The organism is Streptomyces sp. NPDC020362, assembly GCF_040642095.1.
Lineage (GTDB): Bacteria > Actinomycetota > Actinomycetes > Streptomycetales > Streptomycetaceae > Streptomyces.
The window spans coordinates 1-44,205 of the sequence record NZ_JBFAET010000064.1 but is presented as its reverse complement, the minus strand read 5'-3'; the positions used below and the strand labels follow the sequence as shown (position 1 = coordinate 44,205).

At 72.1% G+C, this 44,205-nt stretch carries 32 protein-coding genes; 23 read left to right on the top strand and 9 right to left on the bottom strand.

Going from position 1 to position 44,205, the window contains the following annotated elements; translation table 11 throughout:
* Positions 1–2,099: DEAD/DEAH box helicase (locus AB0H32_RS23145; RefSeq protein WP_361123748.1), on the bottom strand; the 2,099-nt coding region annotated here is incomplete at its 3' end.
* A gap of 396 nt (positions 2,100–2,495) precedes the next feature.
* On the opposite strand from AB0H32_RS23145, the gene AB0H32_RS23140 reads away from it, so the two are divergent.
* Positions 2,496–3,251, top strand: coding sequence for a ferritin-like fold-containing protein (locus AB0H32_RS23140; protein WP_361123739.1), 756 nt, complete (start codon positions 2,496–2,498; stop codon positions 3,249–3,251).
* 173 nt (positions 3,252–3,424) lie between these two features.
* On the opposite strand, the gene AB0H32_RS23135 is transcribed toward AB0H32_RS23140, so the two are convergent.
* From AB0H32_RS23135 to AB0H32_RS23120, 4 genes are all read right to left on the bottom strand, one after another.
* Positions 3,425–3,694 (bottom strand): hypothetical protein, encoded by a 270-nt coding sequence (locus tag AB0H32_RS23135; RefSeq protein ID WP_361123736.1) that lies wholly within the window; start codon positions 3,692–3,694, stop codon positions 3,425–3,427.
* Positions 3,695–3,864: 170 nt separating this feature from the next.
* Positions 3,865–4,092, bottom strand: coding sequence for a DUF3107 domain-containing protein (locus AB0H32_RS23130; RefSeq protein WP_361123733.1), 228 nt, complete (start codon positions 4,090–4,092; stop codon positions 3,865–3,867).
* 134 nt (positions 4,093–4,226) lie between these two features.
* On the bottom strand, positions 4,227–4,868 hold the full coding sequence (locus AB0H32_RS23125) for a TetR/AcrR family transcriptional regulator (protein ID WP_361123730.1): 642 nt from the start codon (positions 4,866–4,868) through the stop codon (positions 4,227–4,229).
* A gap of 189 nt (positions 4,869–5,057) precedes the next feature.
* Positions 5,058–5,282, bottom strand: coding sequence for a hypothetical protein (locus tag AB0H32_RS23120; protein ID WP_361123727.1), 225 nt, complete (start codon positions 5,280–5,282; stop codon positions 5,058–5,060).
* A gap of 509 nt (positions 5,283–5,791) precedes the next feature.
* On the opposite strand from AB0H32_RS23120, the gene AB0H32_RS23115 reads away from it, so the two are divergent.
* The 13 genes from AB0H32_RS23115 (at position 5,792) to AB0H32_RS23055 (ending at position 22,292) form a co-directional block, all read left to right on the top strand.
* Positions 5,792–6,862, top strand: a complete 1,071-nt coding sequence (locus AB0H32_RS23115; protein ID WP_361123724.1) for an alpha/beta hydrolase — start codon at positions 5,792–5,794, stop codon at positions 6,860–6,862.
* 5 nt (positions 6,863–6,867) lie between these two features.
* Positions 6,868–8,544 carry a DUF3152 domain-containing protein gene (locus tag AB0H32_RS23110; protein ID WP_361123745.1) on the top strand — a complete coding sequence of 559 codons (1,677 nt, stop codon included), beginning with the start codon at positions 6,868–6,870 and terminating at the stop codon, positions 8,542–8,544.
* Positions 8,545–8,600: 56 nt separating this feature from the next.
* Positions 8,601–8,696: an Ms4533A family Cys-rich leader peptide gene (locus AB0H32_RS23105; RefSeq protein ID WP_361123721.1), complete on the top strand. Its 96-nt coding sequence runs from the start codon at positions 8,601–8,603 to the stop codon at positions 8,694–8,696.
* Between the two features lie 180 nt (positions 8,697–8,876).
* Entirely contained in the window at positions 8,877–10,595 is a 1,719-nt protein-coding gene (locus AB0H32_RS23100) for an ABC transporter substrate-binding protein (protein ID WP_361123718.1), read from the top strand.
* 4 nt (positions 10,596–10,599) lie between these two features.
* Entirely contained in the window at positions 10,600–11,694 is a 1,095-nt protein-coding gene (locus AB0H32_RS23095; protein ID WP_361123715.1) for an ABC transporter permease, read from the top strand.
* A complete protein-coding gene (locus tag AB0H32_RS23090) occupies positions 11,691–12,689 on the top strand; it encodes an ABC transporter permease (RefSeq protein ID WP_361123712.1) in 999 nt (332 codons plus the stop codon). The genes AB0H32_RS23095 and AB0H32_RS23090 overlap by 4 nt, the downstream gene beginning before the upstream one ends.
* On the top strand, positions 12,686–14,365 hold the full coding sequence (locus tag AB0H32_RS23085; RefSeq protein ID WP_361123709.1) for an ABC transporter ATP-binding protein: 1,680 nt from the start codon (positions 12,686–12,688) through the stop codon (positions 14,363–14,365). The genes AB0H32_RS23090 and AB0H32_RS23085 overlap by 4 nt, the downstream gene beginning before the upstream one ends.
* 242 nt (positions 14,366–14,607) lie before the next feature.
* Positions 14,608–16,284, top strand: coding sequence for a glycosyltransferase (locus tag AB0H32_RS23080; RefSeq protein ID WP_361123707.1), 1,677 nt, complete (start codon positions 14,608–14,610; stop codon positions 16,282–16,284).
* Positions 16,285–16,661: 377 nt separating this feature from the next.
* Complete coding sequence (locus AB0H32_RS23075) at positions 16,662–17,828, top strand: hypothetical protein (RefSeq protein ID WP_361123704.1); 1,167 nt, start codon at positions 16,662–16,664, stop codon at positions 17,826–17,828.
* Between the two features lie 198 nt (positions 17,829–18,026).
* Positions 18,027–18,986 (top strand): NAD-dependent epimerase/dehydratase, encoded by a 960-nt coding sequence (locus tag AB0H32_RS23070; RefSeq protein WP_361123701.1) that lies wholly within the window; start codon positions 18,027–18,029, stop codon positions 18,984–18,986.
* Positions 18,974–19,723, top strand: coding sequence for a spherulation-specific family 4 protein (locus AB0H32_RS23065; RefSeq protein ID WP_361123698.1), 750 nt, complete (start codon positions 18,974–18,976; stop codon positions 19,721–19,723). Before AB0H32_RS23070 ends, AB0H32_RS23065 begins: the two co-directional genes overlap by 13 nt.
* 63 nt (positions 19,724–19,786) lie before the next feature.
* On the top strand, positions 19,787–20,965 hold the full coding sequence (gene moeZ, locus AB0H32_RS23060; RefSeq protein ID WP_361123695.1) for an adenylyltransferase/sulfurtransferase MoeZ: 1,179 nt from the start codon (positions 19,787–19,789) through the stop codon (positions 20,963–20,965).
* A gap of 1,126 nt (positions 20,966–22,091) precedes the next feature.
* The gene (locus AB0H32_RS23055) at positions 22,092–22,292 is read left to right on the top strand and encodes a hypothetical protein (protein WP_361123693.1); all 201 of its coding nucleotides are present in this window, start codon (positions 22,092–22,094) and stop codon (positions 22,290–22,292) included.
* Between the two features lie 520 nt (positions 22,293–22,812).
* Here the strand turns inward: AB0H32_RS23055 and AB0H32_RS23050 are convergent.
* The 3 genes from AB0H32_RS23050 to AB0H32_RS23040 all read right to left on the bottom strand — a co-directional run bounded on the left by AB0H32_RS23050 (position 22,813) and on the right by AB0H32_RS23040 (position 28,961).
* Positions 22,813–24,372: an alpha/beta hydrolase gene (locus tag AB0H32_RS23050; RefSeq protein WP_361123690.1), complete on the bottom strand. Its 1,560-nt coding sequence runs from the start codon at positions 24,370–24,372 to the stop codon at positions 22,813–22,815.
* 133 nt (positions 24,373–24,505) lie between these two features.
* The gene (locus tag AB0H32_RS23045) at positions 24,506–26,053 is read right to left on the bottom strand and encodes an alpha/beta hydrolase (RefSeq protein WP_361123687.1); all 1,548 of its coding nucleotides are present in this window, start codon (positions 26,051–26,053) and stop codon (positions 24,506–24,508) included.
* Between the two features lie 85 nt (positions 26,054–26,138).
* A complete protein-coding gene (locus tag AB0H32_RS23040; RefSeq protein WP_361123684.1) occupies positions 26,139–28,961 on the bottom strand; it encodes a lysylphosphatidylglycerol synthase domain-containing protein in 2,823 nt (940 codons plus the stop codon).
* Positions 28,962–29,146: 185 nt separating this feature from the next.
* Here AB0H32_RS23040 and AB0H32_RS23035 point away from each other — a divergent pair, with 185 nt between their 5' ends.
* From AB0H32_RS23035 to nudC, 5 genes are all read left to right on the top strand, one after another.
* A complete protein-coding gene (locus AB0H32_RS23035) occupies positions 29,147–29,533 on the top strand; it encodes an MGMT family protein (protein ID WP_361123681.1) in 387 nt (128 codons plus the stop codon).
* Between the two features lie 308 nt (positions 29,534–29,841).
* The gene (locus tag AB0H32_RS23030; RefSeq protein ID WP_361123742.1) at positions 29,842–33,405 is read left to right on the top strand and encodes an ATP-dependent DNA helicase; all 3,564 of its coding nucleotides are present in this window, start codon (positions 29,842–29,844) and stop codon (positions 33,403–33,405) included.
* A 122-nt stretch (positions 33,406–33,527) separates the two neighbouring features.
* Positions 33,528–37,325: a UvrD-helicase domain-containing protein gene (locus AB0H32_RS23025; protein ID WP_361123678.1), complete on the top strand. Its 3,798-nt coding sequence runs from the start codon at positions 33,528–33,530 to the stop codon at positions 37,323–37,325.
* 47 nt (positions 37,326–37,372) lie between these two features.
* The gene (locus AB0H32_RS23020; protein WP_361123675.1) at positions 37,373–38,776 is read left to right on the top strand and encodes a dipeptidase; all 1,404 of its coding nucleotides are present in this window, start codon (positions 37,373–37,375) and stop codon (positions 38,774–38,776) included.
* Between the two features lie 152 nt (positions 38,777–38,928).
* Positions 38,929–39,873 carry an NAD(+) diphosphatase gene (gene nudC, locus AB0H32_RS23015; protein ID WP_361123672.1) on the top strand — a complete coding sequence of 315 codons (945 nt, stop codon included), beginning with the start codon at positions 38,929–38,931 and terminating at the stop codon, positions 39,871–39,873.
* A gap of 181 nt (positions 39,874–40,054) precedes the next feature.
* Here the strand turns inward: nudC and AB0H32_RS23010 are convergent, their stop codons facing one another.
* Positions 40,055–40,297 carry a mycoredoxin gene (locus AB0H32_RS23010; protein WP_061924256.1) on the bottom strand — a complete coding sequence of 81 codons (243 nt, stop codon included), beginning with the start codon at positions 40,295–40,297 and terminating at the stop codon, positions 40,055–40,057.
* A 184-nt stretch (positions 40,298–40,481) separates the two neighbouring features.
* On the opposite strand from AB0H32_RS23010, the gene AB0H32_RS23005 reads away from it, so the two are divergent.
* From AB0H32_RS23005 to AB0H32_RS22990, 4 genes are all read left to right on the top strand, one after another.
* A complete protein-coding gene (locus AB0H32_RS23005; protein ID WP_361123669.1) occupies positions 40,482–42,677 on the top strand; it encodes an ATP-dependent DNA helicase UvrD2 in 2,196 nt (731 codons plus the stop codon).
* A 163-nt stretch (positions 42,678–42,840) separates the two neighbouring features.
* Complete coding sequence (locus AB0H32_RS23000) at positions 42,841–43,164, top strand: hypothetical protein (RefSeq protein WP_361123666.1); 324 nt, start codon at positions 42,841–42,843, stop codon at positions 43,162–43,164.
* A 173-nt stretch (positions 43,165–43,337) separates the two neighbouring features.
* On the top strand, positions 43,338–43,706 hold the full coding sequence (locus AB0H32_RS22995; RefSeq protein WP_023546912.1) for a WhiB family transcriptional regulator: 369 nt from the start codon (positions 43,338–43,340) through the stop codon (positions 43,704–43,706).
* Positions 43,703–44,026: a hypothetical protein gene (locus AB0H32_RS22990; protein ID WP_361123663.1), complete on the top strand. Its 324-nt coding sequence runs from the start codon at positions 43,703–43,705 to the stop codon at positions 44,024–44,026. Before AB0H32_RS22995 ends, AB0H32_RS22990 begins: the two co-directional genes overlap by 4 nt.
* Positions 44,027–44,205 lie beyond the last annotated feature (179 nt).

Below are 44,205 nucleotides of genomic sequence, written 5' to 3'. Positions count from 1 at the left end.
TTGCGGGTGCGGCGCGGCTTGGTCGCCGGGGCGGCCTCGTCCGTGCCCTCGGCCGTTGCGACCGCTGCTTCGGCGGCCGGCTCGGCCGTCTTGCGGGTGCGGCGGCGCGGCTTGGCCTCGGCAGCTTCCACGGTGGCCTCGGCGGCCTCCGCCGTGTCCGCGACAGGCGCTGCGGCTGCGGTCTTGCGGGTGCGGCGCGGCTTGGTCGCCGGGGCGGCCTCGTCCGTGCCCTCGGCCGTTGCGACCGCTGCTTCGGCGGCCGGCTCGGCCGTCTTGCGCGTGCGGCGACGCGGCTTCGGCTCGGCCGCCTCCGCGGCGACAGCGGGCTCGGCGGCCACCGGCGCGGCCTCGACCACCGCGGTCGCCTCGGCCGGAGCCACCGGCGCCTCGGTGTGCGTCACCGGAACCTCGGCCGTCTCAGCCGACTTCCGCGTGCGACGGCGGCGCGGCTTCTCCGGGGTCTCCGGCGTGGCGTCGGTGCTCTCCACCGTGTCCACGGCCGCCTCGGCGGCCGCGGTCGTGGCAGCGGCCGCAGGCACCTGAGCCGGGGCTCCGGCGCGCGTCCGGCGACGGCGGCGCGGGGTGCGGGTCGCCGCGGACTCCTCCGCGGTGCCGGACTCGGCCGCCGGTGCCTCGGCGGTCGTGGCGGTCGTGGCGGGAGAGGCGTCCAACAGCGCACCGCTGCGCGTGCGGCGGCGACGGCGCGGCGTGCGCGCCGAGCGCTCCCGCTCGGCCAGCGGGCTGCCGGCGGACTCGGCACGGCCACCGCGGCCGTCCCGGCCACCGCGACCGCGCGCACCGCGGCCACCGGTCTCGCCCAGGTCCTCCAGCTCCTCCGCGTCGAGCCCGGCGCGGGTGCGCTCCGAGCGCGGCAGGGTGCCCTTGGTGCCCTTGGGGATGCCGAGGTCCGAGAACAGGTGCGGAGAGCTGGAGTACGTCTCCACCGGGTCGTTGAAGTCCAGCTCCAGCGCCTTGTTGATCAGCTGCCAGCGCGGGATGTCGTCCCAGTCGACGAACGTGATGGCCGTGCCCTTCGCGCCCGCGCGGCCCGTACGGCCGACGCGGTGCAGGTACGTCTTCTCGTCCTCGGGGGACTGGTAGTTGATGACGTGGGTCACGCCCTCGACGTCGATGCCGCGCGCGGCGACGTCGGTGCAGACGAGGACGTCGACCTTGCCGTTGCGGAAGGCGCGCAGAGCCTGCTCGCGCGCGCCCTGGCCGAGGTCGCCGTGGACCGCGCCGGAGGCGAAGCCGCGGCGCTGCAGCTGCTCGGCGATGTCGGCGGCCGTCCGCTTCGTACGGCAGAAGATCATCGCGAGCCCGCGGCCGTCGGCCTGCAGGATGCGGGCCACCATCTCCGGCTTGTCCAGGGAGTGGGCGCGGTAGACGAACTGCTTGATGTTCGCGACCGTCGCGCCCTGGTCGTCCGGCGCGGTGGCGCGGATGTGGGTGGGCTGCGACATGTAGCGGCGAGCGAGGCCGATGACCGCGCCCGGCATGGTCGCCGAGAACAGCATGGTCTGGCGCTTGGCCGGCAGCATGTTGATGATCTTCTCGACGTCGGGCAGGAAGCCCAGGTCGAGCATCTCGTCGGCCTCGTCGAGAACCAGGCACTTGACGTGCTTGAGGTTCAGCTTCTTCTGGCCCGCGAGGTCGAGCAGGCGGCCCGGGGTGCCGACGACCACGTCGACGCCCTTCTTCAGGGCCTCGACCTGGGGCTCGTAGGCCCGGCCGCCGTAGATCGCCACGACGCGCACATTACGGACCTTGCCGGCGGTCAGCAGATCGTTGGTCACCTGCGTGCACAGCTCGCGCGTGGGGACGACGACGAGCGCCTGCGGGGCGTCCGTGAGGGCCTCGGGCCGCGCGCGGCCCGCCTCCACGTCGGCGGGGACGGTCACGCGTTCGAGGAGCGGGAGGCCGAAGCCCAGCGTCTTGCCGGTGCCGGTCTTGGCCTGGCCGATGACGTCCGTGCCGGAAAGGGCGACGGGAAGCGTCATCTCCTGGATGGGGAAGGGAGTGGTGATGCCGACGGCGTCCAGGGCCTCGGCGGTCTCGGGAAGGATTCCGAGTTCACGAAACGTCGTAGTCAGGGTTATGCCTCTTCTGTGTGCGCGGCGCGAGGCGAGCGCGGGGGGTCATGTCTGACCGTGCCGGGGACGTCGGCTGCCGTACGGACGAACCACTGGGGCAAGCCGTAAGACACGGGACCTCTGCCGACGCTCTAGCGCTCGTACCGCTGAGGGTGTCCCTCCGGTCGTCGTACGTACTGAGTCGTACGGCCAGGGAGGGCTGTCGGGTCGGAGCCGATCGGGCCACCGACCGGGCATCCTCATGCGTGCGCCCTGTCGGGATACGTCGTTCAACCACGACGCACTCAGCAGGCGCATTACCACCATACCCCGGATTCACGCACATGCGATGGCCGATTTGGTCACGTAGTCGTGGTCACAGTGGCTGACCAGGGGCTTCCGAGGCACGGCAAGCGGGCTATTGTGCGCCTCATGACTAGCTCTGACAAGCCTGAGAACGCGTCCGCCGCCTCCGCCGGACCCACCGGTGTCGCCGCCCAGGACTGGGCGAAGGCCTCCGCCGACCCGCAGTACCGTGCCGCGGTCGTGGACCTGCTCGGAGCCCTCGCGTACGGGGAGCTGGCGGCGTTCGAGCGGCTCGCGGAGGACGCCAAGCTGGCGCCCACCCTCGCGGACAAGGCGGAGCTGGCGAAGATGGCCTCGGCCGAGTTCCACCACTTCGAGCGGCTGCGGGACCGGCTGACCGAGATCGGCGAGGAGCCGACCGCGGCGATGGAGCCGTTCGTCGCGGCCCTGGACGGCTTCCACCGGCAGACCGCGCCCTCGGACTGGCTGGAGGGCCTGGTCAAGGCGTACGTCGGCGATTCGATCGCCAGTGACTTCTACCGGGAGGTCGCGGCCCGGCTGGACTCCGACACGCGCGAGCTGGTCCTCGCCGTCCTCGACGACACCGGGCATGCCGGTTTCGCGGTGGAGAAGGTGCGTGCGGCCATCGACGCCGACCCCCGCGTCGGCGGGCGGCTGGCGCTGTGGGCGCGGCGTCTGATGGGGGAGGCGCTGTCGCAGTCGCAGCGGGTTGTTGCCGACAGGGATGCGCTGTCGACGATGCTCGTGGGTGGGGTGGCCGACGGGTTCGATCTTGCTGAGGTCGGCCGGATGTTCTCGCGGATCACTGAGGCGCACACCAAGCGGATGGCTGCGCTGGGCCTTGCGGCCTGAGAGCCGTTGCGCCGCCTTGGGGGTGGCTCCGGCTGCCGACGCGGCTGCGGGTTCGTCGTGGCTGGTCGCGCAGTTCCCCGCGCCCCCTTGGCGGCTGCGCCGCCTTTGCGTGGTTCCCCGCGCTCCTGGCGGCCGCGCCGCCCTCGCGTAGTTCCCCGGGCTCCCTCTATTTGCTACGCCGTGGCTGATCGTCGGCGGAGGCGGCCTGCCGGGCGGAGGAGGAGGGAGAGGGAGGCGGCCGAGACGATCGCGGCGCCGAGGAGGCTCAGCAGGATGCTGCCGGGGCCCAGGGCGCTGTGGGTGACGAAGTCGCCGAAGAGGGCTCCGGCGACGCCCGTCGAGAAGACGAGGGGGCGGGTGGGCAGGCGGTGCGCGAACCGGTGCGTAGCCGCCCAGGCAAGGATCAGGCCGAGCAAGGCGGATCCGATTGCTTCCAGGATCATGTCGGGGTCCCTCCCACGGCCGGCCCGTGCTTCACGGTCGTAGCCGGTCATACCCGTGACCTGCGGATTGCAATCATCACCTGTGGACGACCTGTGCTCCATCTGTGCGCATGCTGCACACGCAGAGGGCCCGGCGGCACAGTGCCACCGGGCCCCTCTGCGACTCGGACCTACAGCGTGCCGAAGCCCACCTTGCGGACGGTCGGCTCGCCGATCTCCACATACGCCAGGCGGTCCGCCGGAACGAGGATCCTGCGGCCCTTCTCGTCCTGGAGGCTCAGTAGCTGCGTCTTCCCGGCCAGCGCCTCCGCCACCTGGCGCTCCACCTCTTCGACGCTCTGACCGCTCTCCAGAACGATCTCGCGGGGCGCGTACTGCACGCCGATCTTGACCTCCACGGCTTTGTCCCTCCGACGGTCAGTGATGTGCGCGATCTTCCGCGCCGTACGCAGCACACATTAGCCCGGAGAGGGGACGTACATGCTGCGGGCCGGAACGCCAACAGCGAACACCACGGGGGAACAAACGGCCGTCAGTGGGGTTCGCTGCCGTGCAGCGGGAAACCGGCGATGCCCCGCCAGGCCAGCGAGGTCAGCAGCTGCACCGCCTGGTCGCGCGGCACGCTGCGGTCGCTGTGCAGCCAGGAACGGGCGACCACCTGGGCCAGGCCGCCGAGGCCGGAGGCGAGCAGCATCGACTCGGCGCGCGAGAGGCCCGTGTCCTCGGCGATGACCTCGCAGATCGCCTCGGCGCAGTCGTTGGTGACCTTGTCGACGCGCTCGCGCACCGCGGGCTCGTTCGTCAGGTCCGACTCGAAGACCAGGCGGAAGGCGCCGCCGTCGTCCTCGACGTACGCGAAATAGGCGTCCATGGTCGCCCGCACGCGCTGCTTGTTGTCGGTCGTCGAGGCGAGCGCACCCCGCACGGCCTGGATCAGCGACTCGCAGTGCTGGTCCAGCAGCGCGAGGTAGAGGTCGAGCTTGCCGGGGAAGTGCTGATAGAGCACCGGCTTGCTGACACCGGCCCGCTCGGCGATGTCGTCCATAGCCGCTGCGTGATAGCCCTGCGCGACGAAGACCTCCTGGGCGGCGCCCAGCAGCTGGTTCCGTCGGGCTCGGCGTGGCAGACGGGTGCCACGTGGGCGTGCCGCCTCAGTTTGCTCGATGGCTGTCACGCCGCCTCCCAAAGTCGTCCACATGCGGTGTCGGCCGCGCGGCCATCGTACTTTTCGGTAACCGTGGTGTGCGCGGTGCGAGCGCAGAATTTCACGTACCGGACGGCGACGAAAGCCGCGAAGCCCGTCTTGCGCGTCCGGAGCAGCGGCCGGGCGGGTGTCCGTGCGGCCCCGTGAGGTCCTGCGGGGTCAGCGATAGTCGTCCTCGTCGAGTGAGACCACGCGCGCCTGTTCGATGAGATCGGCCTCGTTCCCGCGGTCCGGATCCACTCCCGTCAGGGGGTCGTCGTGATCCGGCGTGATGTCTGCATGCTGCTCGACGCTGTCGCCCTCGGGGGCCTCGACGTCGATCTCCGGGATGTCGTCGACTGCCAGATCCTCGATCACGTCCGGCTCGATGGGGTCATAGGCCATGGTGGGCTCCCTTCCTACGAACGTCCCCGGAAGCAGCAGGGGCCACATACGGGTGCCCTCGGTACGAGCCTAGGAGACACCAGATCCGGACGCCATGCCGTGGACGCCTGTTCGCCGTGCGGTCCGAGCCTGCGACTCGGCCGTGCGGTGTCGGTGGTGCGGATGTCGGCCGTGCGATGTGGGGGATGCGGATGTCGGCCGTGCGATGTGGGGGATGAGGATGCCGGCCGTGCGATGTGGGGGATGAGGACGTCGGCCGTGCGATGTCGGCGATGCGGATGCCGGCCGTGCGATGTCGGCTGTGCGGATGTCGGCTGTGCGATGCGGGCCCTGCGAAACCTGCGGTGCGGATGCGGGCCCTGCGAAACCTGCGGTGCGGATGCGGGCCCTGCGAAACCTGCGGTGCGGATGCCGGCCGTGCGGTCCGCCGTCCGGCATGCGACACGTCGTGCCCCTCCTGTGACCGCGAACACATGAACCACAGCGTGATCGTCTCGTAACATTGCCGCATGTCTTCGACCGAGTCACCCTCCGTGCCGGCCGCAAGTGTGCTTCCACGGGTGGCGCCCGTCCGGGTCGGCGAGGGCGAGCGGCTGCGGTCGGTGGGGCTGCCGGGGGTCACCCTGTCGATCCGCTCGCGCCGCCCCGCGCGCGAGGGCCTGCCGTCCGCGCTCTACGTCCACGGGCTCGGCGGTTCCTCCCAGAACTGGTCGGCCCTGATGGCGGAAGTGGACGGCCTCGTCGACAGCGAGGCGGTCGATCTGCCCGGCTTCGGCGACTCCCCGCCACCGGACGACGGCGACTACTCCGTCACCGGCCACGCGCGCGCGGTCATCCGCTACCTCGACGCCGCCGAGCGCGGTCCGGTCCATCTCTTCGGCAACTCCCTCGGCGGAGCGGTCGCCACGCGCGTCGCCGCCGTGCGCCCCGACCTCGTCCGGACGCTCACGCTGGTCTCGCCCGCCCTGCCGGAGCTGCGCGTGCAGCGGACCGCGGTGCCGACGGCGCTGCTGGGTGTACCCGGCATCGCCGCACTGTTCAACCGGCTCACCAAGGAGTGGACGGCCGAGCAGCGGGTGGGCGGCGTGATGGCCCTGTGCTACGGCGATCCCGGGCGGGTCTCGCCCGAGGCCTTCCGGCATGCCGTGGAGGAATTGGAACGGCGGCTGCAACTGCCCTACTTCTGGGACGCGATGGCGCGTTCGGCGCGCGGGATCGTCGACGCCTACACCCTCGGCGGCCAGCACGGGCTGTGGCGCCAGGCCGAGCGTGTGCTCGCACCCACTCTGCTGATCTACGGCGGCCGTGACCAGCTGGTCGGCTTCCGCATGGCCCGCAAGGCCGCGCGCTCCTTCCGCGACTCCCGCCTGCTGACCCTGCCGGAGGCGGGGCACGTGGCGATGATGGAGTACCCGGAGGTGGTCGCCGAGGCGTTCCGGGAACTTCTCGCGGACGCAGGGGAGTTGAGCGGGCCGAGTGGTTCGGGCATGGGCGGGTGCCGGGGTGGCGGTGAGGCCGCGCCCCCGGGTGCCGGTCCGGCCGGGAGCGGCGGCGTCGCCGCCACGGGCGCAGGGAGCTGAGGGCACTGGGACGCCACAGCCGCCGCGGACCAGCACCCAAGAGCGGATCCGCGGACATAACCGCACAGCGAGACGAACGGGGTCCGGCCTCCGACAGGCCCGGCCCGCCCGATGCCCCCGGCATGCCCGGTGCGGCCCAGCGGCCCGTCCTGCCGGGCCAGCGCCAGGCGCCGGGAAGCGGTCCCCACGCCTACGGGCCGCCGCGCACCGCGCAGGGCGCGCCCGGGTTCCCGCCGGGCACCCCCGCCCACGGCGTGCCCCGTTTTCCCGACGGGACGCCGGGTCATGGGGTGCCCCGTTTCCCCGACGGCACGCCGGCCCACGGTGTACCGCGGCTTCCCGACGGCACACCCGCACGGGGGGTACCGCGGCTTTCCGACGGCACACCCGCGCAGGGGGTACCCCGTTTCCCCAACGGCGCGCCCGCTCATGGGGTGCCCCGTTTCCCCGACGGCACGCCCGCTCATGGCGTGCCCGGGCTTCCCGACGGCACGCCCGCGCGGGGTGGGCCGGGGCCGGCCGGTGGTGCTCCGCCGGCTCGGGGCGGGCACCCCGAGCAGCGTGAAGGCGGGGGCGGTTGGGGCGAGTTCGCGGGGCCGGCCGGTGGCGGGGCCGCCTCCGCGGTGAGGCAGGGTGCGGGCGGGCCCGGTGTCACCCTTCCGCGGCAGCGACAAGGGCAGGGGCAGGCGCAGCGGCAGGGCCGGGCCGGTGGCCCCCGGCAGGACTACCTCGATGCCTTCGGCGAGGACGTCGACGTCTTCGCGCCCCGTGCCGGCGGCGGGCTCTCCGAGACGCAGGAGTCGCACAGCCCCGGTACGGACACGGCTGCCGCCGGTGCCGGCCCGGGTGACGGCGACGGTGCGCCGCCCACCGGTGTGCCCGCGCAGCGCTCGGGCGGTAAGGGGCGGGCCTTCACGGGCATCGCGGCCGCTGCCGTGACCACCGTGCTCGCCGTCGTCGTCGCCGGGCAGGTCGCCGACCGGGACGGCACGGGCACACGGTCCCAGTCCGCCACCGACCAGGCGCGTGACGCCCGTGGGCACGGGCAGACGACACCCTCGGCCGCGCCGAGCGTGGTGACGCTGACGTACGAGCAGAAGATGGACCGGAAGTACCCGCTCAGTGCGAAGCTGAAGGGCTCGGGGAAGTTCGAGGCCGTCCCGGGCTTCGACAAGGCACCCGGCAAGGGGCGGAAGTACACCTACCGAGTGGACGTGGAGCAGGGACTCGGCCTGGACGGCGAGCTGTTCGCCGAAGCCGTGCAGAAGACGCTCAACGACAACCGCAGCTGGGCCCACGGCGGTGCCCGTACCTTCGAGCGGATCTCCTCCGGCAAGCCCGACTTCGTGATCACGCTCGCCAGCCCCGGCACCACCGCCGCGTGGTGCGCCAAGTCCCAGCTGGACACCGCGGAGGAAAACGTCTCCTGCGACTCGGCGTCCACCGAGCGCGTGATGATCAACGCCTACCGGTGGGCGCAGGGCAGCAAGACATACGGCGACAAGATGTATGCCTACCGCCAGATGCTCATCAACCACGAGGTCGGTCACCGGCTCGGCCACGGCCATGTGTCGTGTCAGAAAGACGGCGAACTCGCTCCGGTCATGCAGCAGCAGACCAAGTTCCTCGACCACGACGGAATCCACTGCCTGCCCAACCCCTGGCCCTATCCCAGGAGTTGACCGCTACCACTGACGTCACATTGACATGAGTCGATGGTTCGATCATATTTTTGCGCATGTGGTCTAGTCATGCCGTCTCCTGCAGCGCCGCCATCGAGCTGGCGCTGATCGGCGTGACCGCTCTCTGCGTGGCCGACATCGACTGTCGCTGACGCCGCCTCCTGGCGTTCGCGTCGCGATTTTCTGCTCCTCCTCCCGTCCGTGACCGTGTCGCGGATTTTTCGACGACCCGACGCCGGGGCCGACGTCTGCCCGCAGCCGTCTCACTCCTCGTCCACAAGTCTCACTGTTCGAGATTCCTCGATCCGTTTCCCCGAGAGGTCGTCATTCCGATGCGTCAACCGTCCGTGAACAGCGCCCGCGTGGCGACCGTTTCGCTTGCCCTGGTCGTGGCAGCGGGCGCCGCCGCCTGCGGCCCGAAGGACAACGATGCCAAGGGCGCCGGTGGCGACTCCGCGCCGCACAAGGGCGGCACGCTCACGGTCCTGAACTCCGAGCCGCAGCAGGACTTCGACCCCGCCCGCCTCTACACCTCCGGCGGCGGCAACGTCCCCTCGCTCGTGTTCCGCACGCTCACCACGCGCAACCGGGAGAACGGCGCGGCCGGCGCCAAGGTCGTCCCGGACCTGGCCACCGACACCGGGCGCCCCAGCAAGGGCGCGACCGTGTGGACGTACACCCTGAAGAAGGGCCTCACGTACGAGGACGGCACCCCGATCACCTCGGCGGACATCAAGTACGGCATCGAGCGCTCCTTCGCCCCCGAGCTGTCCGGCGGCGCACCCTACCTGCGCGACTGGCTGGCCGGCGCGGCCGACTACCAGGGCCCCTACAAGGACAAGAAGGGCCTGTCGGCGATCGAGACGCCCGACGCGCGGACCATCGTCTTCCACCTGAACAAGCCCGAGGGCGAGTTCCCGTTCCTCGCCACGCAGACGCAGTTCACCCCGGTCCCGAAGAGCAAGGACACGGGCACCAGGTACGAGGAGCACCCGGTCTCGTCCGGCCCCTACAAGGTCGTCAAGAACGAGAACGACGGTGAGCACCTCGTCCTGGAGCGCAATCCGCACTGGTCCACGGCCGTCGACGCCGAGCGCAAGGCCTACCCGGACACCATCGACGTGCGCTCGGGGCTCGACTCGTCCGTGATCAACCAGCGGCTGTCGGCGTCTCGGGGTGCGGACGCGGCCGCCGTCACGACGGACACCAACCTCGGCCCGGCCGAACTCGCCAAGGCCACCAGTGACAAGGAACTGGCCGCGCGGGTGGGCACCGGGCACTTCGGCTACACCAACTACCTCGCCTTCAACCCGAAGGTGAAGCCGTTCGACAACCCCAAGGTGCGGCAGGCGATCTCGTACGCCATCGACCGCTCGTCCGTGGTCAACGCGGCCGGCGGTTCGGCACTCGCCGAGCCCGCCACCACCTTCCTGCCCGACCAGAAGTCCTTCGGCCACACGCCCTACGACCCCTTCCCGGCGGGGAAGACGGGCAACGCGGCCAAGGCCCGGGAACTGCTCGCCCAGGCCGGCCACAAGAGCGGGCTGACCATCACGCTCACGCACTCCAACGACAAGAACTTCGAGACCGGCCCGGAGATCGCCACCGCCGTCCAGGACGCCCTGAAGAAGGCCGGCATCACGGTCAGGCTCCAGGGCCTGGAGGACAACGACTACCGGGACAAGATCCACAGCGTGAAGAGCGAGCCCGGCCTCTTCCTCGCCCACTGGGGAGCGGACTGGCCCTCCGGCGGTCCCTTCCTCGCCCCGATCTTCGACGGCCGGCAGATCGTCGAGGACGGCGCGAACTTCAACACGGGCCTGCTGAACGACAAGTCCGTCAACGACGAGATCGACGCGATCAACAAGCTGACCGACCTCGACGCCGCCGCCCGGCGGTGGGGTGCCCTGGACAAGAAGATCGGCGAGCAGGCCCTCGTCGTGCCGCTGTTCCACCCGGTCTACAAGCGCCTGTACGGCTCGGACGTCAGGAACATCGTCATCAGCGACTGGACCGGCGTCCTGGACATCTCCCAGGCAGCGGTGAAGTAGAGCCGTGAGCGAGGCACTTGTCGCCTCCCGGGGGCCCGGGACGGACACACCCGTCCCGGGGGCTTCGGGGGCCCGTCAGTTCTGGCGGCGGCTGCGCGCGCAGCGCGCCGCCCTGGTCGGCGCGGCCGTCGTCGCGCTGCTCGTCCTGGCCGCGCTCGCCGCGCCGCTGCTCACCGCCCTGGAGGGCCAGGACCCGACCACCTACCACCCCTCCCTGATCGACTCCGCGCGAGGGGGCGTGCCCGTCGGCCCGTTCGGCGGCATCGGCGCCGACCACTGGCTGGGCGTCGAACCGCAGACCGGGCGGGACCTGTTCGCGCGGCTGGTGTACGGGGCCCGGGTCTCCCTGGCGGTCGCGCTCGCGGCCACCGTGCTGCAGGTCGTCATCGGAGTCGCGGCCGGTGTGGCCTCCGCGCTCGGCACCGGATGGGTCGATCAACTCCTCAGCCGCCTCACGGACATCATCGTGGCACTGCCACTGATGATCATGTCCCTGGCGCTGCTGGCGATCGTGCCGTCGAGCTTCCCGCGGCCCATCCTGGTCAGCCTGGTCATCGGCCTGATCGCCTGGGGCAACATCGCCAAGATCGTGCGTGCGCAGACCCTCACCCTCAAGGGGCTCGACCACGTCTCCGCCGCCCGGCTGAGCGGCTGGCGCGGCCTGCAGATCGCCCGGCGCGAGCTGCTGCCCGGCCTGGCCGCCCCCGTCATCACCTACGCCGCGCTGCTGGTGCCCACGAACATCTCCGCCGAGGCGGCCCTGTCCTTCCTCGGCGTCGGCGTGAAGCCGCCGACACCCTCGTGGGGGCAGATGCTCACCGCCGCCGACGTCTGGTACCAGGCGGCCCCGCAGTACCTGCTGCTGCCGGCCGGGGCCCTGTTCGTCACCGTCCTCGCCCTCACCGTCCTCGGCGACGGTGTGCGCACCGCGCTCGACCCGCGCGCGGCCTCCCGTCTGCGGGTCGGCACCGGCCGCAGGAACGAGGGCAGGGCCGCCAAGCGGGTCGGCACCGGCCGCGGGAGCGAGGGCAGGGCCGCCAAGCGTGCGGGCACCGGCCGCGGGAACGAGGGCAAGGCCGCCAAGGGGGAGACCTCATGAGCGGCTTCGGAGGATTCCTGCTGCGCCGGGCCGTGGGCGCGGCGGTCACCCTGCTCGTCCTCTCGGTGCTCATCTACGTCGTCTTCTACGCCACTCCCGGTAACGTCGCCCAGATCACCTGCGGCCCGCGCTGCTCACCGGAACAGGTGCACCAGGTCGCCCAGCAGCTGAAGCTCGACGACCCGCTCTACCTGCGCTACTGGCACTTCCTGGAGGGCATCTTCGCCGGCCGGGACTACTCCACGGGCACCTCGGTGGCGCACTGCCCGGCACCCTGCCTGGGGCTGTCGTACCAGAGCGACCGGCAGGTGATGGACATCATCCTGACCAAGCTGCCGGTCAGCCTGTCCCTCGTTCTCGGCGCGATGGTGCTGTGGCTCGTGATCGGAGTCGGCACCGGTGTGCTGTCCGCCTGGCGGCGCGGCCGGTTCTCCGAGCGCGTGCTGACCGCCCTCACGCTCGCCGGCTGGGCCACCCCCGTCTTCGTCCTCGGTCTCGTCCTGATGATCGTCGTCTGCGGTGAACTCCAGCTGCTGCCGTTCCCGCAGTACGTGAACTTCGCCGACGACCCCGAGCAGTGGGCCTGGAACCTGCTGCTGCCCTGGCTGTCGCTCGCCCTCATCGAGGCGGCCGCCTTCGCCCGGCTCACCCGGACGGCGATGCTCGAGACGCTCGCCGAGGACCACATCCGCACCTTCCGCGCCTACGGCGTGGGCGAGCGCGCGATCGTCGGCCGGCACGCCCTGCGCGGCGCCCTGGCGCCCGTGATCGCGCTGAACGCCAACAACGTCGGCTCGGCCGTCGGTGGCGCCGTCCTCACCGAGACCCTGTTCGGCCTGCCCGGCATCGGCCAGGAGCTGGTGCACGCCGTGAAGGTCGTCGACCTGCCGGTCGTCGTCGGCATGGTCCTGGTCGTCGGCTTCTTCGTGGTCATCGCCAATGCCGTCGCGGACGTCCTGTACGCGGTGGCCGACCGACGGGTGGTACTCGCATGAGCCTGGTGGACGTCACGGACCTCACGGTCGAGTTCGGTTTGCTGCGGGCCGTGGACGGGCTCTCCTTCCGGCTGGAGGAGGGCGCCGCCCTCGCCCTGGTCGGCGAGTCCGGCTCCGGCAAGTCCACGGTCGCCGGCGCCCTGCTGGGCCTGCACCGGGGCACCGGAGCCCGGGTCGGCGGCTCCGTCCGCGTCGCCGGCACCGACGTGCAGCAGGCCCCGGACGAGGAACTGCGGCGCCTGCGCGGCGCGAAGGCGGCCATGGTCTTCCAGGACCCGCTGTCCTCGCTCGACCCGTACTACGCGATCGGCGACCAGATCGCCGAGGTGTACCGCCTGCACACCCGTGCAGCACGCCGTGCTGCACGCGCGCGTGCCGTCGAGGTGCTGGAGCGGGTTGGAATTCCGGATGCACAGCGCCGGTCCCGCTCCCGCCCGCACGAGTTCAGCGGCGGCATGCGCCAGCGCGCCCTCATCGCCATGGCCCTGGCCTGCGCACCGGACCTGCTGATCGCCGACGAGCCCACGACGGCCCTCGACGTCACCGTCCAGGCCCAGATCCTCGACCTGCTGCACACGCTGCGCGAGGAGACCGGCATGGGCCTGCTGCTCGTCACCCACGACGTGGGTGTCGCCGCCGAGAGCGCCGACGAGATCCTGGTCATGCGGCACGGCAGGGCCGTCGAACACGGCCCGGTCGGCACGGTCCTGGGGGTGCCCGCGCAGGCGTACACCCGCGAACTGCTCGGCGCCGTCCCGCGCGTGGACATGCCGCGCGCCGCCGCGGTCCCCCCGGTGGACACGCCAGGCACCGCCCCGGCCCGACACGGGGGCGTGCCGCACGCCGCCGAGGCCGGGACGCCCGGTGAGGCCGGGACCCCCGATGGGGCCGTTCTGGAGGCCACCGGGCTGCGGCGCGCGTTCGGACGCGGCAAGCGGGCCTTCACGGCCGTGGACGGCATCTCGCTGACCGTCCGCAGGGGCGAGACCCTGGGGATCGTCGGGGAGAGCGGCAGCGGCAAGACGACCCTCGGCCGCATGCTGGTCGGGCTGCTGCGGCCCACCGCCGGGGACATCCGCTACGACGGGCGCCCGCACACCGGCGTGAACCCGGCCGTGCAGATGGTCTTCCAGGACCCCGTCTCCTCCCTCAACCCCCGCCGCAGCGTGGGCGAGTCCATCGCCGACCCGCTCCGCGCGCGCGGGGAACGGGACGAGGGGCTCATCCGGGGGCGCGTGCTCGAACTGCTGGAGCGCGTGGGGCTCGAAGCGGCGCACTACGACCGCTACCCGCACGAGTTCAGCGGCGGCCAGCGCCAGCGCGTGGGCATCGCCCGGGCGCTGGCCGCCGATCCGCGCGTCATCGTCTGCGACGAGCCCGTCTCCGCGCTCGACGTCACCACGCAGGCCCAGGTGGTCGCCCTGCTCGGCGAGCTGCAGCGGGAACTTGGCCTCGCGCTCGTGTTCATCGCGCACGACCTCGCCGTCGTCCGCCGGGTGAGCGACCGGGTCGCGGTGATGCGCCGCGGGCAGGTCGTGGAGTCCGGGCCCGTCGACGAGGTGTACGACGCCCCGCGCGAGCCGTACACGAGGCAGCTGCTCGCCGCCGTGCCCGCGCTCGACCCCGAGCTGGCAGCCCGGCGGCGGGCCGCGCGCCGGGAGCCGGCCGTGGCGTAACGTTTCGTGCGTACGTGATCACTCTCTGATCCCTTAGCGCGACAAAACGCGGTCCGCACGCGAAAGTTACGACCGTTCACCCCTTTTGGTGGCGCGATGGACAACCGTCCGTCGCGCCACCGCCTTGTCCGCATACGTTCTTCTCCGCTGTGAGCCGCCGAGACCAGGGCGGCTCCCACTCACGGGAGATCGGGGGTGCACACGTGCGCATCGGACTGCTTACGGAGGGTGGGTATCCGTATGTGAGCGGTGACGCCGGGCTCTGGTGCGACCGGCTCGTGCGCGGGCTCGCACAGCACGAGTTCGACCTTTATGCGCTCAGCCGCGGGCGGCAGCAGGAGAACGCGGGCCGGGTCCCGCTCCCGCCGCAGGTCGGCCGGGTGCGTACGGCGCCGCTGTGGACGCCCGCGGACGACGAGGTCGTTTACGGGCGGCGCGCACGCCGGCGCTTCACCGAGTGCTACGCGGAACTGGCCGCGGTGGTGTGCACCGGATCCGACTTGCTGTTCGATTCTGCGTCCCCGGCCGGGTCCCCCCTTCTGGCGGACCGTTTCGGCAGCGCGCTCTACGGTCTCGCCGAACTCGCCCGCGACGAGGGCGGGTTGGTCGGTGCACTCCGATCCGACACCGCCGTACGCACCCTGGAGCGCGCCTGCCGCGCTCCCGGCGCGCTGCGCACGGCGCGCGAGGCGCGCGTCCCCGATCTGCTCACCGTCGCCGCGCACCTCGAACGTGCCCTGCGTCCCCTCTCCCTCGACTGGTACGGCGATGACGGCCTCGGCGCGGCCGACCTCTGCCACGCCGCCGCGGGCGGCCCGGCCGCCCTGCCCGGACTGCTCGCCCGGCACTTCGCCGACGTACCGCTGCTGGTCACCGAGTACGGCGTACAGCTGCGCTCGCACTACCTGGCCCTCGGCCCCGACACCGCCGCCCCCGCCGTGCGCGCCCTGCTCGCCGCCTTCCACGGCCGGCTGGCCGCCGAGGTCTACCGGCGCGCGGCGATCCTCACGCCCGGCAACGCCCATGCCCGCCGCTGGCAGGAACGGTGCGGCGCCGACCGCGCCAGGATCCGCACCGTCCACCCGGGCATGGAGGCCTCCCGCTTCGCGGAGGTCGGTGAATCCCCGGACCGTGCCGACCCCGGCACGCTCGTCTGGGTCGGGCGCGTCGATCCCACCAAGGACCTGGTGTCCCTGTTGCACGCCTTCGCCGAGGTGCGCAAGGAGGAGCCGAAGGCCCGCCTGCGGATCGTGGGCGCCCCCGCGGGCCCGGAGGGCGAGGCCTACCTGGGCCACTGCCGGGTGCTCGCCGCCCAGCTCTTCCCGGACGAGGCGGAGGGCGCGCACGCGGTGGGCGACAACCCGGTCTCGTTCGATGAGATCGGCGGGCCGGAGGCCCCGACCCTGCCCGACGCGTACGCCGCCGGCGCCGTCGTCGTCCTCTCCAGCGTCGTCGAGGGCTTCCCGATCACCCTGGCCGAGGCCATGTTCTGCGGCCGCGCCACCGTGTCCACCGACGTCGGCGCGGTGGTGGAGGCCATCGGCGGCACCGGTCTCGTGGTGCCCCCGCGCAATCCGCGGGCGCTCGCCGAGGCGTGCGTGGCGCTGCTGCGCGACCCCGAGCGCCGTGAGCGCCTGGGCGCCGCCGCACGCGCCCGTGCGCTCGAACTGTTCACCGTCGAGCAGAACATCGCGGCGTTTCACAGCATTTACCTGGAGATCGTCTCGCACTGCCCGGTCCGCCGGGTCGTCCTCGACGACGCCGGCGAACCCCTTCCGTTCGCCACCCCGCCCGAGGCCCACGTGCCCGGCCACTGGACCGGCCCCATGCCCCGCGCAGCGACCAGGGGCGTTCCCGGCTGGGCCGCAGGCGCGCCGGTCCGTGCGACCCGGCTCGCCACCGCGGAGGGAGCGCGATGAACGGCTCCGGCGCGGCGGAGGACGCCCGTGACGAGGAGAGAGCGGCGACGGACATGGCGAGCGGAACCGGTGCTGCGGGCAGCCGCCCCCAGACGGCCCCGTTGCCGGTGCCTTCGGCCTCACCGCCGGTGCCCTCGGCCTCACCGCCGGTGCCTTCGGCCTCACCGCCGGTGCCTTCGGCCTCACCGCTGGTGCCTTCGGCCCGGCCGCCGGTGCCTTCGGCCTCGGCGTCGGTGCCTTCGGGCTCGGTGTCGCTGTCCTCGGCGTCGGTGTCCTCGGTGTCTTCAGCCTCGGCACCGGTGCCTTCGGGGCCGGCGTCACTGTCCTCGGGGCCAGCGTCACTGTCCTCGGGCACAGCGTCGCTGTCCTCGGCCTCGGTGTCCTCGGGTGCTGCGCGGGGCGGGGCGGGCGCCGGGTCCGACCGGAGCGGGGGAGCCGTCCCCAGGCGCGGTGGCGCCGATCCCGTGAAGGCCCTGCTGCACCGTCACCGGGACCTGTGCGAACGGGCCGTGGACCCGCTGGAGATCGCCGCCGGACTCGAAGCGCTCGGCATCACCGACCGGACCGCCGCCCGCTTCCGCCACCGCGACGTCTTCTCGCTCGCCGAGGAGCTGTACGCGCGCGTGCCCCGCGACGGCGCGTCGCGTCCGCACCACGAGTCCGTACGCGTACCCCGCCTCGGCGCCGACTGGATCCTGCTCACCCTCCTGCCCGGGGCGCTCGGCGCGGCCGTCCTGACCGGACTGCGCCTCACCGACGGCCAGGTCCGGCTGGCGGTGGCCCTCGGCGGACTCCTTGCCGTCGGCCTCGTGGTCCGCGCGGCCCTGCGCCGCGGTCCCCTCGCCGCCGAGCCCGGCACGAGCCCGTGGCGTACGGGGACCGCCGCGCGCGCGTGGACCGTCTGCCTGCTCGGCTACGCCCTCCTGGGCGACGGACTCCTCCGGGTGATCCCGGCGGGCGGCCCCGACGCCCTGCCCACCGGCGCCCCGGACGACCCCTGGACCGTGGCCTTCGCGCCCGTCCTGGCGCTCACCCTGGCCTGCGCCCCGGCCGCCTGGTGCGCGCACCTCCTTGCCGCCGGCGCGCGCCGCAGACTCGTCGGCAGCCACGGCCTGGAGGACTTCACCTCCGCCGCCCGGCCGCTGCTGCTCGGCACGTTCGCCCTGTTCCTGGGCGCCCTCACCGCCCTGCTCGCCCTGTGCGGCGCCGCCCTCCACGAGGACGCGCACTACCCGCAGGCCCTCACGCTCGGCGCCCTGCTGCTGCTTGCCCGCCTCCTCACCGTGCACCACCACCGGCACGCCCCCGCCCTCGTCATCGGCGCGGCGGCGGCCACCGAGGCGGCGGCCCCCGCCCTGCTCCTGGCCGGCCGCCTGCCCGGCTGCGCCTTCCTGGCGGCCCCCGTCCGGACGCTGGTGGACGCCTGGGGCACGGCCTCGGTCCCGGCACTGGCCTGTGGCACCGCAGCCCTGACCCTGCTGGTCCACGCCCTGCGCACCCTCACCCGGGCCTCGGCCCACGCGCCCACCGGAGTACCCGAGTGAACCTTCCGCCAACGGCCCCTGGCCGCAGCCGCACGTGCCCGGCCCGCCGTCGCAGGCAACCGCACCACGCCTCTGCCGTCGCAGGCAACCGCACCACCCCTCTGAAGGAGAAGACCAGATGACCACCTCCCGACACGGAGCGCCCGGCGCGTCCGGAGCCTTGGGCGCAGCCGGAGCGCACACCCCGGGAGCCGCACGATGAGGGTCCTGCTGATCGGAGCCAACGGATACATCGGCCGCTTCGTCGCCGACCGCCTGCTCGCCGACCCGGCCGTCCAGCTCACCGCGCTCGGCCGCGGCGACGACGCCGACGTCCGCTTCGACCTCGCCACCGGCAGCCCCGGAGCGCTCACCCGCTTCCTGGACGCGGTCCACCCCGGAGTCGTCGTCAACTGCGCCGGCACCACCCGGGGCGGCGCCCGCGAACTCACCCGGCACAACACCGTCGCCGTCGCCACCGTCTGCGAAGCCCTGCGCCGCAGCGGCTGCGGCGCCCGCCTGGTGCAGATCGGCTGCGGCTCCGAGTACGGCCCCAGCCAGCCCGGCTCCTCCACGGCCGAGGACGCCGTGCCCCGCCCCGGCGGTCCGTACGGTGTCAGCAAGCTCGCTGCCACCGAACTGGTCCTCGGCTCCGGCCTCGACGCCGTCGTGCTCCGCGTCTTCTCACCCGCCGGGCCCGGCACCCCGGCCGGCTCCCCGTTGGGACGGCTCGCCGAGGCCATGCGCCGTGCCATGCAGTCCGGCGACGGGGAACTCAAGCTCGGCGGCCTCGGCGTCCAGCGCGACTTCATCGATGTCCGCGACGTCGCCCGCGCCGTGCACGCCGCCTCGCTCTCCGCCGCGCAGGGCGTCATCAACATCGGCTCCGGCCGCGCGGTCCGCCTCCGCGACGCCGCCGCAGTCCTCGCCCGGGTCGCCGGATACGGCGGCGCCCTCCACGAACTCGACGCTCCTCCCGGGCCGCTGCGCAACCCCCTCGGCCACCCCCGCGCCGAAGCAGAGCACACGGCCCCGGTCGCGTACCCGTACCCGGACGGCTGCGGCAGCTGGCAGCAGGCCGATGTGCGCACCGCCCGCGACCGGCTCGGCTGGCGGCCCCGGATCAACCTCGAAGAATCCCTCGCCGACATCTGGATGGAGGCGGCATGCCGCATCTGACCAGCACCACAGCAGAAAGCCCGCGCACCGATGTCCGTACCGCCCTCGGCGTCCCCGGGTACGCCCACCCACTCGTCGCCCCTGCCCAGTGGGCCGAACTCACCCGCCCCGACACCCCGGTCGACTGGGTCGTCCTGAACGTCGCCGGCGGGCCCGGCACCCGCCCCGACCCGCACTGTCTGCGGGCGGCCGGCCGCCTCCGCGACGCCGGCGTCCGCGTCCTCGGCCATCTGGACCTCACCCACGGCGCCCGCGCCCTCGCCGACCTGCTCGGTGACGCCCACCGCTACCTCGACTGGTACCGGGCCGACGGCTTCCTGCTGGACCGCTGCCCCACCGAACGCACCGCGCTCCCCGAGGTCCGCCGCGCCGTCACCACCCTGCGGGCGATCAGTGACACCTCCCACATCGTCCTCGGCCACGGCAGCCACCCGCACCCCGGGTACGCGGAGAACGCCGACCAGCTGGTGACCTTCTGCGGTCCCTGGTCCGACTACCGCTGGTCCCAGGTGGCCGAGTGGACCGCCGACTACCCGCCCGACCGCTTCTGCCACTTCGTGCACGGTGTGCCCCGGGGCCATCTGGAGGAGGCACTGCGTATCGCCCGCTGGCAGGGCGCCTCGACGATCTACTTCACGGACCGCACCGATCGCGGCGGCCGCGCCGACCCCTGGGAGACCATGCCCGGCTACTGGGACGACATCGTCTCGCGGGTCGGAACGGGTGTCTCGGAATGAAGAAGGCCGTGGCAGTGTTACGGGGAGAACAACCGTAGTGATTGACCGACCAACGGAGTCCCCGTGTCGCTGCCACCCCTGGTCGAGCCGGCTTCTGAGCTCACCGTAGACGAGGTCCGCCGGTACTCCCGCCACCTGATCATCCCCGACGTCGGGATGGACGGGCAGAAGCGGCTGAAGAACGCCAAGGTGCTCTGTGTGGGCGCCGGCGGCCTGGGCTCGCCGGCGCTGATGTACCTGGCCGCCGCGGGCGTGGGCACGCTCGGCATCGTGGAGTTCGACGAGGTCGACGAGTCGAACCTGCAGCGCCAGATCATCCACAGCCAGTCCGACATCGGCCGCTCCAAGGCCGAGTCCGCGCGCGACTCGGTCAAGGGCATCAACCCGTACGTGAACGTGATCCTTCACGAGGAGCGGCTGGAAGCCGACAACGTGATGGACATCTTCAGCCAGTACGACCTGATCGTCGACGGCACGGACAACTTCGCGACCCGCTACCTGGTCAACGACGCGTGCGTGCTGCTGAACAAGCCGTACGTCTGGGGCTCGATCTACCGCTTCGACGGCCAGGCCTCGGTCTTCTGGTCCGAGCACGGCCCCTGCTACCGCTGCCTCTACCCGGAGCCCCCGCCGCCGGGCATGGTCCCCTCCTGCGCCGAGGGCGGCGTGCTGGGCGTGCTGTGCGCGTCCATCGGCTCCATCCAGGTCAACGAGGCCATCAAGCTCCTCGCGGGCATCGGTGAGCCGCTGGTCGGCCGGCTGATGATCTACGACGCCCTGGAGATGCAGTACCGCCAGGTCAAGGTCCGCAAGGACCCGAACTGCGCGGTCTGCGGCGAGAACCCCACCGTCACCGAGCTCATCGACTACGAGGCCTTCTGCGGCGTCGTCTCCGAGGAGGCCCAGGAGGCGGCCGCCGGCTCGACGATCACTCCCAAGCAGCTCAAGGAGTGGATCGACGACGGCGAGAACATCGAGATCATCGATGTCCGCGAGCCGAACGAGTACGAGATCGTTTCCATCCCGGGCGCCAAGCTGATCCCGAAGAACGAGTTCCTCATGGGCACCGCCCTGGAGGGCCTGCCGCAGGACAAGAAGATCGTCCTGCACTGCAAGACGGGTGTCCGCAGTGCGGAAGTCCTGGCCGTCCTGAAGTCCGCGGGCTTCTCGGACGCCGTCCACGTCGGCGGCGGCGTGATCGGCTGGGTCAACCAGATCGAACCGCACAAGCCGGTCTACTGATCAACGGTCTCGCTGACCAGCGAGGCTGAGGAAGCCCACGGCTCTGAACAGCTCAGATGCCGTGGGCTTCTGTCGTTGTCGGTCGGCGTCGGGCGACTCGCACGGCCCAGGGACGGCCCGGATTGGGTCCAGTCCGAGGGCTAGCGTGAGATGCCCCAGTCACTCACCCGTTCACCTCGGAACCGGGAATGGTGTTTTCGGAGTCGTGTCGTGTCGTGGACACAGCCAAGCCGAGATCCAACTCCTGTCTTCCCTGGGCGGGCTCCGTATTGTTCGGAGCTGTAGTGGGCTGCGTCGCCTGGTCGCTGACCGTCTGGGCGCGCGCGTATTGCGACGCGGGTTACGACGCTGGCGGACGCTTCGAACTCAACTTCTTGCTCCCTCTGGTCGTGGGAGCCGAAGCGCTGGTTGGGCTCGGGGCGCGGGCCATTGGCCGACGCCTGGTGCTTCGCGCGCCAACGGTGGTTCGCGTGACTCTGCCGACGGTGTTGATGATTGTTGCGACGGTGTGGCTGGCATGGTGGCTCTTCGCGACCCGAGGAACACTCGACGGCTATCCCGGTGACTCCGGCCTCTGCCCCGTGAGCAACGTCCCACCACAGTGGCCTGACTGGATTCCCGCCTGATCAGCCACAACTGACACCCAACCGCACTGACCTGCTGCCGAGTTCGCGACCAAGCCGCTGACCTGCGACCAAGTTGTCAACGCTGGTACTGGTCGGCGGCGCACCAACGAGCGCCCTCCCACAGCTCCGACGCGGCCCGTAAGGACGCTCGTGTATGGGTGGAGACCGCCGCGTGGGTCTTTATCACAAACCCAATATGCGTGTCAGCTCTATTCGTTGATCCGCTCTGTGGGTGACTCTTGCTGATAACGTACAAGTAGCAGGCCATTCCAGTGTGAGCCGACATGTCGCATTGGAACTGGATGATCCGTGAACCACGACCCGGACTCCTGTCTCCGCCGTTCGCCTGTGGCGCCCATTGGGCACGCCGCCTGACAACTTCCTCTTGTACGACCCTGAGTTTTGCTGTCGGCGTGGATCTCAGTTCTGACCGCTATAAGTTGCGGTCGAGCTGAGTGGATTCACCCGAGTTCGACCGCTGATCAGAAGGTGTCGACCGGGTGGATTCTCAGATCATTCTCTCTTTGCTGGCTGCTTCCGGTGTGGTGACCATCCTGTTGTTTGTTGTACGGGGATTGCTTGATCAGCTCCCGGATGTGTTTGCGGCATGGCAGCGCGTGAAGAAGGCGTATAGGGCGGATGCTTCGCCAGCAGACGAGGGTCGGGATGTGGACGATCGTGAGGCGGACATGCGGGAGTGATGAGCACGCGATCAGTCGAACATCTTGGGGGCGAGTGATCCTGGAGGCTGCCCCCAGCCGCGGTCGGCCCCTGCTGTCATCCGTCTGCCGTCGACCCACACGGAGTGATAGCGGGGCAGGCTTCTGGGGCCGGTGGAGTGCCCTGCTGGACGAATGACCTGGGCCCCAGAAGCCTGGTCTGCCATGGCTTGCCCGGGGCGACGGCAGACGGGACGACAGCTCCCCGCCCGAACTACGAACTGGTCCGCGGTCGCAGAACTGGATCTCGGACGCCCCGGGCGAGCGTCCTGCTGCCCGAAAGCTGGGCGGCGGCCAGGGCCGCAGCGGCCACTGCCTCCTCGGCTTCGGGGGCCTCGTGGTAGTCCTGGTTGTCGGCGGCTCGGCGGCTCGGCGGCTCGGCGGCTCGGCGGCTCGGCGGCTCGGCGGCTCGGCGGCTCGGCGGCTCGGCGGCCCGGCGGCCCGGCGGCCCGGCGGCCCGGGGGCCTCGGGCGCTGTGGGCGCGACCGGGGCCACGCCGTCCTCATGAGCAGACCGTGCCGTCCTTCGGGACCTTCCCGTCGATCAGGTAGGCGTTCACCGCCGAGTCGACGCAGTCGCTGCCGTTCCCGTACGCGCCGTGTCCCTCTCCCTTCCAGGTGAGTTCGACTCCGACGCCCTTGCCCAGCTCGTCGGCCATCCTGCGGGCACCCTCGTACGGCGTCGCCGGGTCGCCGGTGTTGCCGACCAGCAGGATCGGTGCCGCACCCGCAGCGCTGACCTCGGGGGTGTCGAACTGGCCCGGCACCGGCCAGTCGTGGCACCACCCGGCCGTGTCCCAGCCCATGAAGTCACCGAACACTGGCGAGATCCGCTCGAACTCGGGCAGCAGCTTCTTCGTCTGAGCGAGCGTGGGCCGCTGCTTGTCGTCCAGGCACGATATGACCCGTTGGGAGTGGCCCGTCGTACCGTAGTGCCCCGAGCCGTCGCGCTCGTCGTACTCGTCCGCGAGCGCCAGCAGCTGTGAACCGTCGCCGCCCTCGGCCGACTTGAGCGCAGTGGTCAGACGCGGCCAGCCGGCCTCGCTGTACAGCGGCAGGACGATTCCGGTGATCGCGAGCGTCTGGGTCAGCTTGCGGCCGGACGACGTGGGCAGCGGCTTCGTGTCGATCCGCCGGAGCAGGTCCACGATCTCTTGCGAGCCCTGCTTCGGGTCCTGGCCGGTGGACTTCAGATAGTCGTCCAGGGCGCGCTGGAAGCCGCGGGCCTGGTTCTCGGCGTGGCCCACCGTGTCCCCGGTCGGGTCGACCACCGCGTCGAGGATCAGCCGGCCGACCCGCTTCGGGAACAAGTGGGCGTACACGCCGCCCAGTTCGGTGCCGTAGGAGATGCCGAAGTAGTGCATCGTGCGGTCGCCGAGCACCTGGCGCATCAGGTCCATGTCGCGCGCGGTGTCCGTCGTCGACACGTGGGCCAGCAGTGTGCCGGCCGCCTTTCGGCAGCCCTGGCCGAAGTCGGCTGCGTCCCGCAGATACGCCGTCTCCTCGGCCGGGGTGTCCGGGGTGGCGTCCACCGCTTCGGCCGCCTCGATGTCCCGGTCGTCGCGGCAGCGCACGCCCTCGCTGCCGGCGACCCCGCGCGGGTCCCAGCTCACCAGGTCGTAGTGCTCGCGCAGCGCGGAGACGGTGGCCGCGTAGTAGGGCATCATCGACACGCCCGAGCCGCCTGGACCGCCGAAGTTGAACAGCAGCGAGCCGAGCCGGTGGCCTCCGCTCGCCCGGGCGCGGATGAGGGCGAGACGGATCGTCGTACCGCCGGGCTTCGACCAGTCCAGCGGCACGGTGAGCGTGGCGCAGCGCCAGTCGTCGCCGGGAGCGGCCGAGTCGGCGGTGGCCTTGCAGCGGCGCCAGTCGAGCCGCTGCGCGGTGAGCGAGGAGGGGAGGTCCGCCGAGGACGGCGCCTGAGCCGCGGGAGCCGGAGCCGCTCCCTTGGCCGGGCCGCCCCGCTTGCCCTCGTCATGGCCTCCGCCGGACGAGCCACCACTGCATCCGGCCACCAGCAGCACTGCGGCCACGGCGGCCGTCCACCGCAGAAATCGCGACATGCGCACCCCCCTCGCAGGCCCTCCGCGCCGTGCCGCGGCGAGCGTTCAGGCCATGGTAGGCGGAGCCGCCTCGACCTGCGGCAGCCTGTGGATAACCTGCTGACCTGCGGATTTCATGGCGTGCTTGGCTGTGTCAGGTGCAGACTGTGCCGGCCTTCGGCACCTTTCCGTCGAGCAGGTAGCTGTTCACCGCGCTCTGCACGCACTTGTTCTTGCTGTCGTACGCCCCGTGCCCCTGGCCCCGGTACGTCAACTCGACGGCGACGCCCTTGCCGAGGGCGTCCGCCATCTTCTTCGCCCCCTCGTACGGGGTGGCCGGGTCGCCGGTGTTGCCGACGACGAGGATGGGCGCCGATCCCGGTGCGCTGACGTCGGGATGGTCGGCGGCGCCCGGCACGGCCCAGTCGGTGCATCCGACCATGCCCCAGGCCAGGTAGTCCCCGAACAGCGGGGAGGCGGCACGGAACTCGGGCAGTTTCTGCTGGACAAGTCCGGCGCTGTAGCGCGGTTTGTCGTCGGAGCAGTTGATGGCGGTGTTCGCGGCGGTGGTGTTGCTGTACTCGCCGTTCTCGCTGCGGCCGTTCATCGAGTCGGACAGCAGCATGAGGACCCTGCCGTCGCCCTCGTACGCCTGCTGCAGGCCCTCGGTGAGGAACTCCCAGAAATCCTTGGAGTACAGGGCCTGCGCGATGCCGTTGGTCGCCGCGGTCTGGGTCAGCTGGCGCGGCAGGATGCCGGGGATCGGTTTCTTCTCCAGGTCCTTCAGCAGTTGGGCGATGCGGTCCTTCACGTCCTGCGCGGTGTCGCCGATCGGGCAGTCGGTCGTCTTCGAGGTGCAGTCCTCGGCGAAGTTGTCGAGCGCGAGCTGGAAGCCCTTGGCCTGCCCGAGCGCGCTCTGTTCCGGGTTCTGCGTGGGGTCGACCACCGCGTCGAAGACCGCCCGCCCGACATGCTTGGGGAAGAGATGGGCGTAGACGCCGCCGAGTTCGGTGCCGTAGGAGATGCCGAAGTAGTGCAGTTTGTCGTCACCGAGGAGCTGGCGCATCAGGTCCATGTCGCGGGCCGCGTCGGTGGTGCGCACATGCGGCAGGATCGTCCTGGAGTTCTTCTCGCAGGCGCCGTTGAACTGCTTGGTGCGCTCCAGGAGCTGGGTGCGCTCGGCCCTGTCGTCGGGTGTCGCGTCCTGCTGGAAGTAGTCGTCGAGCTGGGCGTCGCTCTCGCACTCCACCGGTTTGCTGCGGCCGACTCCGCGCGGGTCGAAGCTGACCAGGTCGTAGCGGGTGTTCAGGGCGGCGTAGTCGTCGCCGAACGCGGGCAGGGTGGTGACACCGCTGCCGCCGGGGCCGCCGAAGTTGAACACGAGCGAGCCGATCCGCTGGTCGGCGGGCCCGCTGGCCCTGGCGCGGATCAGGGCGATCCCGATGGTGTCGCCCTTGGGTCTGCTCCAGTCCAGGGGAGCTTTCATGGTGGCGCACTGCCACTTGGTGCCGTTCGGCAGCGGGGAGGGGGATCCGCCGCCGCCCTGCGCCTGGGACGCCGCCGGGCAGTCCTTCCAGTCCAGCTTCTGTGCCGTGAGGTCCCCGTCCCCCTTGGCGGCGTGACTGCACCCGGCCAGCAGAGCGGCCAGCAGCACGACGCCGGTGGTCAGGGCGGTGGCACGCAGCCGGGAGGGGATTGCCATGCTCCCATCGTGAGGGCGCGCAGGCCGGCGCGCGCGCCCACGGGCCGTTGGAGGGACCTCCCCGTGAGCGGCTGCGCAGGCTCGCCTACAGGGCGCCCTTACGGGTGAGCTGGTTGAAGGCGAGCCAGCCCGGCAGCACCGGCAGCCACAGGGTCAGCAGCCGGAACAGCAGGACGGCCGGGGCGGCGACCTCCTTGGGCAGGCCGAAGGCGATCAGGCCGAGCGTGAGGCTCGCCTCCACCGCGCCCACACCGCCCGGGGTGGGCGCCGCAGAGCCGAGCGCGTTGCCGGCGAGGAAGACGACGGCGACGCTGGCGAGGCTGATCGAGTTCGCGCTGTCGCCGAAGGCCCGGATCGACGCATCCAGGCACATGACGAAGCAGAAAGTCAGCAGGAGCATGCCGCCGATGCCGGTGACGAGCTTCTGCGGCCGCTGCAGCACGTCGAGCATGCGCGGTACGACGCCGGCGAACAGCGACCTCACGCGCGTGACGACGAATTTCCGCAGGAAGGGCACCGAGGTCACCACGAGCACCAGGACGGCCACGGTCAGCAGACCCGCGATGACCGTCCGGGACGGCGACAGCGACGGCGTCTTCTCGGTTCCGGTCAGGTAGCCGAAGGACAGCAGCATCAGGATGTGACAGCCGAGCCCGAACAGCTGCGACGCGCCGACGCTCGCCACCGCGAGCCCCGGGCGCACGCCCTGGCGCTGAAGGAAGCGAGTGTTCAGGGCGACACCGCCCACGGCCGCCGGCGCCACGATCTTCACGAAGGAGCCTGCGACCTGTGCCGCCACCGTGCGCGGGAACGGCACCCGCTCCGGCACGAACCCCAGCAGCGCCATTGCGGCGGCCACGTAACTGAGTGCGGAGAACAGCACCGCCGCGGCCACCCAGCCCCACTGGGCCTGCGCGAACAGCGTGCCGAACTGGATATGGGTCAGCTGGGTCAGCAGGTAGTACGCGCCGATCGCACCGGCGATGAAGCTGATCAGCGTGCGCGGGCGCACCCGCTCCAGGCGGGCCGGCTCCACGGGCGCCTGGGGCCTGATCCGCAGCACCTGGTGCCGGATCTGTGTGAGGAGGTCCTCCTCGCGTGCCTCGTCAATGGCTTCGTCGATGGCCCGCCTCTCCGCGCGCTGCTCGGCGCGGACCGTCTTCTTGTCGGGCTTCTCGAGGGCGGGCCGGGTCGACTCGGAGGCCTCCTCCAGACGGGCCTGCTTGGCCTGCCGGGACGCCTCCAGAACCGCCTCGCGTTCCCGCTGGGCGCGTTCCCTGGCCAGCTTGCGCAGCGTCGCGCGCGTGGAGCGCGTCAGCGCGATGGGCTGCAGCATCGGCAGGCAGTCGGCGACCGCGTCCGGACCGAGCACACCGACCGCCGAGGCCACCGCCCGCTCGGCGCCCACACGCAGGCCGAGCGTGGTCACCAACTGGGCCACGTCCATGCGCAGCAGCAGGTCGCCGGCCGCGATCTCACCGCCGCGCAGCTCGGTGAGGATCACCTTGCCGGAACGATCCACCAGAATCGCGTCACCCGCCAGCCTGCGGTGCGCGATGCGCCGGGACTGCAACGCCTGCACCTGGTGCCAGGCGTTGCGCAGCAGCTCGTCGGTGATCTCCTCGTCGGTCAGCGAGTCCAGCGTGCGCCCGCCGGTGTGCTCGTAGACGAGCATCACCGCGTCCGGCCCGAGCTCCGAGGTGGCGATCAGCTTGGGGGCGTTGGCGCCCGCCGCGATCGCCGCGTACGCGAGCAGCGCCTCCTGCTCCAGCGCCTGGCGCAGCGACTGCAGGCTGGAGCGGGTGGCGAAGCCCCGCAGGGTCAGGTTGCGCCACGCGCGGTAGAAGAAGCCCTGGGCCTGCTGTTCCCGGTCGACGACCGTGACGTCCAGCGGCGGGCCGTCCTCCAGGGTGACGAAATAGCGTCGGCCGCGGTCGCCGTTCTCGGTCTCCACGGCCTCCTCGCGGGCCGCGCCGACGGGATGGAATCCGACGTGCCTGAGGCCCGCCATCAGGGTCTGCCCGGTGGGGCGGACGTTGGGCGAGCCGACCGCGTACAGCGTGCCGTAGGCGATGGTCCAGCCGATCAGCACCGTCAGGATGATCGAGAACGGGGTCGTGTAGCCGGTGACCAGCATCGAGAACGCGTCGAGCGTCAGCACGATCCACAGCACCGAGCGCCACCGGGGTCTGCGGGACATGCCGACGGCCGTCATGTAGGCGATGACGGGTGCCAGGTAGCCGTGCACCGGGTCGGTCAGGGCGTGGATGTCCCCCGGTGAGGGCTGGGTGAGCGCCTCCTGGATGGAGCTCGGGGCGCCGCGGGCGACCCAGAGATCGGTGGCGAGCGTCACGCCGTGCGCGAGCACGGCCGCGAGGACACCGTCGGCGATCCGCAGGCCGTCCCGTTTGATCAGACGTTCGATCGCGAAGGCGACCGGCACCAGCAGGATCGCGATGCTGGAGGCGAGTCCCGCGATCTTGATGAGCAGGTCGGGTGCCTGGCCGGTGCCCTTGTTGATGTCCTGTTCGAGGCCCGAGGTGGTGCCGTGCGCGAACGCGGCGATGGCGAGCAGCACGACGATGGCGAGCACGCCCACCAGCAGCCGCATGAGGTCGGAGGGGCGGTGCACGCGCGCGGGGAGCAGCGGTTCGTCACCCTCGACCTCGTCCGGGCGCAGACCGTGGTCGCCGGTGCCCGGCTCCGTGCCGGTGGGCGCGTTCTCGGGGACGGGCGCCCCCTCGACCGGCTCGGCTTCGTCCTCACGCGCGCGCGTGGAGGACCGCTGCACGCCGTCGTCCTTGCTCGCGGCGCCGGTCCCGCCCCGGCCTGTGCGAGCGGTGCCGGGACGTGCGGCCGCGCCAGGGGTGCCCTCCGCGCCTTCGGGGTGCACGCCCTGCTCCTTCATGGTCTCTTCTTGATCTCGTATCACCAGTCACCGCCCGCACGATGGTGGCATGCCCGACCGGCATGCGCGGCCATCAGGGTGCGGATGCGCGGTCGGACAGTCTGCCCGAAGTGCCGCCCAAGGGCGAGAGGCCCGCCTTCTGACACCCGTCCCGGTTGTCGGCGGGGTGCGGCAGGATGGGGCGAATGAGCGAGCAGAGCCCTGCCGAGGACACCCGCGCGGGGTACACGGACGCATTGCCGGAGTACGCCGAGCGGGTCCTGGAGGTCGCCGAGCGGATCCCGCCCGGGCGGGTCATGACGTACGGCGACGTCGCCGAGTGGCTCGAAGAGGGAGGCCCGCGCCAGGTCGGCCGTGTGATGGCCCTCTACGGGGGCGCCGTCCCCTGGTGGCGCGTGGTGCGCGCCGACGGAGTGCTGCTGCCCGGCCACGAGCTGCGCGCGCTCGACCACTACCGCTCGGAGGGCACACCGCTGAAGGAGGCGGGCAGGAGCACCGAGGGCCATCTGCCGCGACTCGACATGCGGCGGGCTCGCTGGGACGGCGGAGCGGACGCGGAGGGTCACACCTGACAGCTTCCGCCATCGGATGCCCTCGGTGGGAACCTGTGGCCCGTACGAGGGACACCGGGGACGTCCGTGGCATGACGTACGTTCGTGAGGTGAGGGACGCACGTGGCGCGAGGGCAGCGAGAGCCGCGAGGGAAGAAGCGGAAGCCCTGCTTCCATCCGATGCGGCGGCGTAGCGTCGGCTGCACGTGTCCCTCTCACCCCGCGGCCACCGCCTCGCACGCGTGACCGCCTGCCCATCAGCACGACCACCAGGACCGGCGAACCACGTGAGCTCCTCTTCCTCCATCAGGCGCCTGCCGCACCCCCCGGTGCGGCAGGGGAACGGTGGCGCTTACCGACTGGTCCGTACCCCGCCGTCCGACGTTGATCCCCCCCGGTTGGACGCCACGCAGCGCGCCGTGGTTGACCACCGGACCGGACCACTGCTCGTCCTCGCAGGCCCCGGCACCGGCAAGACCACCACGCTGGTGGAGTCCGTGGCGGCACGCATCGCGCGCGGCGCCGACCCCGAACGCATCCTGGTGCTGACCTTCAGCCGCAAGGCCGCCGTCGACCTGCGCGACCGGATGGCCCTGCGCATCGGCGCGGCCCGCGCACCCCGGGCGACCACCTTCCACTCGTACTGCTACGCCCTCGTCCGGGCCCACCAGGACAGCGGCCCGTTCGCCGAGCCGCTGCGCCTGCTGTCGGGACCCGAGCAGGACGTCACCGTCCGCGGGCTGCTCGCCGGGCACCCCGAGCTGGAGCGGCTCGGCCTCGACCACGTGCGCTGGCCCGACGAGCTGCGCGCCTGCCTGACCACGCGCGGCTTCGCCGACGAGGTGCGCGCCGTCCTCGCCCGCAGCCGTGAACTGGGCCTGTCACCCGGCGCCCTGGACGCCTTCGCCCGCCGCATCGGCCGCCCCGACTGGCGGGCCGCGGCCGCCTTCCTCGCCGAATACCTCGACGTGCTCGACCTGCAGGGCGTCCTCGACTACGCGGAACTGGTCCACCGCGCGGTGCTGCTCGCCCGCCGCCCGGAGGTCGCAGCCCGCCTCTCCGCCCGGTACGACGCCGTGTACGTCGACGAGTACCAGGACACCGACCCCGCCCAGGTACGGCTCCTGCACGCCCTGGCCGGCGGCGGGCACACCCTGGTCGCCTTCGGCGACCCCGACCAGTCGATCTACACCTTCCGCGGCGCCGACGTGAACGGCATCCTGGACTTCCCCGCGGCCTTCCCGCGCACGGACGGCCGCCCGGCCCCGGTCGAGGTGCTGCGTACCTCCCGCCGCTCCGGCGCCGCCCTGCTGGCCGCCACCCGCCTGATCACCCGGCGCATGCCGCTGCCCCGGCTGCCCGCCGAGAAAGTGCGCGCCCACCGCGAACCGTCCGCCGTACGCGACGGCGGCCGCATCGAGGTCTACACGTACCCCACGTCCGGCACGGAAGTGGACAACATCGCCGACATCCTGCGCCGCGCGCACCTGGAGGACGGCGTCCCCTGGAGCGACATGGCCGTTCTGGTGCGCGCCGGCTCCCGGACCATCCCGACGCTGCGCCGCGCCCTCACCGCGTCCGGCGTCCCGCTGGACATCGACGGCGACGACCTGCCCCTGCGCCACGAGCCGGCGGTGGCACCCCTGCTGACGGCCCTCAGAGCTGTCGCCACGGCCGAGGCCGCCGTGCGTCCGCACGCGGAAGCGGCAGTGTCCGTCGAGGTGGAGGGGGCCACGGCGCAGACCGCCGGGCGTGCGCGCGCGGCAGTGTCCGGTGCGGGGGAGGGGCTCACGGCGGAGACCGACCGGCGTGCGCGCGCGGAGGTGTCCGGCGAGCCGGAAGAGCCCACGGCCGAGACCACCGCCCGGCGACCCGCTGGAGAGGCGGCCGACGAGGCCGGGGAGCCGTCGGGGGAGGCCGCCCGGCGTCCCCCTGAGGAGGTGCCCGGCGAGACCGGGGAGTCCGCAGTGCTTGAAGCCGCCGCGCAGGCGCACGCCGACGAGCCGGCCGCCGACACGCACTGGCTCGACGCCGAGACCGCCCTCACCCTCCTCACCTCCCCCCTGGCGGGCATGGACACCGCCGATCTGCGCCGCCTCGGGCGTGCCCTGCGCGAGGAGGAGCGGGCCGCAGGGAACCCCCTGCCACCGCCCTCCGACGAACTGCTCGCGCAGGCGCTCGCCGAACCCGAGCGCCTCGTGACGCACGACCCCGCGTACGCGCGCGGAGCGCAGCGCCTCGGCGCGCTGCTCCGCAAAGCCCGCGAACGCCTCGCCGACGGCGGCACGGCCGAGGAGGCACTGTGGGACCTGTGGGACGGCACACCCTGGCCCGCACGTCTGGCACGGGCCGCCCGGCGCGGCGGCGCCGCCGGCCGCAACGCCGACCGTGACCTCGACGCGGTCTGCGCGCTGTTCGCCACCGCCGCGCGCGCGGAGGAGCGCACCGGAGGCCGCGGCACCCTCAACTTTTTGGAGGAGATCGAGGCCGAGGACATCGCCGCCGACACCCTCACGCGCCGCGCCGTACGCCCCGACGCCGTCCGTCTGATGACCGCACACCGCGCCAAGGGCCTGGAATGGCGGCTGGTCGTCGTCGCCGGCGTCCAGGAAGGCCTGTGGCCCGACCTGCGCCGGCGCGGCTCCCTCCTGGAAGCCGACCGCATCGGCCGCGACGGACTCGCCGAACCGCTCACCCCGGGCGCGCTGCTCGCCGAGGAGCGCCGCCTGTTCTACGTGGCCGCCACGCGCGCGCGTGAGCGTCTCGTGGTGACCGCGGTGAAGGCACCGGCCGACGACGGCGACCAGCCCTCCCGTTTCCTGACCGAACTGGGCGTCGAACCCCGCGACGTCACCGGGCGCCCCCGCCGCCCGCTGTCCGTGGCCGCGCTCGTCGCCGAGCTGCGCGCCACCACCGTGGACCCGCGCGCCTCGGCGGCCCTGCGCGAGGCGGCCGCCCGCCGCCTGGCCCGGCTCGCCGCGCTGGCCGACGAGGACGGCCGCCCACTGGTGCCGTCCGCCCACCCCTACCGCTGGTGGGGCATGTTCGAGCCGACCGAGAGCAAGGTGCCGCTGCGCCACCGCGACCAGCCCGTCGTGCTCTCCGGCAGCGCCCTGGACCAGCTCGCCAACACCTGCGCACTGCAGTGGTTCCTGGGCCGCGAGGTGAAGGCCGACGCACCCGCCACCACCGCCCAGGGCTTCGGCAACGTCGTCCACGTCCTCGCCGACGAGGTCGCCTCCGGCCGCACCCCGGCCGACCTCGACGTGCTGATGGAACGCCTGGAGTCGGTGTGGAACGCGCTCGCCTTCGACGCGCCCTGGAAGTCGGCCCAGGAGAAGGACAACGCGCGCGTGGCGCTGGAACGCTTCCTGAACTGGCACGTACTGGACCGCACCGGCCGCACCTCGGTGGCCAGCGAGCAGGACTTCGACATCACCCTCGCCGCGGGCGACTACGAGGTGCGCATCCGCGGCCAGATGGACCGCGTCGAGGCGGACGGCGACGGCCGGGCCTACGTCGTGGACTTCAAGACCGGCAAGCAGGCGCCCAGCGGCGCCGAGGTCGCCCGCCATCCGCAGCTCGCCGTGTACCAGCTCGCCGTCCGCGAGGGCGCCGTCGACACCGCCTTCGACGGCGTGCGCCCCGAAACGGGCGGCGCCGAACTGGTGCACCTCAGGCAGGGCGCTGCCAAGCGGGACGGCGGCGAGCACCTGCCCAAGGTGCAGGGTCAGGAGCCGCTGGCGGGGGAGTGGGCCGGCGAGCTGCTCGCCACCGCCGCCGGGAAGGTCCTCGACGAGAGGTTCACACCGAGCGCCGGCCAGCACTGCACGCACTGCGCGTTCCGCGCCTCGTGCAGCGCGCGGCCCGAAGGCCGGCACGTGATCGAGTGACCTGTGCCATCCGGGAGAGGCGCGGGTGACGTACGGCACCACATGCGTTGACCTGCGTTTCTTCCTCCCCGTGCGGTCGATCCGTCCTCGACTGTCAGTGCCCGCCGCTAGCCTCTGTCGACATGCCCGCCCGTATCACCGACCCCGAGCAGCTCAAAGAGCTCCTCGGTATCCCGTTCACCCCGGAGCAGACGGCCTGCATCACCGCGCCGCCCGCCCCGCAGGTGATCGTGGCCGGAGCCGGCTCGGGCAAGACGACCGTGATGGCGGCCCGCGTGGTCTGGCTGGTCGGCACCGGACAGGTCGCCCCCGAGCAGGTGCTCGGCCTGACCTTCACCAACAAGGCCGCCGGTGAACTCGCCGAGCGGGTCCGCAAGGCGCTGATCAAAGCCGGTGTGACCGACCCCGAGGCCATCGACCCGGACAACCCGCCCGGCGAGCCGGTCATCTCGACGTACCACGCCTTCGCCGGCCGTCTGCTGACCGACCACGGCCTGCGCATCGGCCTCGAACCCACCACCCGGCTGCTGGCCGACGCAACCCGCTACCAGCTCGCCGCGCGCGTGCTGCGCGAAGCCCCCGGCCCCTACCCGGCGCTCACCCGCTCCTTCGCCGACCTCGTCAGCGACCTGCTCGCCCTCGACTCCGAACTCGCCGAACACCTCGTGGACCCCGCCCGGCTGCGCGCCTGGGACACCGGCCTGCTGCACACCCTGGACGGCGCCAAGCTCACCAACGCCGACCTGCGCAAGGTCCCCGAAGCCGCTGCCGCCCGCCGCGAACTCGCCGACCTCGTCGTGCGCTACCGGGCCGCCAAGCGCGAACGGGACCTGCTCGACTTCGGCGACCAGATCGCCCTGTCCGCCCGACTCGCCGCCATCCCCGACGTGGGCCGGCTGCTGCGCGAGGAGTTCCGCGTGGTGCTCCTGGACGAGTACCAGGACACCTCCGTGGCCCAGCGCGTCCTGCTGTCGGGCCTGTTCGGCGGCGGCACGGGCCACCCGGTGACCGCAGTGGGCGACCCCTGCCAGGCCATCTACGGCTGGCGCGGCGCCTCCGTCGCCAACCTGGACGACTTCCCCGAGCACTTCGCCCACGCCGACGGCCGCCCCGCCACCCGCCGGGCGCTCAGCGAGAACCGCCGCAGCGGCGGCCGCCTCCTCGACCTCGCCAACGGCCTCGCCGAGCCGCTGCGCGCCCTGCACGCGGGTGTGGAGGCCCTCCGCCCGGCCCCCGGCGCCGAACGCGACGGCACGGTCCGCTGCGCCCTGCTGCGCACCCACGCCGAGGAGACCGCCTGGATCGCCGACTCCATCGCCCACCTCGTCCGCACCGGCAAGGCCCCCGCAGAGATCGCCGTACTGTGCCGCACGGCGACCGACTTCGCCGAGATCCAGGCTGCCCTCGTCGCCCGTGACATCCCCGTCGAGGTGGTCGGCCTGTCCGGGCTGCTGCACCTGCCCGAGGTCGCCGATCTCGTCGCCGTCTGCGAAGTACTCCAGGACCCCGGGGCCAACGCTTCCCTGGTCCGCCTGCTGACCGGCCCGCGCTGGCGCATCGGCCCCCGCGACCTCGCCCTCCTGGGCCGCCGCGCCCGCCTGCTGGTCTCCCACGCGCGCGTGGGGGACACCGACGATCCCGACCGCCGGCTCGCCGAGGCCGTCGAAGGAGTCGACCCGTCCGAGGTGATATCCCTCGCGGACGCCCTGGACACGTTCCTGGAAAGCCCCCTGGACGAGTACGGGGACGACGACGGCCTGCCGTTCTCCCCGGACGCGCGCGTGCGCTTCGCCCGCCTCGCCGCCGAACTGCGCGACCTGCGCCGTTCCCTGTCCGACCCGCTCATGGACGTCCTGCACCGCATCCTCACGGTCACCGGCCTGGAGGTGGAGCTGTCCGCCTCCCCGCACGCCCTGGCCGCCCGCCGCCGCGAGACCCTCTCCAACTTCCTGGACGTCGCCGCCTCCTTCGCCGCCGGCGACGGCGAGGCCACCCTGCTCGCCTTCCTCGGCTTCCTGCGTACCGCCGCCCAGTACGAGAAGGGCCTCGACAACGCCCTGCCCGGCGGCGAGAACACCGTCAAGGTGCTCACCGCACACAGGTCCAAGGGCCTGGAGTGGGACGTCGTCGCCGTTCCCGGCCTGGTCAAGGGCACCTTCCCGAGCGCGCAGGGCCGCGAGAAGTGGACCGCGCAGGCCAAGGTGCTGCCGCACGCCCTGCGCGGCGACAGCGACACCCTGCCCGACGCCGACACCTGGGACCCCCGGGGCATGAAGGCCTTCCACGAGGCCATGAAGGAGCACCAGCACACCGAGGAGCTCCGTCTCGGCTACGTCACCTTCACCCGTCCCCGCTCCCTCCTTCTCGGCTCCGGCCACTGGTGGGGGCCCAGCCAGAAGAAGCCCCGCGGGCCCTCCGACTTCCTCCAGGCCCTCCACGACCACTGCGCCGCCGGGTTCGGTGAGATCGAGGCGTGGGCCGACGAGCCCGCCGAGGACGAGGAGAACCCGGCCCTGCACACGGCCACCGCCGACCAGGTGTGGCCGCTGCCCCTGGACGACGCGGCCCTGGCCCGTCGCCGCGCGGCCGCCGAGACCGTCCTCGCCCACCTGGAGACCTTGGACACCCTGGCCGCCCGGCAGGACGGCCGCCCGCCCGCCGCCCACGACCCCGACACGTTCGACGACCCCGACTGGCCGGCACCGCCGGACGACGAGGATCCGTACGCGGGGGAGTTCCCGTACGACGAGGGCGACCCCTACGGGGAGGACTTCGCGTACGGCGAGGACGGCCCGTACGGCGAGGACGGCCCGTACGGCGAGGACGGCCCGTACGGCGAGGACGGCCCGTACGGCGAGGACGGCCCGTACGGCGACGACAGCCCGTACAGCGAGGACAACCCGTACAGCGACGACAGCCCGTACAGCGACGAAGGTCTGCACGGCGAGGAGGGCAAGGACGGCCCGTACGGTAAGGACGGCCCGTACGGCCAGGACTTCGTGCGCGACAAGGAGTCGCACGCCCGGAGCCCTCATGCCCAGAGCCCGTACACCGAAGGCGCCGCCGCCCACGCGGAAGAGCCCGGAGACCAGGACTCCTGGAGTGCTGAGCGGCCGACCGTTCCCCACCAGGCGCCGCCCCCCGCGGAACCCGGCCGTCCCCGGCACCACACCGGCGAGGCCACCCCGGACATCACCCCGGAGGAGGCCCGCACCATCGCTTCCTGGGACCGCGACCTCGACGCGCTCACCGGCGAGCTGCTCCGCGCCCGGCAGAGCGTCACGGACGTCCCCCTGCCCGCCACCCTGACCGCCACCCAGCTGCTGCTCCTCGCCGAGGACCCGGACGGGCTCGCACAGGAACTCGCGCGCCCCATGCCACGCCCCCCACAGCCCTCCGCGCGCCGGGGCACCCGGTTCCACGCCTGGGTCGAAGCGCGCTTCGAGGAACTGACGCTGCCCATGCTGGAGCCGGACGAGCTGCCCGGCCGCGAAGCGGAGATCGCCGACGAACGCGACCTGGATGCCCTCAAGGAGGCCTTCGAGCGCACCGAGTACGCCCACCGCACCCCCTACCGGGTCGAGGAGCCCTTCCAGCTCACCCTCGCCGGCCGGGTCGTACGCGGCCGCATCGACGCCGTCTACAAGAACGGCGACGGCCACACCGCGACCTACGAGATCGTCGACTGGAAGACCAGCCGCACCCGCACCGCCGACCCGCTCCAGCTCGCCGTCTACCGGCTGGCCTGGGCCGAGCAGCAGCGCGTACCGACCGAATCGGTCACGGCCGCCTTCCTGTACGTACGCAGCGGCGAGGTCGTACGACCCGAGGGCCTGCCGGACCGATCCGCCCTGGAGCGGCTGCTCACGGGTGACAACCCGGGCGACACGGAAGCGGCACGCGAGGCAAGCCAAGTGTGACGAACCGCCCCCCGAGGATGTCGGCGCGGGCCGATAGGCTCGTGAGCATGAGCCAGACCCCGGACAGCGCTGTCCGCACGTACATCGAGCAACACCGCGCCGCCTTCCTCGACGACCTCGCCGCATGGCTGCGCATCCCCTCCGTGTCGGCCCAGCCCGACCACGCGCCCGACGTACGGCACAGCGCCGACTGGCTCGCCGCCAAACTCAAGGAGACCGGTTTCCCCACCGCCGAGATCTGGCAGACCCCGGGCGCCCCGGCCGTCTACGCCGAATGGCCCTCGGGCGCCCCCGACGCACCCACCGTCCTCGTCTACGGCCACCACGACGTGCAGCCCGCCGCCCGCGAGGACGGCTGGGACAGCGAGCCCTTCGAACCCGTCATCCGCGAAAACCGCCTCTACGCGCGCGGTGCGGCCGACGACAAGGGCCAGGTGTTCTTCCATACGCTCGGCGTCCGCGCCCACCTCGCCGCCACCGGCCGCACCGCCCCCGCCGTCAACCTCAAGCTGCTGGTCGAAGGCGAGGAGGAGTCCGGCTCCCCGCACTTCCGAAGCCTCGTCGAGGAGCACGCCGAACGGCTCACCGCCGACGCAGTGATCGTCTCCGACACCGGCATGTGGTCCGCGGACACCCCGACCGTCTGCACCGGCATGCGCGGCCTCGCCGAGTGCGAGATCCGGCTGCACGGCCCCGACCAGGACATCCACTCCGGTTCCTTCGGCGGCGCCGTCCCCAATCCGGCCACCGCCGCCGCCCGCCTCGTGGCAGCCCTGCACGACGAGCACGCGCGCGTGGCGATCCCCGGCTTCTACGACGGCATCGTCGAGCTGACCGACCGCGAACGCGAACTCTTCGCCGAGCTGCCCTTCGACGAGGAGCAGTGGCTGCGCACCGCAAAGTCGTACGCCACCCACGGCGAGGCCGGGCACACCACCCTGGAGCGCATCTGGGCCCGCCCGACCGCCGAGGTCAACGGCATCGGCGGCGGCTACCAGGGCCCCGGCAGCAAGACGATCATCCCGTCCTCGGCGATGGTGAAGCTGTCCTTCCGGATGGTCGCAGGCCAGGACCCCGCCCACATCGAAAAGGCCGTCCGCGCCTGGGCCGCCGAGCAGGTACCCGCCGGGATCCGGCACGAGATCAGCTTCGGCTCCGCCACGCGCCCGTGCCTGACCCCGCTCGACCACCCCGCGCTGCAGTCGGTGGCCCGTGCCATGGGCCGAGCCTTCCAGGGCCCGGTCCGCTTCACCCGTGAAGGCGGCTCCGGACCCGCCGCCGACCTCCAGGAGGTCCTCGGCGCCCCCGTCCTCTTCCTGGGCATCTCCGTCCCCTCCGACGGCTGGCACGCCCCCAACGAGAAGGTCGAGCTCGACCTCCTCCTCAAGGGCGTCGAGACCAGCGCCTACCTGTGGGGCGACCTCGCCGAGAACTGGCGTCACGCCCCCTGACCAGCAGCCGCCGTACGGGACGGCACCGCGCGCGGCACACTGGAAAACCGCCCCGCACGCCCCGCCCACGCCCGGCACGGTGCCCACCCGTCCTAGTCCCGCCTAACCGCCCGCCGAAACGAACCGTTCCACTGGGGGAGTTGGAAGCACCCGTGACCACCTGGACCGACCACACCGCAGACCGACCCATCTCGCTGACCGCCCCGAGCGGCATCGACCGCGCCGCCCACCACCGGCTCGACGAGGCCTGGCTCGCGGCGGCGTGGAGCCACCCCACAACCCGCTGCTTCGTGGTCTCCGGCGGCCAGGTGCTCATCGACGAGACGCCCGACGGCCGGACCGAACTCGTCATGACCCCCTCCTTCGAGGCGCCGCTCACCGAGGCCCACCGCTACTTCCTCGGCATCGACGAGGAAGGCGTCAGCTACTTCGCCCTCCAGAAGGACTCCCTGCCCGGCCGCATCGACCAGTCCGCGCGCCCCGCAGGCCTGCGCGAGGCCGGACTGCTCCTGTCCCCGCGGGACGCAGGCCTCATGGTGCACGCGGTCGGCCTGGAGAACTGGCAGCGCACCCACCGCTTCTGCTCCCGCTGCGGCGAGCGCACGGTCATCGCCGCCGCCGGCCACATCCGCCGCTGCCCCGCCTGCGGAGCCGAGCACTACCCGCGCACCGACCCGGCGGTGATCATGGCCGTCACCGACGAGGACGACCGGATCCTGCTCGGCCGCCAGGTCCACTGGCCCGAGGGCCGCTTCTCCACGCTCGCCGGCTTCGTCGAGCCCGGCGAGTCCATCGAGCAGTCGGTACGCCGCGAGGTCTTCGAAGAGGTCGGCGTCACCGTCGGGCCGGTCGAATACGTCGCCAGCCAGCCGTGGCCCTTCCCGTCCAGCCTCATGCTGGGCTTCATGGCCCGCGCCACCTCCACCGACATCAACGTCGACGGCGACGAGATCCACGAGGCCCGCTGGTTCTCCCGCGAGGAACTGCACGCAGCCTTCGAATCCGGCGAGGTGCTGCCCCCGTACGGCATCTCCATCGCCGCCCGCCTGATCGAGATGTGGTACGGCAAGCCACTCCCGACCAGGAGCTTCATCTGAACCCGAGCCGACGCACCGGCCGCCGACGCCGCACATCGGAGTGAGGCAGGACACAAGGCGCCGCACGCCGGAGTGAGGCAGGACACAAGGCGCCGCACGGAGTGAGGCAGGACACAAAAAGGGCGGCTCCCGAGGCACCACAGCCCCGGGAGCCGCCTTCCTCCGCACATGCGGAGACTCGTCAGGCGGCGAGCTTCTGCTTCACCTGAGCCAGCGACGGGTTCGTCAGCGTGCTGCCGTCCGCGAAGCGCACGGTCGGAACCGTCTGGTTTCCGCCGTTCGCCTTCTCCACGAACGCGGCAGACTCCGGGTCCTGCTCGATGTTGATCTCGGTGTAGGCGATGCCCTCCCGGTCCAGCTGGCTCTTCAGCCGACGGCAGTAACCGCACCAAGTCGTGCTGTACATCGTCACAGTGCCCTGCATGTCTCTCGCGCTCCTCAGGCAGCTCGGGGAAGGTCGTCCAGGGAGAAAACGTAAGGCATCGGCCGGGCATTCCCACCCGGGGTATCCACCCACCCCTGTGACGCCTGCCGCATTCATACGACTATCAGCACCCGCCTGTGGACAACCGACCCAGCCGTCACGGACGACCTGGCAGCATGGCGGTGTGACAGCAGCAACGCACTCCCCCCTCTTCCCGCAGGCACCGGACACGGCCGACGCGGTGCTCGAAGGGCTCGACCCCGAGCAGCGCGAAGTGGCCACCGCCCTGCACGGGCCGGTGTGCGTTCTGGCCGGAGCAGGCACGGGCAAGACCCGGGCGATCACCCACCGCATCGCCTACGGAGTGCGCGCAGGGATCCTCCAGCCGTCCAGTGTGCTCGCCGTCACCTTCACCAACCGCGCCGCCGGCGAGATGCGCGGCCGCCTGCGCCAGCTCGGCGCCCACGGCGTACAGGCCCGCACCTTCCACTCCGCCGCACTGCGCCAACTCCAGTACTTCTGGCCGAAAGCAATCGGCGGCTCCATGCCCCGGCTCGTCGACCGCAAGATCCAACTCGTCGCCGACGCGGCCGCCGCCTGCAAGATCCGCCTCGACCGGGGCGAGCTGCGCGACGCCACCGCCGAGATCGAATGGTCCAAGGTCACTCAGACCGTACCCGCCGACTACCCCTACGCAGCCGCGAAGGCCGGACGCGAGGCCCCCCGCGACCCGGCGGAGATCGCCCACCTCTACGCGGCCTACGAAGACCTCAAGCGCGACCGGGCCGTCATCGACTTCGAGGACGTCCTGCTGCTGACCGTCGCCGTCCTCCAGGACCGGCACGACATCGCCGAACAGGTCCGCAGCCAGTACCAGCACTTCGTCGTCGACGAGTACCAGGACGTCAGCCCCCTCCAGCAGCGGCTGCTGGAACTGTGGCTGGGCGAGCGCGACAGCCTGTGCGTCGTCGGCGACGCCAGCCAGACGATCTACTCATTCACAGGAGCAACGCCCGACCACCTCCTCGACTTCCGGCTGCGCCATCCCGGCGCCACCGTCGTCAAACTCGTCCGCGACTACCGCTCCACGCCCCAGGTGGTCCACCTCGCCAACGGCCTGCTCGCCCAAGCTCGCGGCCGCGCCGCCGACCACCGGCTCGAACTGGTCTCCCAGCGTGCCGCCGGCCCCGAACCCCTCTACACCGAGTACACCGACGAGCCCGCCGAGGCCGAGGGCGCCGCCCGCCGCATCCGCGAACTGATCGACGCCGGCGTCCCCGCCGCCGAGATCGCCGTCCTCTTCCGCACCAACTCCCAGTCCGAAACCTACGAACAGGCCCTCGCCGACGCCGGCGTCTCCTACCAGCTGCGCGGCGCCGAACGCTTCTTCGACCGCCCCGAGGTGCGCAAGGCCGGCATCGCCCTGCGCGGCGCGGCCCGCTTCGGCGGCAACGACTCCCTGCTCGACGACGCCGTGGACCTGCCCTCACAAGTGCGTGCGGTCCTGTCGGGGGAAGGCTGGACCAGCCAGCCGCCGGCCGGCTCCGGCGCCGTCAGAGAACGCTGGGAGTCCCTGGCCGCCCTGGTCAACCTCGCCCACGACTTCGCCGCGGCCCGGCCGGGAGCAACCCTCGGCGACCTCGTGGCCGAACTCGACGAACGGGCCAACGCTCAGCACGCCCCCACCGTCCAAGGCGTCACCCTGGCCTCCCTGCACGCGGCCAAGGGCCTGGAGTGGGACGTCGTCTTCCTGGTCGGTATCGCCGAAGGCATGATGCCGATCACCTACGCCAAGACCGACGAGCAGGTCGAGGAGGAACGCCGCCTCCTCTACGTCGGAGTCACCCGCGCCCGAGAACGCCTCCACCTCTCCTGGGCCCTGTCCCGCGCACCCGGCGGCCGGCCCAACCGCAGGCCCAGCCGCTTCCTCGACGGCCTGCGCCCCGGCTCCACCGCCACCGTCGGCCACACCGGGACGGCCGCAGCCGGCGGCATCGAACGCGGAACCCGAGCCGGCGCCCCCGCAGTCCGCCGGCGTACCCAGCGCACCCCGGCCCGCTGCCGGGTCTGCGGCCGCACCCTCGCCGACGCGGGCGAAATGAAGCTGATGCGCTGCGAGGACTGCCCCTCCGACATGGACGAGGGCCTCTACGAACGGCTGCGTGCATGGCGAGCCGTTCAGGCCGAACGCAGCGGACAGCCCGACTTCTGCGTCTTCACGGACCGCACCCTGATGGCCATCGCCGAAGCGCGGCCCGACAGCCCGGCCGAACTCTCCCGCATCCCCGGCGTCCTCAGCCGCAAGCTGCAGCGCTACGGCACCGACGTACTGGCCATCTGTGCAGGCCAGGAAGGTATGGAGGGCGACGGGAGCGACTGATACCAACTCGTCGAAAAAATAGTTTGCGCATGCCCCAGCAATCCCCATAGGTTCTAGGCACGGAAGCCGCGGCCTTCTCGAAGGCCGAGTTCCGTGTTGTACTTGCATATCCGAACGGACTGGCTCACCCCAGTCCCCAAGACGCCGAGAGGAGGCGAGTCCAGTGATCAGCATCAAGACCAGCATCAGCAGCAGCGCGGCCAAACTGACCGATCGCTCGGCCGTCTCCACGTGCATTCTCGGCGTCTCGAACCAGGGCACCGGTCTGTCCGGCATCCGTGCCGACCGTCCGGCACCCGCCCTGTCTCTCGCGGGTCTTCCCGTCCGCGAGCGCAATGAGCGACCGACCAAGGCACTGGAAGCGGTAGAGGCGCAGGCACATGCCTATGCCTTTGCGGCGGCCGGTGCCGGATTCCGGAAGCAGACGACGCAGCACCACCTGATGTGGGCCTTCCGTGGGCCAGAACCCTGGAGTGATCCAGCCTGATCGCCGATCAGGCCGGCGCCTTCAGGGCCGCGGAACCCCACCCGGGATCCGCGGCCCTTCTGTTTGCCCCGAACGGGGACGACGGAGCGAAGGGGCCTCGGGACAGGAAAGAACCCGGTACCACGCCGACACCCGGTCAACAGGCCGGACCGACCAGACGAGGAAGACCAACCGTGCAACTCGAAGCGCACGCCCCGTCCGTACCGCCTTCACAGACGATCCCCCCGCCCGGCCTCACGGAGGACTCCACCTTGACCCCCCTCACCGCGCTCACCGCGCTCGACGACGCCATCGAGAACCTCGGCGTACCCGTCCCCTGCCGCTCCTACGACCCGGAGGTCTTCTTCGCCGAGTCGCCGGCGGACGTCGAGTACGCCAAGTCCCTCTGCCGCACCTGCCCGCTGATCGAGGCCTGCCTCGCCGGCGCCAAGGAACGGCGTGAGCCCTGGGGCGTCTGGGGTGGCGAGCTGTTCGTCCAGGGTGTCGTCGTCGCCCGGAAGCGGCCGCGTGGCCGCCCGCGCAAGAACCCGGTCACGGCATGAACACCGCAGGAACGATCGACCGCCCCCTCACGCACGACCCCAAGAAGCAGGCCCCGATGAAGCCGTCCACCAGCGAGCCCGCAGGCTCCGCGACCCCAGACTTCACCACCACCGGCGCGACCGACTCGCGTCAGAACAGGACCCGAGAGATGCAACTCATCCCAGAAGCCCTGGCTCGTGCGCATATGCGCGACCGGCTGCACGAGGCCGACCGGGAACGCCGCGCCATGCGCCTGGCGACCGCCCGGCGGATGCAGCGCCGAGCGGAGCGCGCCTCGCTGCGCGCCCGCCGCGCGCTCGCCATGGCCGTCATGCAGTAATCGAACACACCCGAAGCGGTGGCCTCCCGGTCCAGGGAGGCGAAACCTTCCCCGCGGGGGCCGGTCCGACCGAACCGGCCCGCCCCCCCCGGGGGGTGTGGCGGGCAATACCCCCACCCGCGGGTTATTGTGGGCCGGGGTCGGGTGTTACCCGCGGGAGTGTTGAGGGCGGCGGCACC

Coding starts and splice junctions, on each gene's coding strand:
- AB0H32_RS23040 (WP_361123684.1), bottom strand. CDS start 28,961: ATGAAGGAGCAGGGCGTGCACCCCGAAGGCGCGGAGGGCACCCCTGGC.
- AB0H32_RS23025 (WP_361123678.1), top strand. CDS start 33,528: ATGCCCGCCCGTATCACCGACCCCGAGCAGCTCAAAGAGCTCCTCGGT.
- AB0H32_RS23105 (WP_361123721.1), top strand. CDS start 8,601: ATGTGGTCTAGTCATGCCGTCTCCTGCAGCGCCGCCATCGAGCTGGCG.
- AB0H32_RS23020 (WP_361123675.1), top strand. CDS start 37,373: ATGAGCCAGACCCCGGACAGCGCTGTCCGCACGTACATCGAGCAACAC.
- AB0H32_RS23070 (WP_361123701.1), top strand. CDS start 18,027: ATGAGGGTCCTGCTGATCGGAGCCAACGGATACATCGGCCGCTTCGTC.
- AB0H32_RS23045 (WP_361123687.1), bottom strand. CDS start 26,053: ATGGCAATCCCCTCCCGGCTGCGTGCCACCGCCCTGACCACCGGCGTC.
- AB0H32_RS23120 (WP_361123727.1), bottom strand. CDS start 5,282: ATGGCCTATGACCCCATCGAGCCGGACGTGATCGAGGATCTGGCAGTC.
- AB0H32_RS23115 (WP_361123724.1), top strand. CDS start 5,792: ATGTCTTCGACCGAGTCACCCTCCGTGCCGGCCGCAAGTGTGCTTCCA.
- AB0H32_RS23010 (WP_061924256.1), bottom strand. CDS start 40,297: ATGCAGGGCACTGTGACGATGTACAGCACGACTTGGTGCGGTTACTGC.
- AB0H32_RS23090 (WP_361123712.1), top strand. CDS start 11,691: ATGAGCGGCTTCGGAGGATTCCTGCTGCGCCGGGCCGTGGGCGCGGCG.
- AB0H32_RS23035 (WP_361123681.1), top strand. CDS start 29,147: ATGAGCGAGCAGAGCCCTGCCGAGGACACCCGCGCGGGGTACACGGAC.
- AB0H32_RS23085 (WP_361123709.1), top strand. CDS start 12,686: ATGAGCCTGGTGGACGTCACGGACCTCACGGTCGAGTTCGGTTTGCTG.
- AB0H32_RS22990 (WP_361123663.1), top strand. CDS start 43,703: ATGAACACCGCAGGAACGATCGACCGCCCCCTCACGCACGACCCCAAG.
- AB0H32_RS23065 (WP_361123698.1), top strand. CDS start 18,974: ATGCCGCATCTGACCAGCACCACAGCAGAAAGCCCGCGCACCGATGTC.
- AB0H32_RS23050 (WP_361123690.1), bottom strand. CDS start 24,372: ATGTCGCGATTTCTGCGGTGGACGGCCGCCGTGGCCGCAGTGCTGCTG.
- AB0H32_RS23135 (WP_361123736.1), bottom strand. CDS start 3,694: ATGATCCTGGAAGCAATCGGATCCGCCTTGCTCGGCCTGATCCTTGCC.
- AB0H32_RS23100 (WP_361123718.1), top strand. CDS start 8,877: ATGCGTCAACCGTCCGTGAACAGCGCCCGCGTGGCGACCGTTTCGCTT.